The organism is Devosia sp. Soil_C_22 (assembly GCF_057657195.1).
This window is the reverse complement of record NZ_JBDGIY010000001.1, coordinates 3,368,803-3,423,061: the sequence shown is the minus strand read 5'-3', so window position 1 is coordinate 3,423,061 and position 54,259 is coordinate 3,368,803. Positions and strand designations below refer to the sequence as shown.

At 66.8% G+C, this 54,259-nt stretch carries 55 protein-coding genes (2 of these 55 running past the window's edge); 33 read left to right on the top strand and 22 right to left on the bottom strand.

Features of this window, described 5'->3' with window-relative positions; genetic code table 11:
• On the bottom strand, positions 1-2,829 hold the 5' portion of the coding sequence (locus AC3A6I_RS16575; protein ID WP_487544868.1) for a helicase-related protein. It extends 282 nt beyond the left edge of the window; the window shows 2,829 of its 3,111 coding nt (coding positions 1-2,829); its start codon is at positions 2,827-2,829; the stop codon falls past the left edge of the window.
• A 537-nt stretch (positions 2,830-3,366) separates the two neighbouring features.
• Here AC3A6I_RS16575 and AC3A6I_RS16570 point away from each other — a divergent pair.
• On the top strand, positions 3,367-4,449 hold the full coding sequence (locus AC3A6I_RS16570; RefSeq protein ID WP_487544867.1) for a flavodoxin family protein: 1,083 nt from the start codon (positions 3,367-3,369) through the stop codon (positions 4,447-4,449).
• A 99-nt stretch (positions 4,450-4,548) separates the two neighbouring features.
• Here the strand turns inward: AC3A6I_RS16570 and AC3A6I_RS16565 are convergent, their stop codons facing one another.
• Together AC3A6I_RS16565 and AC3A6I_RS16560 are read right to left on the bottom strand one after the other, a co-directional pair.
• Complete coding sequence (locus AC3A6I_RS16565) at positions 4,549-4,947, bottom strand: hypothetical protein (protein WP_487544866.1); 399 nt, start codon at positions 4,945-4,947, stop codon at positions 4,549-4,551.
• A 95-nt stretch (positions 4,948-5,042) separates the two neighbouring features.
• A complete protein-coding gene (locus tag AC3A6I_RS16560) occupies positions 5,043-5,837 on the bottom strand; it encodes a DUF3108 domain-containing protein (protein WP_487544865.1) in 795 nt (264 codons plus the stop codon).
• A 200-nt stretch (positions 5,838-6,037) separates the two neighbouring features.
• Between AC3A6I_RS16560 and rpmB the strand changes: the two genes are divergently transcribed.
• Both rpmB and AC3A6I_RS16550 read left to right on the top strand, forming a co-directional pair.
• Entirely contained in the window at positions 6,038-6,328 is a 291-nt protein-coding gene (rpmB, locus tag AC3A6I_RS16555; protein ID WP_487544863.1) for a 50S ribosomal protein L28, read from the top strand.
• A 255-nt stretch (positions 6,329-6,583) separates the two neighbouring features.
• A complete protein-coding gene (locus AC3A6I_RS16550) occupies positions 6,584-7,270 on the top strand; it encodes a queuosine precursor transporter (RefSeq protein ID WP_487544862.1) in 687 nt (228 codons plus the stop codon).
• Positions 7,271-7,423: 153 nt separating this feature from the next.
• On the opposite strand, the gene AC3A6I_RS16545 is transcribed toward AC3A6I_RS16550, so the two are convergent.
• From AC3A6I_RS16545 to AC3A6I_RS16520, 6 genes are all read right to left on the bottom strand, one after another.
• Positions 7,424-7,792 carry a YybH family protein gene (locus AC3A6I_RS16545; protein ID WP_487544861.1) on the bottom strand — a complete coding sequence of 123 codons (369 nt, stop codon included), beginning with the start codon at positions 7,790-7,792 and terminating at the stop codon, positions 7,424-7,426.
• 3 nt (positions 7,793-7,795) lie between these two features.
• Entirely contained in the window at positions 7,796-8,818 is a 1,023-nt protein-coding gene (locus AC3A6I_RS16540) for an esterase-like activity of phytase family protein (RefSeq protein WP_487544860.1), read from the bottom strand.
• A complete protein-coding gene (cobT, locus tag AC3A6I_RS16535; RefSeq protein ID WP_487544859.1) occupies positions 8,818-10,713 on the bottom strand; it encodes a cobaltochelatase subunit CobT in 1,896 nt (631 codons plus the stop codon). Before cobT ends, AC3A6I_RS16540 begins: the two co-directional genes overlap by 1 nt.
• The gene (locus tag AC3A6I_RS16530) at positions 10,713-11,474 is read right to left on the bottom strand and encodes a class I SAM-dependent methyltransferase (protein ID WP_487544858.1); all 762 of its coding nucleotides are present in this window, start codon (positions 11,472-11,474) and stop codon (positions 10,713-10,715) included. Before AC3A6I_RS16530 ends, cobT begins: the two co-directional genes overlap by 1 nt.
• A gap of 11 nt (positions 11,475-11,485) precedes the next feature.
• Complete coding sequence (cobS, locus tag AC3A6I_RS16525) at positions 11,486-12,466, bottom strand: cobaltochelatase subunit CobS (RefSeq protein WP_487544856.1); 981 nt, start codon at positions 12,464-12,466, stop codon at positions 11,486-11,488.
• 205 nt (positions 12,467-12,671) lie between these two features.
• Positions 12,672-13,322 carry a J domain-containing protein gene (locus AC3A6I_RS16520; RefSeq protein WP_487544855.1) on the bottom strand — a complete coding sequence of 217 codons (651 nt, stop codon included), beginning with the start codon at positions 13,320-13,322 and terminating at the stop codon, positions 12,672-12,674.
• Positions 13,323-13,384: 62 nt separating this feature from the next.
• On the opposite strand from AC3A6I_RS16520, the gene AC3A6I_RS16515 reads away from it, so the two are divergent.
• Both AC3A6I_RS16515 and AC3A6I_RS16510 read left to right on the top strand, forming a co-directional pair.
• The gene (locus AC3A6I_RS16515; protein ID WP_487544854.1) at positions 13,385-13,645 is read left to right on the top strand and encodes a BolA family protein; all 261 of its coding nucleotides are present in this window, start codon (positions 13,385-13,387) and stop codon (positions 13,643-13,645) included.
• A 327-nt stretch (positions 13,646-13,972) separates the two neighbouring features.
• Positions 13,973-14,812, top strand: coding sequence for an OmpA family protein (locus AC3A6I_RS16510; RefSeq protein ID WP_487545051.1), 840 nt, complete (start codon positions 13,973-13,975; stop codon positions 14,810-14,812).
• 243 nt (positions 14,813-15,055) lie between these two features.
• Here AC3A6I_RS16510 and aroB read toward each other — a convergent pair whose 3' ends face one another.
• A complete protein-coding gene (gene aroB, locus AC3A6I_RS16505; protein WP_487544853.1) occupies positions 15,056-16,171 on the bottom strand; it encodes a 3-dehydroquinate synthase in 1,116 nt (371 codons plus the stop codon).
• Entirely contained in the window at positions 16,164-16,757 is a 594-nt protein-coding gene (locus AC3A6I_RS16500; protein ID WP_487544852.1) for a shikimate kinase, read from the bottom strand. The genes aroB and AC3A6I_RS16500 overlap by 8 nt, the downstream gene beginning before the upstream one ends.
• Before the next feature lie 139 nt (positions 16,758-16,896).
• Here AC3A6I_RS16500 and AC3A6I_RS16495 point away from each other — a divergent pair, with 139 nt between their 5' ends.
• Entirely contained in the window at positions 16,897-17,223 is a 327-nt protein-coding gene (locus AC3A6I_RS16495) for a hypothetical protein (RefSeq protein ID WP_487544851.1), read from the top strand.
• A complete protein-coding gene (locus AC3A6I_RS16490) occupies positions 17,220-18,131 on the top strand; it encodes a site-specific tyrosine recombinase XerD (protein WP_487544849.1) in 912 nt (303 codons plus the stop codon). Before AC3A6I_RS16495 ends, AC3A6I_RS16490 begins: the two co-directional genes overlap by 4 nt.
• A 192-nt stretch (positions 18,132-18,323) precedes the next feature.
• Here AC3A6I_RS16490 and AC3A6I_RS16485 read toward each other — a convergent pair whose 3' ends face one another.
• Positions 18,324-18,659 (bottom strand): hypothetical protein, encoded by a 336-nt coding sequence (locus tag AC3A6I_RS16485; RefSeq protein ID WP_487544847.1) that lies wholly within the window; start codon positions 18,657-18,659, stop codon positions 18,324-18,326.
• 231 nt (positions 18,660-18,890) lie between these two features.
• Between AC3A6I_RS16485 and AC3A6I_RS16480 the strand changes: the two genes are divergently transcribed.
• The 4 genes from AC3A6I_RS16480 (at position 18,891) to AC3A6I_RS16465 (ending at position 22,663) form a co-directional block, all read left to right on the top strand.
• A complete protein-coding gene (locus AC3A6I_RS16480) occupies positions 18,891-19,850 on the top strand; it encodes an acetyl-CoA carboxylase carboxyltransferase subunit alpha (protein WP_487544846.1) in 960 nt (319 codons plus the stop codon).
• A gap of 122 nt (positions 19,851-19,972) precedes the next feature.
• Entirely contained in the window at positions 19,973-21,007 is a 1,035-nt protein-coding gene (locus tag AC3A6I_RS16475) for a L,D-transpeptidase family protein (RefSeq protein WP_487544845.1), read from the top strand.
• A 97-nt stretch (positions 21,008-21,104) separates the two neighbouring features.
• Positions 21,105-21,704 (top strand): hypothetical protein, encoded by a 600-nt coding sequence (locus AC3A6I_RS16470; protein WP_487544844.1) that lies wholly within the window; start codon positions 21,105-21,107, stop codon positions 21,702-21,704.
• A 62-nt stretch (positions 21,705-21,766) separates the two neighbouring features.
• On the top strand, positions 21,767-22,663 hold the full coding sequence (locus AC3A6I_RS16465; RefSeq protein ID WP_487544843.1) for a DMT family transporter: 897 nt from the start codon (positions 21,767-21,769) through the stop codon (positions 22,661-22,663).
• Positions 22,664-22,695: 32 nt separating this feature from the next.
• Here the strand turns inward: AC3A6I_RS16465 and AC3A6I_RS16460 are convergent, their stop codons facing one another.
• The gene (locus AC3A6I_RS16460; RefSeq protein WP_487544842.1) at positions 22,696-23,196 is read right to left on the bottom strand and encodes an SRPBCC family protein; all 501 of its coding nucleotides are present in this window, start codon (positions 23,194-23,196) and stop codon (positions 22,696-22,698) included.
• Positions 23,197-23,219: 23 nt separating this feature from the next.
• A complete protein-coding gene (locus tag AC3A6I_RS16455; RefSeq protein ID WP_487544840.1) occupies positions 23,220-23,471 on the bottom strand; it encodes a DUF1127 domain-containing protein in 252 nt (83 codons plus the stop codon).
• Positions 23,472-23,572: 101 nt separating this feature from the next.
• On the opposite strand from AC3A6I_RS16455, the gene AC3A6I_RS16450 reads away from it, so the two are divergent.
• A complete protein-coding gene (locus AC3A6I_RS16450; RefSeq protein WP_487544838.1) occupies positions 23,573-24,793 on the top strand; it encodes a helix-turn-helix domain-containing protein in 1,221 nt (406 codons plus the stop codon).
• Between the two features lie 33 nt (positions 24,794-24,826).
• Complete coding sequence (locus AC3A6I_RS16445) at positions 24,827-25,465, top strand: Vgb family protein (RefSeq protein ID WP_487544836.1); 639 nt, start codon at positions 24,827-24,829, stop codon at positions 25,463-25,465.
• A 44-nt stretch (positions 25,466-25,509) separates the two neighbouring features.
• On the opposite strand, the gene AC3A6I_RS16440 is transcribed toward AC3A6I_RS16445, so the two are convergent.
• From AC3A6I_RS16440 to secA, 3 genes are all read right to left on the bottom strand, one after another.
• Positions 25,510-26,115, bottom strand: a complete 606-nt coding sequence (locus AC3A6I_RS16440; protein ID WP_487544835.1) for a dihydrofolate reductase family protein — start codon at positions 26,113-26,115, stop codon at positions 25,510-25,512.
• A 178-nt stretch (positions 26,116-26,293) separates the two neighbouring features.
• Positions 26,294-27,268 carry a carbon-nitrogen hydrolase family protein gene (locus AC3A6I_RS16435; RefSeq protein WP_487544834.1) on the bottom strand — a complete coding sequence of 325 codons (975 nt, stop codon included), beginning with the start codon at positions 27,266-27,268 and terminating at the stop codon, positions 26,294-26,296.
• 256 nt (positions 27,269-27,524) lie between these two features.
• A complete protein-coding gene (gene secA / locus AC3A6I_RS16430; RefSeq protein ID WP_487544832.1) occupies positions 27,525-30,293 on the bottom strand; it encodes a preprotein translocase subunit SecA in 2,769 nt (922 codons plus the stop codon).
• A 203-nt stretch (positions 30,294-30,496) separates the two neighbouring features.
• Here secA and AC3A6I_RS16425 point away from each other — a divergent pair, with 203 nt between their 5' ends.
• Positions 30,497-31,483 carry a peptidylprolyl isomerase gene (locus AC3A6I_RS16425; protein WP_487544831.1) on the top strand — a complete coding sequence of 329 codons (987 nt, stop codon included), beginning with the start codon at positions 30,497-30,499 and terminating at the stop codon, positions 31,481-31,483.
• A 254-nt stretch (positions 31,484-31,737) separates the two neighbouring features.
• Here the strand turns inward: AC3A6I_RS16425 and AC3A6I_RS16420 are convergent, their stop codons facing one another.
• Positions 31,738-32,322 (bottom strand): TetR/AcrR family transcriptional regulator, encoded by a 585-nt coding sequence (locus AC3A6I_RS16420; RefSeq protein WP_487544830.1) that lies wholly within the window; start codon positions 32,320-32,322, stop codon positions 31,738-31,740.
• Between the two features lie 151 nt (positions 32,323-32,473).
• Between AC3A6I_RS16420 and AC3A6I_RS16415 the strand changes: the two genes are divergently transcribed.
• The 5 genes from AC3A6I_RS16415 (at position 32,474) to AC3A6I_RS16395 (ending at position 35,443) form a co-directional block, all read left to right on the top strand.
• Complete coding sequence (locus tag AC3A6I_RS16415) at positions 32,474-32,770, top strand: hypothetical protein (protein WP_487544829.1); 297 nt, start codon at positions 32,474-32,476, stop codon at positions 32,768-32,770.
• A gap of 70 nt (positions 32,771-32,840) precedes the next feature.
• Positions 32,841-34,070, top strand: a complete 1,230-nt coding sequence (gene argJ / locus AC3A6I_RS16410; RefSeq protein WP_487544828.1) for a bifunctional glutamate N-acetyltransferase/amino-acid acetyltransferase ArgJ — start codon at positions 32,841-32,843, stop codon at positions 34,068-34,070.
• Positions 34,070-34,834, top strand: coding sequence for a GNAT family N-acetyltransferase (locus AC3A6I_RS16405; RefSeq protein ID WP_487544827.1), 765 nt, complete (start codon positions 34,070-34,072; stop codon positions 34,832-34,834). The genes argJ and AC3A6I_RS16405 overlap by 1 nt, the downstream gene beginning before the upstream one ends.
• Positions 34,831-35,229 (top strand): (deoxy)nucleoside triphosphate pyrophosphohydrolase, encoded by a 399-nt coding sequence (locus tag AC3A6I_RS16400; protein ID WP_487544826.1) that lies wholly within the window; start codon positions 34,831-34,833, stop codon positions 35,227-35,229. The genes AC3A6I_RS16405 and AC3A6I_RS16400 overlap by 4 nt, the downstream gene beginning before the upstream one ends.
• Before the next feature lie 13 nt (positions 35,230-35,242).
• Positions 35,243-35,443, top strand: a complete 201-nt coding sequence (locus tag AC3A6I_RS16395; RefSeq protein WP_487544825.1) for a Flp family type IVb pilin — start codon at positions 35,243-35,245, stop codon at positions 35,441-35,443.
• Here AC3A6I_RS16395 and AC3A6I_RS16390 read toward each other — a convergent pair.
• Positions 35,440-36,303, bottom strand: a complete 864-nt coding sequence (locus tag AC3A6I_RS16390) for a malonyl-ACP O-methyltransferase BioC (protein WP_487544824.1) — start codon at positions 36,301-36,303, stop codon at positions 35,440-35,442. The two genes, AC3A6I_RS16395 and AC3A6I_RS16390, sit on opposite strands and share 4 nt — an antisense overlap.
• Positions 36,304-36,338: 35 nt before the next feature.
• Here AC3A6I_RS16390 and AC3A6I_RS16385 point away from each other — a divergent pair, with 35 nt between their 5' ends.
• The 6 genes from AC3A6I_RS16385 (at position 36,339) to AC3A6I_RS16360 (ending at position 40,152) form a co-directional block, all read left to right on the top strand.
• Positions 36,339-37,115 (top strand): ComF family protein, encoded by a 777-nt coding sequence (locus tag AC3A6I_RS16385; protein WP_487544823.1) that lies wholly within the window; start codon positions 36,339-36,341, stop codon positions 37,113-37,115.
• A gap of 33 nt (positions 37,116-37,148) precedes the next feature.
• The gene (gene grxC / locus AC3A6I_RS16380; protein WP_487544822.1) at positions 37,149-37,403 is read left to right on the top strand and encodes a glutaredoxin 3; all 255 of its coding nucleotides are present in this window, start codon (positions 37,149-37,151) and stop codon (positions 37,401-37,403) included.
• Positions 37,404-37,412: 9 nt separating this feature from the next.
• Positions 37,413-38,276: a carbon-nitrogen hydrolase family protein gene (locus AC3A6I_RS16375; RefSeq protein WP_487544821.1), complete on the top strand. Its 864-nt coding sequence runs from the start codon at positions 37,413-37,415 to the stop codon at positions 38,274-38,276.
• Positions 38,273-38,698, top strand: a complete 426-nt coding sequence (locus tag AC3A6I_RS16370) for a DUF1178 family protein (protein ID WP_487544820.1) — start codon at positions 38,273-38,275, stop codon at positions 38,696-38,698. The genes AC3A6I_RS16375 and AC3A6I_RS16370 overlap by 4 nt, the downstream gene beginning before the upstream one ends.
• A gap of 249 nt (positions 38,699-38,947) precedes the next feature.
• Positions 38,948-39,808 carry an aldo/keto reductase gene (locus AC3A6I_RS16365; RefSeq protein WP_487544818.1) on the top strand — a complete coding sequence of 287 codons (861 nt, stop codon included), beginning with the start codon at positions 38,948-38,950 and terminating at the stop codon, positions 39,806-39,808.
• 98 nt (positions 39,809-39,906) lie between these two features.
• Complete coding sequence (locus AC3A6I_RS16360; protein WP_487544817.1) at positions 39,907-40,152, top strand: hypothetical protein; 246 nt, start codon at positions 39,907-39,909, stop codon at positions 40,150-40,152.
• Between the two features lie 118 nt (positions 40,153-40,270).
• Here AC3A6I_RS16360 and ubiG read toward each other — a convergent pair whose 3' ends face one another.
• Entirely contained in the window at positions 40,271-41,011 is a 741-nt protein-coding gene (gene ubiG, locus AC3A6I_RS16355) for a bifunctional 2-polyprenyl-6-hydroxyphenol methylase/3-demethylubiquinol 3-O-methyltransferase UbiG (RefSeq protein ID WP_487544816.1), read from the bottom strand.
• A gap of 225 nt (positions 41,012-41,236) precedes the next feature.
• On the opposite strand from ubiG, the gene AC3A6I_RS16350 reads away from it, so the two are divergent.
• From AC3A6I_RS16350 to clpB, 6 genes are all read left to right on the top strand, one after another.
• Complete coding sequence (locus AC3A6I_RS16350; RefSeq protein ID WP_487544814.1) at positions 41,237-42,508, top strand: aspartate kinase; 1,272 nt, start codon at positions 41,237-41,239, stop codon at positions 42,506-42,508.
• Positions 42,509-42,573: 65 nt separating this feature from the next.
• Entirely contained in the window at positions 42,574-44,841 is a 2,268-nt protein-coding gene (gene ptsP, locus AC3A6I_RS16345; protein WP_487544813.1) for a phosphoenolpyruvate--protein phosphotransferase, read from the top strand.
• Positions 44,842-45,031: 190 nt separating this feature from the next.
• On the top strand, positions 45,032-46,108 hold the full coding sequence (prfA, locus tag AC3A6I_RS16340) for a peptide chain release factor 1 (RefSeq protein ID WP_487544812.1): 1,077 nt from the start codon (positions 45,032-45,034) through the stop codon (positions 46,106-46,108).
• A gap of 29 nt (positions 46,109-46,137) precedes the next feature.
• Positions 46,138-46,968: a peptide chain release factor N(5)-glutamine methyltransferase gene (prmC, locus tag AC3A6I_RS16335; protein ID WP_487544811.1), complete on the top strand. Its 831-nt coding sequence runs from the start codon at positions 46,138-46,140 to the stop codon at positions 46,966-46,968.
• Between the two features lie 313 nt (positions 46,969-47,281).
• The gene (locus tag AC3A6I_RS16330; RefSeq protein WP_487544810.1) at positions 47,282-47,962 is read left to right on the top strand and encodes a DUF4167 domain-containing protein; all 681 of its coding nucleotides are present in this window, start codon (positions 47,282-47,284) and stop codon (positions 47,960-47,962) included.
• Between the two features lie 426 nt (positions 47,963-48,388).
• Positions 48,389-51,004: an ATP-dependent chaperone ClpB gene (gene clpB / locus AC3A6I_RS16325; protein ID WP_487544809.1), complete on the top strand. Its 2,616-nt coding sequence runs from the start codon at positions 48,389-48,391 to the stop codon at positions 51,002-51,004.
• 376 nt (positions 51,005-51,380) lie between these two features.
• Here the strand turns inward: clpB and AC3A6I_RS16320 are convergent, their stop codons facing one another.
• Positions 51,381-51,719, bottom strand: a complete 339-nt coding sequence (locus tag AC3A6I_RS16320; RefSeq protein WP_487544807.1) for a TfoX/Sxy family protein — start codon at positions 51,717-51,719, stop codon at positions 51,381-51,383.
• An 88-nt stretch (positions 51,720-51,807) separates the two neighbouring features.
• Here AC3A6I_RS16320 and AC3A6I_RS16315 point away from each other — a divergent pair, with 88 nt between their 5' ends.
• Together AC3A6I_RS16315 and AC3A6I_RS16310 are read left to right on the top strand one after the other, a co-directional pair.
• Positions 51,808-52,152, top strand: coding sequence for a VOC family protein (locus AC3A6I_RS16315; protein ID WP_487544806.1), 345 nt, complete (start codon positions 51,808-51,810; stop codon positions 52,150-52,152).
• A gap of 35 nt (positions 52,153-52,187) precedes the next feature.
• Positions 52,188-53,687, top strand: a complete 1,500-nt coding sequence (locus AC3A6I_RS16310) for an MFS transporter (protein WP_487544805.1) — start codon at positions 52,188-52,190, stop codon at positions 53,685-53,687.
• On the opposite strand, the gene AC3A6I_RS16305 is transcribed toward AC3A6I_RS16310, so the two are convergent.
• Positions 53,688-54,259, bottom strand: the 3' portion of a protein-coding gene (locus AC3A6I_RS16305) for a M23 family metallopeptidase (protein WP_487544804.1). Its footprint extends 1,393 nt past the window's final position; only the last 572 of its 1,965 coding nucleotides appear in the window; its start codon lies off the right edge, out of view — the gene reads right to left on this strand; the stop codon is at positions 53,688-53,690.

Below are 54,259 nucleotides of genomic sequence, written 5' to 3'. Positions count from 1 at the left end.
GGCCGGCTGAGCCGCCTCGCCGTTCTGCTGCGGCGCGCCGCGATGCTGGTTGCGGTTCTGGTGGCGCGGATTGTCGGGGCGGCGGCCGGCGGGGAACCAGATTTCGTCGAACTCGGGCTCGGCCGGAGCGGCTGCAGCCTCGGCGGCGGGAGTTTCGGCGGTCGCGGCCTCGGCGGGTTCTGCAGCGGCAGCTTCGACGCTCGGCGCGGGAGCGCCAAGATCGGCGGTTGCGGTCTCGATTTCGGCGGCTTCATCGGCCGGAGCAGCGGCAGCGCCGGTGACAGCCGCTTCGGCCGCAACATCGGCAGTTGCCTCGGTCGCTTCGGCGGCCGGAACCGCCTCAGCCATCGGGGTCTCGGTGGCCTCGGCCGGAGCTTCGACGGCGGGGGCCGCGACCTTGGGCGTGCGGCGGACGCGGTAGCCGAGCGAATTGAGGATCGAGGCAAAGTCCTCGCCGGCGGTGCCGAGCAGGGAGGTCATCTCGACGGTGACGCGGAAACCGTTACCCTCGGCGGCGCCGGCGGGCAGCTCGCCCTGGTGGGTCACGGGGTTGAGCGCGATCAGCGGGCGGATGATGTCGGCCAGGCGCTCGAGGATATCGACGCGGACGGCGCGGCGGCCGGCGACCTTGAAGCCGGCGAGCTCGTAGAGCTTGGTGTTCACTTCCGGATCGATGAGGAAGCTGGTGCGGCCCGAGAGCACGATCTGCGGCAGCTCGGAAACGCCCGGCTGGCGCACGCCGCCGTGCTTGAGCGCATAGAGGATCAGCGCCAGCTCGCGCGGGGCGGGCTTGAGGCTCTGCGGCACATAGATGTGGTAGGCGCCGAACTTCACGCCCAGCTTGCGCAGCTTGCCGCGCACGTCCTGGTCGAGGCCCTTGACCTCTTCGGACACCGCGTTGCGCGGGATGACGCCGAGATTTTCGTAGAGCCGGTAGGCGAGGCCGCGGGCCGTGCCTTCGAGGTCGGCCGGGGCTTCGAGCGACAGCACGGTCTCGAGCTGGGTGTTGATCAGGTGGCGCAGCCACAGGTTCAGGCGGTCCTGCACCTTTTCGAGGTCGGGGCCGGTGAGGGCTTCGTCGGCCAGGACGATCAGGCGCGGGGTGAAGATCTGCTCGCCCTCGGCGAGGTTGGCGATCACCTGGCCGCGCCAGCGCACATAGCCGTCGGTCGCGAGCACGAATTCCTCGTTGGGCGCGCCGGCAACGCGCTCGGCGCGCTTGGCGATCTCGGGCGCGACGACCTGGGCTGCGGCCGCGGCCACGCCCTTGGCATCGCCGCCTTCCGACCGCGCCAGGGTGAAGCGGAATCCTTCGATCGAGCCGATCAGGTGGCCTTCGAGGCTCACTTCGCCGAGGTCGTTAATTTCAGGCGATACCATATGCTTGTCTCTCAGATGGCGCATGAGCACCGACGTCCGGCGGTCGACAAATCGCTGCGTCAGCCGCTCGTGCAGGGCGTCGCTCAGCCGATCCTCGATGTCGCGGGTCTTTTCGCGCCAATGTGTGGGGTCTTCAAGCCAGTTCTTGCGATTGGCGACGAAGGTCCAAGTACGGATCTGCTTGATCCGGTTGGACAACGTATCGATGTCGCCTGTCACATTGTCGCAGAACCGCACCTGCTCGGCAATCCAATCCGCCTCGACATGGCCGAACTTCCTGAGGTCGCGGTAGATGCGCGTGATGATTTCGCCATGCTGGGCGGGCGAGATGTCGCGATAATCGGGGATGCCGCAGCATTCCCACAGCAGCCGTACGGCCTCCTCGCCCTTGGCCAGCTCGCCGGCCTCGTTGCGGGCGGTGAACTCGAGCGCGTGCTGGTCGGTGGCGACGGGGACGCGGGTGAGGGCGCGGACGGGCGGGGTGCGGTCGAGGCTGGCGCGAAGGTCCTCGATCGAGTGGAAGTCGAGCTCGTGGTTGCGCCACTGGATGACGCGAACCGGCTCGAAATCGTGGGTTTCGAGCTGCTTGATCAGCTCTTCCTCGAACTCGGCGGCATTGCCGGTGACCCCGAACGTGCCGTTATGCATGTGGCGCCCGGCGCGGCCGGCGATCTGGCCGAACTCCGCGGGGGTCAGCGGCCGGGTCTGGTGGCCGTCGAACTTGTGGTCGTCGGCGAAGGCGACGTGGTGGACGTCGAGATTGAGGCCCATGCCGATGGCGTCGGTGGCGACGAGGAAATCGACATCGCCATTCTGGTACATGTCGACCTGGGCATTGCGGGTGCGCGGCGAGAGCGCCCCCATAACCACGGCGGCGCCGCCGCGCTCGCGCCGGATCAGCTCGGCGATGGCGTAGACCTGCGAAGCCGAGAAGGCGACGATGGCCGAGCGCTTGGGCTGGCGGCTGATCTTTTTGCTGCCGGCATAGAGCAGCTCGGAAAAGCGCGGGCGGTGGATGATCTCGGCCTGCGGCAGCAGCGTGCGGATGATCGGGGTCATCGTGCCCGAGCCGAGCAGCAGGGTCTCGCTGAGGCCGCGGGCGTGCAGGATGCGGTTGGTGAAGACGTGGCCGCGGTCGAAATCGGTCGAGACCTGGATTTCGTCGACGGCGACGCACTCGACCGGCACATCGAGCGGCATGGCCTCGACGGTGCACACCCAGTAACGCGGCTTGGGCGGCACGATCCGCTCCTCGCCGGTGACCAGCGCGACGTGCTGGGCGCCGATGCGGTCGACGATCTTGTGATAGACCTCGCGGGCCAGGAGCCGCAGCGGCAGGCCAATCATGCCGGACCGGTGCGAGAGCATCCGCTCGATAGCGAAGAAGGTCTTGCCGGTGTTCGTGGGCCCAAGGATGGCCTTGAGCGAGGAGGCAGATGCGGGAGTCATCGCGACCTATTTAGGCGCCCGGCAGCCAAGAAACGAGTGTCTCATTGCCGAACGGAAGTGATGTTGCCGGGTCCCGCGCCGTTAACCATTGGCACGAAACGAGAACAAACCGGAAAGGAATCGGTTTCGACTCATGAGTCCGGGTTTGTTCCCCACTGCATGTGGTGGTCCGATTCCTGATTCTAGCGCAAGCGCATGACCGGCAAACGAAATCGGCCGAAAGCAAGCGCCGGCAGCGTTCACGGATATTGCCAAGTGGTTGATTTCTGATGGTTTTCGACGAGAATCGGTGAGGTGTGAACGAGCGGTAAACCGAGGCTGCGCGAAGATTCTTTTGGGCTTCACAGACAGGGCCTTAGGGGAGGCCGGTCTCGGACCGGCATTTTGGCAATAAAGCCGTTGACCGTCCCAGAATGGCACAGGGATTTCGGTAAGGGTTGGTTAACCATAATTTTCCGGGCTCGCGCCGATTACGGTGGAAAGCGGCGGGAACCGGTCGGGCTGGGCGGGCTTGTTGCTGGGCAATGAGAGGTCGCAATGCCCCAGCCCATCCCCACGCCCCGCAAGGAAATGCCACCGGTCAAGCTCGAGGAGGCGGAGTTCCGCAAGCGCTATCTCGAGCAGTTCGCCGACCCGATGTTCGACGATCTGCGTGAGGAGCTGAACCGGATAACGGCGGTGGCGTGGGACGGCTATCGCAACGCGCGCAAGTCGCCGATCACCGAGAAGGCGGGGCCGGGCTATGCCGATCCGGACTATGACCTGTCGGTCGACTGGATCGCAGCCAAGGCGGCGATCGACAAGGCGCAGGCCGAGTTCGAGCGCAAGGAGCGGAAGCCGCGGCTCCTGTTCATCAACGGCTCGTCGCGCTCGGAGCATACGTGCCCGGGCGAGAGCTCGAAGAGCTGGCGGATGGTGAAGATGGCGGCCGAGGTGGCCGAGGAAGGCGGGGCGGAGACCGAGATTCTCGACCTGTCGCGCGTGGCGTCCGAGTACGGGCGCAACATCCACCCGTGCAAGGCGTGCTTTTCGACGGCGGCGCCGCTGTGCCATTGGCCGTGCTCGTGCTACCCGAACCATTCGCTCGGCCAGGTGCAGGATTGGATGAACGAGATTTACCCGATGTGGGTGAAGGCCGACGGCATCTTCATTGTCTCGCCGGTCAACTGGTACCAGGTGACGTCGCCGATCAAGCTGATGATGGACCGGATGGTGTGCGCCGATGGCGGCAATCCCGACCCGACGCTGACGCACGGCAAGGATGCCGAGGCGGCCAAAAAGATCGAGCTCGACCACTGGGACTATCCGCGGCACCTGGCGGGCCGGCTGTTCGCCGTGGTGTCGCATGGCGATGTGGAAGGGGTGGAGAATGTGCGCCGGTCGCTGTCGGACTGGCTGAAATTCATGAAGCTCGAGCCGGCGGGGCCCAAGGCGGAGGTCGACCGCTATGTCGGCTACTGGAAGCCATACGCGACGAGCCATGACGAGCTCGATGCCGACGTGGCGATGCAGGGCGAGGTGCGGAACGCGGCCGCGACTTTGCTCGAGGCGGTGAAGCTCAAGCGGGCCGGCAAGTGGGTCGCGGCGGGCGAGTGGCTGCATGAGCCGCGGCAGAAGTAGGTTGCCGCCCGGCCGGGGCACCCCGCGTGGAGGTGCGTCGGCGCGAGGGGCCGCAGGTCTGTTGCCGGCGACCCGGGGTGGCGTGTGAGAGCTCTGGTGTCAGCAGGCGGCGACGAGCGGGGCCCAGTTGCTGACCACGGGCGTGCCGGCAACGACGACGCGGTATTCGGCATCGACCGGGTTAGTGACCATCAGGTTCTGGGTGTAACTGCCCATGATGACGCCGTTGGCGCCCTTGACGGTGGTGACGGTGTAGGGGCCGGCCACGGCGCCGCCCTTCTTGACCAGCAGGATATCGAGCGAGCCGGGCTTGTTGGTCTGTACCCAGGCGGTGAGCTTGCCGTTACCGGGACAGATGTTGTCGGCCGGCGACAGGATGCCCAGCTGGATCTTGGTGGGAACGAGCTTGCCGGAATTGCCGGCCTTGAGCTCGAAGGCGCCCGCGGCGCCGGCGAGGGTGGTCAGGGTCAGAGCGGCGAGTGCAATGGTGCGAAGCATGTCTTCCTCCTTGGCGTCAGCCATTGGGCGGAAGATGCCGTGGGCGGCTTGAACGGCCGGTGAGGCCCGGGTTTAGCCGGCGTTCATCGACGAAATCACTCGCTGAGCTCGGTCAGGACGACGGAAAGATCGCCCGCCTCGGTGGTGACGAGGGCGCGGTAGGGGATGAAATAGCCCGGCTGCTTCAAGGGGGCGAACCACACCAGCATGCGCTCGTTCTTTTCGAGATAGGTGGTGATGTCGGAGCTGGTGTAGTGGCCCGAAATCGGGGTGTAGTGCATGGAGCACAAAACCAGCGGGCCTTGGTAGCCGGTGCGCTTACTCGTCGCCGTATCGTCCTTGATGTATTTGAGCGACAGGTTGAAGCGCTCGACGCCGGTGAAGATCGGCATCTGGCGCGAGCACAGGCTCTTGTCGAGGCCGGCGCCGCGCAGCACGAAGGGCGCCATCATGTCGGTGGCGCGGGTCAGGTCTTTGCGCTCGATCGGGATGCGGTCGATCGTGTTGACGATCGGCGGGGCAACCTTGAACGTATCGACGGTGCCATTGGCATAGGTGACGGCCGAGGTGAACTCGTCGCCCTGGGCGCGGGTCAGGAGGTCGAATTTCTGCGCCGTGAGGCCGGACGGGCTCGAGACGCCCGACGAGGTAGCGCGGGCCGAGCCGCTGGCGACGAACTGGGCGAGGCCGGCAATGCGGGCATCGAGCTGCAGGGTGTACTTGCTGCCGGTATCGGCAAACAGGATCGACACCACGGCGATCTGGGTGCCGCCCATGGTAACGGTATATTCGGCGCGGCTGCGGGCTTCCTCGGCCACAGCCGCGGGCGCGCACAGGGCAAGACCCAGCGCGGCAAGGCTCAGGAGACGACGGAAACCGGCACGCAGCAACGGGACCTCCGGCCTTGCGGCACGAATCAGCGAGGTGTCCAAATTGCCGTCCGGGTGCCGGGCTGGCAAGGCAGGAGACGTTCACAAGCTTGACGGGAGAGGCGTCCTTCTCTATGGGAAGCGCGCAATCAAGAACAGACTAAAGCCCGTTGCGTTGGGATTGTCCCACGCCCAGGGAAACATTGACAGGATTTGATGACATGGCTCGTCGCTGTGAACTGACCGGCAAGGGCGTGATGGTGGGCAACAATGTGAGCCATGCGCTCAACCGTACCCGTCGCCGCTTCCTCCCCAACCTCATCAACGTGACGCTGCTGTCCGACGCGCTGGGGCGCGGCGTCAAGCTGCGCATCTCGGCGAACGCGCTGCGTTCGGTCGAGCACCGTGGCGGCCTCGACGCCTTCCTGCTGAAGGCCTCCGAGGATGAGCTGAGCGTGCGCGCTGCCGCGCTGCGCAAGGAAATCCGCGCCGCGCTCGCCGCGACCGCGTAAGCCAGCCGGCATAGAGTTTCAGCCGCGCGCCCCTCGGGCGCGCGGTTTTGTTTTGGGGGCAGAATCTTCCTCCACCCACCGGGTCATCCCCGTGAAAGCGGGGATCTCCGCTTAGGTCGCGAACAGAGATTCCCGCTTTCGCGGGAATGACATCGCGACTAGAACGGCTCTCGTGCTCGATCGCCAAGGTGGTTGAGCCATCGAACAACACCCGCCCCGGTCTGATGCCGGCCAGCGGCTCATAGAGGTGCAGATATGCTCGCTCGCTTCGTCGCGGCCATTGCCGCGATGGTCGTGGTCGTTACCGCGTCCAATATTCTCGTGCTCTATCCGGTCGAGGCGCAACTCGGCCCGATCAACCTCAGGGACCTGCTCACCTGGGGCGCCTTCACCTATCCCTTCGCCTTCCTCATCACCGACCTCACCAATCGCTATGACGGCGCCAACCGGGCGCGGCTGGTGGTGGTGGTCGGCTTTGCCGTGGCCGTGCTGCTGTCGTTCTACCTGAGCTTCAACCCGCTGCCGTGGAACTCCGGCGGCGCCGCGGCGACCACGGCGCGTATCGCCACCGCGTCGGTGACGGCCTTCCTCGTCGGCCAGCTGCTCGACATCTCGGTGTTTTCGCGGTTGCGGGCCAGCCGCAACTGGTTCCTGCCGCCGCTCGCCGGCTCGCTGCTCGGGTCGTTGCTCGATACTGCGATCTTTTTCACCATCGCCTTTGCGCCGGCCTTCGGCTTCGTCGACGGCATCTATGGCGCGCAGGATGGTTCGCTCGGGTTCCCGGCGCCGTTCCTCAGCCTCGGGCCGGAAGTGCCGCTGTGGTTCTCGCTGGCGACCGGCGATTTCCTGGTGAAGTTCCTCGCCGCGCTGCTGCTGCTCGCGCCATACCGCGCGCTGATGGGCAAGCTGATGCCGCTGCCGCCGATCGGGGCGCGCGCATAGAGCGCTTCACGATCAGACTGAGGCAGCGCCCCATTTGCGATGTCATTCCCGCGAAGGCGGGACCCAGTCGGGGCACCGAGCGTGCGGTCACTGGATCCCCGCCTTCGCGGGGATGACGCCGGAGTTTGTGGGGCGCCTCGAATGTGAAACGCTCTAGAGCTGCCTGCTCAGGTGCTCGTGGACGATCCACCAGCGATCGTCCACGCGCCTCAGCACGGTGGTGCCGCGGCCTGAGCCGGACATGGCCTCGCCATTCTGCGTGGCGGTCCAGTTGAAGCGATAGGTACAGGCGGCGGCGCTGTCGCCCTCGGCGACCCAGTCATGCTGGTCGAGCCAGTAGTGCTCGTCCTTGCCCATCATCTGCCAGGTCGCCTCGAAGGCGGCGCGGATGGCGGCGATGCCGGTATGGGTGCCGCTGGTGAACCAGAAGGTCGCGTCGGGCGCGATCAGGCCGGTGAGCTGGTCGAAATCCTGGAGGTTGATCCGGTCGGCGTAGGCGGCAAGCACGTCGCGAGCGGTCATTGGTTACTCCAGGCTGAACTCCAGCAGCAGGTTGCGTTCCCAGTCGTTGAAGTTGTTGTCGGAAACGATGGTGATGCGGGTCGAGCCGTCGGGCGCGGTGTGGACCGCGAGGGCTTCCATGTTGTCGATGTCGCCGCCCGAGGTTTCGAGCAGCACTTCGCCGCGCATATGGGCGCCCGGCCTGACATCGGCGGCGGGGACGCGGACAAGGCGCATCTTGAAGGCGAACAGCGAAATGCCGCGCTCGAGCACCAGGAGGTCGCCATTGGGCAGGAAGGCGCAATCGGTCGGGTTGGTGCCGGCCCCGGACATGTAGCCCAATGGGCCGCGATCGTTGACACCGAGCAGGTAGGCCGAGTGCTGGCCGTCATCGTCGATGATGCCCTCGGTGAGCAGCAGGGTCGAGCCGGCGATAGGCGAGGCGGCGGGGGCGATGCAGACGGCCTCGAGCGTCTCGTTGGTGCGGGTGTCGGTCAGCCAGTCGGGGATGTTGACCTCGCGGGCCGCGCCGGAGGGCTTGCCGTCGGCGAGGGCGAAATCGGCAACTCGTGTCAGGTTCTCGAAGCCGACGCGGACAGCGGCCGGCTGGCCGTCGCGGATGATGACCGCCAGCGCCTCGGCGTCGCGGGTATAGGCGCGCGGCAGCTCGGTGCCCTTGGAATTCTGGATCGGCTCGATCTCGACGCCGATCAGGCCGACAGGGCGCAACGCCTCGTCGTAGAGCAGGCGGCCGGAGACGAAGTTGCCGCGGTCCGAGACCATGACCAGCTTGTTGTCGGGACCGGTGAAGCCGAGGCCGGAGAGCCCGCCAAAGGTGTCGGACTGGCTCTGCATCTCGATGCCGCCGCGCCAGACGAGACCCTGTACGCGCTCGCCGATACCGGCGCCGCCGAAGGTCGAGATCGGTACGGCGGTGATCGTCTGTTCCTCGGCGCTTGCACCGATGATTGCGCCACCGAGCAGGGCTGCTCCGGCGCTGAGGACGAAGATGACGGCGGCGGCGAGGCGCTGGGCGCGCCGCGCCATCATCCGTAACGGCTCCGGCGGGCGCTGCCGGCTGCCTCCTCGTCGAACAGGGCGGCGAGCTCGTCGGTGAGCGCGCCGGCCAGTTCTTCGGCGTCGAGCAGGGTGACGGCGCGGCGGTAGTAGCGCGTCACGTCGTGGCCGATGCCGACAGCAACCAGCTGCACAGAGGAGCGGGTCTCGATCTCTTCGATGACCTGGCGCAAGTGGGCCTCGAGATAGTTGCCGGCATTCACGCTCTGGGTCGAATCATCGACCGGCGCACCGTCGGAAATCACCATCAGGATGCGGCGATTTTCGGTCCGGCCAAGCAGGCGCTTGTGAGCCCATTGCAGGGCCTCGCCGTCGATATTCTCCTTGAGCAGGCCTTCGCGCATCATCAGGCCGAGATTTCGCCGGGCGTGGCGCCAAGGCTCGTCGGCGGCCTTGTAGATGATGTGGCGGATGTCGTTGACGCGGCCGGGATTGGGTGGACGTCCCGCCTCGAGCCAGGCTTCGCGCGACTTGCCGCCCTTCCAGGCGCGGGTGGTGAAGCCGAGAATCTCGACCTTCACGCCGCAGCGCTCGAGGGTGCGGGCGAGGATGTCGCCGCAGATCGCCGCGATGGTGATGGGGCGACCGCGCATCGAGCCGGAATTGTCGAGCAGCAGCGTCACCACGGTATCGCGGAAATCGGTGTCGCGCTCGACCTTGAAGCTCAGCGCCTGCAGCGGATCGGTGACCACGCGGGTGAGGCGCGCCGTATCGAGCAGGCCTTCCTCGAGGTCGAAATCCCAGCTGCGGTTCTGTTGCGCCATCAGGCGGCGCTGCAGCTTGTTGGCCAGCCGGGCCACGGCACCGGCGAGATGTTCGAGCTGCTTGTCGAGCAGGGCGCGCAACTGGTCGAGCTCCTCGGGCGGGCACAGGTCCTGGGCCCGGACGATCTCGTCGAACTTCTGGGTGAACACCTTGTAGGTGAAGACGTTCTGGAATTCCCTGGCGTTGGCGCCGGGCGGGGGCGGATTGGGCTGGTCCTCGCCGGATTCCGACGACTCGTCGTCATCGGCATCGGTGAAGTCCATCTCGGCGCCATCGACCTCGCCTTCCTCCTCGGACTGGCCGGGGGTCTGGTCCTCGTCGGCCTCGGCGTCCTCGCTCTCGCCTTCGCCCTGCTCGGGCGTCTTCTCGTCGTCCTGGCCGCGCTCGTTCTGGTCGTCGTCGCCGTCCTCGCTGTCGTCGCTCTCGCCGTCATCGAGGTCGCTGTCGGGCACGAGGCTGAGGTCGCGCAGCAGTTGGCGGGTGGCGCGGCTGAACAGTTCCTGGTCCTCGAAGCGGTTGAGCAGCGTGGTCAGCGAAGTGCCGGCCTTCTGCTCGATCTCCTTGCGCCACAAGTCGACCAGCGCGTGGCCCGAGGGCGGCACCGGGATGCCGGCGACGCGCTCGCGCAGGATCAGACCCAGCGCCTCGGCCAGCGGAGCGTCGGCCTTGTCGGAGATTTCGGCGAAGTTCTGCCGGTAGAGCCGGTCTTCCAGCATCTCGTGGATATTGCCGCCCATGCCGGGCATGCGCACGGCGCCCAGCGCCTCGACGCGGGCCTGCTCGAGCGCATCATAGGCGGCGCGGGCCTCCGGCTCGGCGGGCGCGCGTTTGCGGTGCGTCTCCGGATCGTGGCTGGCAAGCCGCATGGCCATGGCGTCGCCCTGGCCGCGGGCAATGGCGATGTCGCGCAGGGTGGGCAGGCGCGGCAGGTTGGCGAGCCGGGCCTTGTCGGAGGTGAGGATGGGCCGGTCGGCCGAAAAGCTCACCTCGAGCTCGCGCTTGTTGCCGATAGCGCGCACCGCCGCGCCCAAGGCCGTCTTGAACGGCTGGGTGGTGTCGGGCTTGTTCGGCTTGCTACTATTGCGCGGCGGCAGGGCCATCAGAGAACTCGATCGGCGTTATTTGCGGCAGGTTTGATGAGAGAAACGAGCAGGAACATCGGCCGGGTGAGCTCGGTATCGCGCCACTCGGGGTGGGCGGCGAACTGGGCTTCGGACGGGGTCCACTCGTTGACCGCGACATAGGCAAAGCCGAGGTCGCAGAGGATGTTGAGCATGGTGCCGAGGGTGCGGTGATACTTGATCACCCCATCGACGATCCAGTTGGTGACGCGCCTGCCCTCGACGCCGTAGTCGGCGATGGCGAAGGCCTGCCGGCCATCGGCGGCCGTGACCCATTCGGGTTCGGCGCGGGCGGCATAGATCGGGTGCTCGACCGAAAAGACGAGGCGCCCGCCGGGTACCAGAGCGTCGTGGATGACGCGGCCGATGCGGGCGAAATCTTCCACATAGTGCAGCGCCATCGAGCTGACGACGAGCTCGGCACTGGCTGGCGCGAGGGTCAGCTCGTCGAGATTGGCGCGAGCGTAGGTGACGGCCGGCGACTTCGTCTCAGTGGCGGCGCGGGCGAGCATCTTCTCGCTGAGATCGACGCCCAGAACGGAAGCGGCGCCTTCGGCGGCGAGCCAGCGGCTCAGCTGGCCGAAGCCGCAGCCCAGATCGACGACGCGCTTCCCCGCGATCGCGGGCAACAGGGCACGGAATGCGGGCCATTCACTGGTCGCATCCAGCCCGTCACGCGAACGGGGAAACTCGCTGTAGCCGGCGAGAAACCGGTCGTCGTCGTAGATGTTCTGGGCCAATCCGGCCTCCGTCAGGCAACCACCGCCAGGTTCGCGGCGCTCTCGGGCAGGTCTTCGCCGAACACGCGCTGGTAGAACTCGGCCACCACGGGACGCTCGAGCTCGTCGCACTTGTTGAGGAAGGTCAGCCGGAAGGCAAAGCCCTGATCGCCGAAGATCTCGGTGTTCTCGGCCCAGGTGATCACCGTACGCGGGCTCATCACGGTCGACAGGTCGCCATTGATGAAGGCCTGCCGGGTCAGATCGGCGAGGCGGACCATGTTGGAGGCGGTCTTGCGCCCCTTGTCGGTGCCCGCCAGGGTTTTATTCTTGGCGAGGATGATGCCGACTTCCTTGTCGTGCGGCAGGTAGTTCAGCGTGGTGACGATCGACCAGCGGTCCATCTGGCCCTGGTTGATCTGCTGGGTGCCGTGATAGAGGCCCGAGGTATCGCCCAGACCGATGGTATTGGTCGTCGCGAACAGGCGGAAGGCCGGGTGCGGGGTGATGACACGGTTCTGGTCGAGCAGGGTCAGGCGACCCTGGGTCTCGAGCACGCGCTGGATCACGAACATCACGTCGGGGCGGCCGGCATCGTATTCGTCGAAGACGAGCGCGATGTTGTTCTGCACAGCCCAGGGCAGGATGCCGTCACGGAACTCGGTGATCTGCTTGCCGTCCTTGAGCACGATCGCGTCCTTGCCGACGAGATCGATACGCGAGACGTGCGCATCGAGGTTGACGCGGACGAGCGGCCAGTTGAGGCGCGCCGCGACCTGCTCGATGTGGGTGGACTTGCCGGTGCCGTGGTAGCCCTGCACCATCACGCGACGGTTGAAGGCAAAGCCGGCGAGAATGGCCAGCGTGGTGTTGCGGTCGAAAAGATAGTCAGGGTCGACCGGCGGCACATGCGGATCGGTTTCCGCATAGCCCATCACCACCATGTCGCTATCGATGCCAAAGGCCTCGCGGACGGAATATTGCTTGTTCGGCAGATTGGTGAATTCAGGCATCTGAGGCTCTTTACGGGAAATAGGTCAAGACGGCTGCCTTGGGGTTCGGCGCTCTATAGCAGCAACATGACAAACGGGGTAGGGCGCAAGATGGCTCAGTAACGCCCGGCGTTATTGGCCAACGCGCGGCCCTGCCGGGCTTTGCACGCGCTATCGCGCCGACTGATACCGGCATCACGAAATATCATCGGCGAGAACTACGTTCTCAGCGCCCGACGAAGCCCTTGGATTTCAGGTGGGCGTAGGCGGCGATGACGGCGCGCAGGCGGTCTTCGGAGCTCTTGTCGCCGCCATTGGCGTCGGGGTGGTGGAGCTTGACCAGCTTCTTGTAGGCGACGCGGATTTCCTCGGCCTTGACGTAGCCGGTAAAGCCCAGCGTCTCGAAGGCGCGGCGGTCGGGCTCGTGCAGCGGCTTTACCCGCTCCTGTGCCGGCTGCTTGTTCTGGTGGCGGGCATAGCGGGCGAAGACGCCGAACGGATCGTTCATGCGGCGGCCGCCAGTGCCGGGACCGGTGCGCGGATTGCCGCGCGGCATGCGCGGGCCGGGGCCGGAACCAGGCTTGGCGCCAAAGCCCCAGCTGGGGCGGCCATCGGTCTCGCGCTCGGCGTTGAGGGTGGTTTCCATCTCCTCGGGCTTCATGCCCTCGAAGAAGTTGAACACCTGATTGTAGTGGCGGACATGCTCGAGGCAGAAATGATGATACTGGCCGGCAGCCCGATTGCCCTTGGGCGCCTTGTAGTCGCCGGGCAGGTCGCACCCCTCCCAGCCGCAGACCGGGGTATCGGCCTTCGGTTCGGGTTCGGGGTGACGGTTCTTGATCCGGATACCGTCAAAATACTTGGAATCGAGCTTCATCAATCCTAGTTACGAGCCTCGTCAGGCGCTCTCGGAACGTCTCAAACTGAACCGGTATCCATATGTCCGTTCGCGATCAGATTGCAGCGAAACTTTCGCTCAAATTCACGCCAAGCCATCTTGAAGTGCTCGACGAAAGCGAAAAACATAGAGGGCACGGCGGTTATCGCGAGGGTGGAGAGACCCATTTCCGCGTTCGTATCGCTTCCCCTCACTTTGCCGGTATGACCCGCGTGGGCCAGCACCGTGCCATCATGGACACGCTCGACGCCGAACTGAAGGGCGGCGTGCATGCGCTCGCCATCGAAGTGGTGAGCCGCTAAGTCTCTGCAATCCTTTCGGGATGGCGCTGATATGGGGCGTCGGTCCCCGTCGTGCAACCCGGGCTTTGCGGCCAAAGCCGGGCAAGGCCGTGGCCGCCCGCCCCACTCTCTCCGAACTATCGCCCCAGCTTCTGCCTAGCACTTGACGGGCAGACAGACAGGGAGGGCGTCCATGTCTCGAGGAGGCAAGGCAGCGGCCGTGGTGGCCGCGCTGGCGCTTTGCGCGATCCCGGCCGGTGCCGTGGCCGCGGATAATATCGTGCAGTTGATCGTGGGCGGCGAGGCTTATGACGGGCCGCCGCGCTTCGAGGTGAGCTCGACGGCAAGCTGCTGGGCGAAGCGGCGGTCGAGGCCGCGATCGACACGGCGACCGCCGGACGGTTCGCCGATGCGGCCGACAAGGCCGACTATGTGCAGAGTTTCAGTTTCGACGTGCCCGACGACGTGTTCAAGCCGGGCGGCGAGGTGCGGGTGCGGCTGGTTAATGAAGCCTATGGCGGTGACGGCTCGAACCGCGACCGCAACCTGTTCCTCGCCGCGGTGGCCGTGAACGGTCGGGCGGTGACGGTCTCGGGGCTCTCGACGCAGGGTACCAGCGCCGACACCCGGAACGAGCTCCTGGGCGAGTTCCTGGTGCTGCGCGATGGCAATGTCGAGGGCGTGTCGCGTGCTCCTAACGGGGGTTGGCCGACACCGGGCGGTGAGGTCGCAGTCGCTGCGGCGGCGGGTACGGCTGCGACCAAGCCGCCAGCAGCCGTCACGGCGCTCAAGCTGCCTAGCACAGGTGCGCGGGTGGAGACGGCGAGCCTTGCGGCAGAGCCGGCTCCAGCCGACGGCGCATGCGACCATAGCGAGCTCTACAATGTCATCGGCTTCAACGAGAGCTCCAACGACCTGACGCCGCGGCTGATGGAGCGGCTCGACCAGATCGTCGCCGATATCGGCCCGCAGAAGTGCCGCGTGCTGGTCACCGGCTATTCGAGCAAGCAGGGCAACCACGCCACCAATGCGCTGTTCGCCATCGAGCGGGCGCAGAACGTGCTGCTCTACCTCCGGCAGGCCGGGCTGCAGTTCGAGACCGTGTCGGCGACCGGCGGCGGGGCGACCGAGCAGTTCGGGGATACGTCGTCGGAGAATCGGAGGGTGGTGATTTCGGTCGGGCCGTGAGGCGTACGGGATGCTCTCTTGATCCTCCCCTGCGTAGCGGGGGAGGGGGACCAGCGAAGCTGGTGGAGGGGGCGAGACTGGACTCGGTGCTTGTGGCCGCCCCCTCCACCGCCTTCGGCGGGCCTTTCGAGCACAGCTCTCAAGGCCTTCTCACCTAAAATCGCTCCACTGGAGCGATTTTGCCTACGGCACGGGTCGAAGCCCCTCCCCCGTGAACGGGGGAGGATAGCGGAGAAATCGAGCCTAAGCCCCGCGCATCTCTTCGAGGTACGCCCGCACTACCTCCGGATCGACGTTCTTTTCGATGAAGGCCTGGCCGATGCCGTGGGTGAGGATGAAGGTGAGGGCGCCGCGCACCACCTTCTTGTCCTGCGCGATGGCAGCCATCAGGTAGTCCGTGTCGGGCAGCTCGCCGGGAATGTCGGCGAGGCGGGTGGGGAGGCCGGCCGATTGCAGATGCTGCTGGATGCGGCCGGTGTCCTGGCTCGGGGCGAGGCCGAGCTTGGCCGAGAAACCGTGGGCCAGCACCATGCCGATGGCGACGCCTTCGCCGTGCAGCAGGCGGTCGGAATAGCCGGTGGCCTTTTCGAGCGCGTGCCCAAAGGTGTGGCCGAGATTGAGCAGGGCGCGCACGCCCGTTTCCTTCTCGTCGGCGAGCACGAACCGGGTCTTGCTGGCGCAGCAGCGGGCGACCATTTCGGCGCGCAGCGCCATGTCGCCGGCGAACAGGGCGCGGCGGTGTTCCTCGAGCCAGAAGTAGAACTCGGCGTCGTTGATCAGGCCGTATTTCACCACCTCGGCGTAACCGGCGGCGAACTCGCGCTCGGGCAGGGTGGTGAGGGTGTCGAGATCGGCCAGCACCAGTTTGGGCTGGTGGAAGGCTCCGATCAGGTTCTTGCCGTGCGGCGAGTTGATGCCGGTCTTGCCGCCGACAGAGCTATCGACCTGGGCCAGCAGCGAGGTCGGGACCTGGACGAAGTCCATGCCGCGGCGGGCGATGGACGCGGCAAAGCCGGCAAGATCGCCGATGACACCGCCGCCGAGCGCGATGACGAGGTCGCCGCGCTCGAGCCGGGCGGCGAGCAAGGCATCGACCACCTCGCCCAGCCGGGCGAAGGATTTCGTGCTTTCCCCGTTCGGCAGGACGATCTCGGTGTGGCCGATGCCGGCCTTGTCGAGCGAGGCGACGAGGCGCGGCAGCTGGGCCTTGGCCACCTCGGTGTCGGTGACGATGCCGAAACGGCGGCCGGGGAACATCGCCGCAAAGTGCGCGCCGGCGCCGTCGAGCAGGCCTTCGCCGATGACGATATCGTAGGCGCGGCCCGGCAGGGGCACGTGGACGGTGGTCGGCTCAGCCATGGTCGCGCTCCTCGCGCAGATGGTCGGCGAGGGCTTCGATCAGCTCGCTCGCCACCTGGTCCTGCGGCACATCGCGCGAGACCACGGTGATGTCGGCTTCGGCATAGATCGGGTAGCGCGCCTCGATCAGCTTCTGGAGCGTCTCGCGCGGGTTGGCGGTCTTCAGCAGCGGCCGGTTGGAGCGCCGCGATACGCGCTGGAACAGGAGGTCGAAATCGGCCTTGATCCACACCGAGAGCGCGGTCTCTTTCACCAGCGCGCGGGTCTCGGCGTTGATGAAGGCGCCGCCGCCGGTGCCGAGCACGATGCTCTCGTCCTTGAGCAGGCGGGCGATGACCTTGACCTCGCCGGCGCGGAAATCGGCCTCCCCATGGGCGGTGAAGATCTCCTCGATGGTCATGCCGGCGGCCTTTTCCACCTCCTCGTCGCTATCGACGAAACGGCGGCCGAGCTTGGCGGCAAGACGGCGGCCGACGGTGGTCTTGCCGGCGCCCATCATGCCGATGAGCACGATCGGGCGGCGGCCGAGGAGGCCCAGCAGTTCTTCGCGGCGGTCCGCATGAGAAGTCGTGCCGTCGCGTGACATGGCATCTCCCGTTCGGCCGGGTTTGACCGTTAGGGCGACATAAAGTCAATGCCTGCTATGGTCGGCAGGCTTGATCGCCCAAGCCTTGATCGCCCTTGCCAAACAAGGGACACTGCGCCCGCGTCAAAGACGGATTGCCATGCCGACCCTTATTCGCCTGATCGTCATCCTGCTGGTCCTGGTCGGCATCGGCTACGGCGCCATGTTCGGGCTCGTCATGATGGTCGAGCCGCGCGACAAGGACGTCACCATCCGCATTCCGGCGCGCAACCTGATGCCCGACGCGCAGAACCAGACCATCGTGCGGCGCGAGATCGATACGACGCGCGCTGCGCCCGCCGACGTGCCGGCCGCGACGCCCGATCCGGTTCCTGCCGAGCCAACGGCGACGATGGAAGTGACGCCCACGCCCGAGCCGGCCGGCGAGGGTGGCGAAGTGCGGACGCTGGCGCCGGGCGTCGAATGATTGGCGGCCATCTGGTCGAGTCGTTCCTCGAGATGATGGCGGCCGAGCGCGGCGCGGCCAAAAACACCATCGAGGCCTACCGGCGCGACCTCAACGCCTATTGCGACTATCTCGGCCGACGCCAGAAATCGGCGACCTCGGCCGGGCGCGAGGAAGTAACGGGCTATCTCGCCTTCCTCGAGGCGCAGGGGATCGCGACCTCCTCAAGTGCGCGAAAACTTTCGGCCATCCGGCAGTTCCACAAGTTTCTCGCCGCCGACCAGGTGCGGGGCGACGACCCGACGCGGATCGTGAGTTCGCCCAAGGCGCGGCGCGGGCTGCCCAAGGTACTGTCGTTCGCCGAGATCGACCGGCTGTTCACGGCGGCGGAAGTCGAGGTCGAACGACCTGACGCGACCGACGCGGAGCGCGCCATGGCGGGGCGGCTCTATGTGCTGCTCGAACTGCTCTATGCCACCGGCATGCGCGTGTCCGAGCTGGTGGAACTGAAGCGCGCGGCGGTGATGCGCGACGCCAGCTTCCTCACCATCCGCGGCAAGGGCAACAAGGAGCGCATCGTGCCGCTCACCGACCGGGCGCGCGATGCGGTGAAGGCGTATCTCGGCCGGGTCGAGCCGGGGGTGTGGCTGTTTCCGGCCGGCGGCGAGACGGGGCATCTGAGCCGCCAGGTGTTCGCGCGCGAGCTCAAGGGGCTGGCGGCGCGCGCCGGAATCGGCGCGGCGCGGGTCTCGCCGCACGTGCTGCGGCATGCGTTCGCCAGCCATTTGCTGGCGGGCGGGGCGGACCTGCGGGTGGTGCAGACGCTGCTCGGGCACTCGGATATTTCGACGACGCAGATCTACACGCATGTGCTGGACGAGCGGCTGCGCGATCTGGTGCAGAGCCATCATCCGCTGGCGGAGGAATAGGGCTCAGGCTCCAATAGCGTCAGGCATATTGCCCTGGGACACCCCCCACCCTGTCCCTCCCCCGCAAGGGGGGAGGTGACCTGCGCTCGCAAGTCGTCGTCCAACGTGCACCGGGGTCGGTGGAGGGGTCTCCCTCCCCCTTGCGGGGAGGGGACAGGGGTGGGGGTGTTCTTCCCGCTCGATGGGGGTGGTTCAGGCCTTGTCCCGCTGCGCCAGGTCGTCCATGCGTTCGAGCAGCTGGTCCAGCTGGCGCAGCACGTCGCCCATCAGCATCGGTTTTTGCTCCGGGGCCGGCGCCGGGTCGGCCCAGCGCGCGCGCAGGTCGGCGATGCGGGCCTTGCGGCGGCGGCGGGCCAGCTTGGCTTCCACCAGGGTATGCCGCATCGCGTCGTTCGCCATGTCGAGCACGAAGAGTTCTTCGCAGTCGGGGCACCAGGCCTTGCCGCCGGGGCGAACGAGCTTGGCATTTTCCAGGAACTGGCCCCGGCAGTGGGGGCAGGCAACGTTGACCAGCGCGTATGCGGACATGGGTGGACGTAGAGCCTGGGTAGAAATCGACCGTGATATGCTTGTCACCCAAGCGTCATGCATTGGTTAACGCGGCGCGACGCGCCAATGCTTCACCACAGCTTTCCCCGGCGCTTGACTCATCCCCCCGCCATCGCCACTTTCCGGCCACTTTGGGGCGCGAGGTGACGCGCCCCTATCCTAGATTTACGTGGTCGCGCTTCGCCGTGAGCGCCCTAACTGGCGGGTTGGATGCAGTCCTATCTCGATTTCGAAAAGCCGGTCGCCGATCTTGAAGGCAAGATCGCCGAGCTCAAATCCCTCGCCACGTCCGACCAGGCCGTGTCCATCGACGAGGAAGTGGGCCGGCTGAGCGCCCGGGCCGACGAGGCGCTGATCGAGATCTACAAGAAGCTCACGCCGTGGCAGAAGACGCAGGTGGCGCGCCATCCGCAGCGCCCGCATTTCTCCGACTATATCGCCGGGCTGATCAGCGAGTGGACGCCGCTCGCCGGCGATCGCAAGTTCGCCGAGGATTCGGCGCTGCAGGCCGGCTTCGGCCGCTTCAACGGCCAGCCGGTCGCCATCCTGGGGCAGGAGAAGGGCTCCAACACCGAGAGCCGGCTCAAGCATAATTTCGGCATGGCGCGACCCGAGGGCTATCGCAAGGCCGTGCGCATCATGGACATGGCCGATCGCTTCGAGATCCCGGTCATCTCCTTCGTCGATACGGCCGGCGCCTATCCGGGCATCGGCGCCGAGGAACGTGGGCAGGCCGAGGCGATCGCGCGCTCGACCGAGCGCTGCCTCGACCTGGGCGTGCCGAACCTGTCGATCATCATCGGCGAGGGCGGTTCGGGCGGCGCCATCGCCATTGCCACGGCCAACCGCGTGCTGATGCTCGAAAACGCCATCTACTCGGTGATCTCGCCGGAAGCCGGCGCCTCGATCTTGTGGCGCGATGCGGCCAAGGCGCAGGATGCGGCCAACAACATGAAGATCACCGCGACGGACCTGCTGTCGCTCGGCGTGATCGACGGAATCATTCCCGAGCCGGCCGGCGGCGCACACCGGCATCACGCAGAGGTGATGAATTCCGCCTCGCGCGCTATCACGCAGTTCCTCACCGATTTCCCCGGCAATCGCGGCCGGCTGGAGATCAGGGAACACAGGCGCGACAAATTCCTCGCCATTGGCAGCAATTTGAGTTGATCGACTGCCCGACGCGGGGCAGGAAAGTCCTAACGGGTGAGTAACCATCGCGGCTTACGCTGTGGTAACCGTCCGTGCGTAACTCGGGCGCGGGTTATGACAGATCATCTCGGGTAGCGACTTTGAGCAGAACGCTCCGTTCCATCCTTCTTCTCGGCGCCGGCGTAGCCATGGCCGCGCTGCTTGTCGGCTGCGGCGGCATCAAGCCGGCCGCCAATGCCAAGGCCATGGCACCGCTCAAGCAGGAGGCGGTGAGCCGGCTTGCCAGCATGGGCTCGTCGCCCGGTGCGGGCATGATGATCCGCATCTTCAAGGAAAGCTCGGAGCTCGAGGTCTGGAAGCAGACCGCCGGCGGCTACAAGCATTTCAAGACTTACGAGATCTGCGCCTGGTCGGGCTCGCTGGGCCCCAAGATCAAGGAAGGCGACCGGCAGTCGCCCGAGGGCTTCTATACGATCACCCCGGGGCTGATGAATCCGAACTCCAGCTACTACCTGGCGTTCAACACCGGCTTTCCGAACAAGTTCGACCGCGCTTATGGCCGCACCGGGTCCGACCTGATGGTACATGGCGATTGCTCGTCGCGCGGCTGCTACTCGATGACCGACGAGTCGATCGCCGAGATCTACGCGCTGGCGCGCGAGACCTTCAAGGGCGGCAATTCGTCGTTCCAGCTGCAGATCTTCCCGTTCCGCATGACGGCGCAGAACCTGGCGCGCCATGCCGACAGCCCGAACATGAGCTTCTGGAAGGACATCAAGGAGGGCTATGACCGGTTCGAGCTCTCCCGGACGCCGCCGACCTGGGACGTGTGCAACAAGGATTATGCCTTCGGCGTGCCCTCCGGCACGATGCTCGATCCGCTGGGCGCCTGCCCGGTGACGATCGCGCAGTCGGTGCCCGAGAACGTCAAGGCCAAGATGGCGGCCGACGATGCCGCCATGGCGAGGGAAGTCGCCTCGCTCGCCGACAAGGCGGGCAAGGCCGCTGCCGATGCGCAGAAGCTCGCCGAGCAGCAGGCTGCGGCCAAGGCGCGCGGCGAGGCGATCGGCAGCTTCATCGGCGGGCTGTTCGGTGGCGGCAGTGCCGACACCGGCGCGGTCGATCCGGGCAAGGTGGCACCGACGCCGCTGCCCGCGCCTGGCGACCGGGCGTAACCGCACTGCTTGCCATTCGGCACGCCGGTCACCATTTGGGCACCGTCATGGTGTCAACCTGCAGCCGTGTGGCTGGCAGGATGTTGGAGTAGCCGGAATGCGCCGTTACCGCCGCCTGGTGCTGATCGACCGGGTGATCCCGTTCCTGGCAGCGCTGGTTGGCCTCGTGGCGCTTGCCGGCGCCGTGATGGTGCAGGTCAACGCCGACACCAAGACGCGCGCGATAGCGACCGCGGTGGCGGAGCTCCGCAGTTCCATCGATGCACTGGCAGCACAGCCCGCGGCCGCCCCGACGCCGGCTGATGATGGTTCGGCCGAAGCGCTGCTGGCGCTGCAGGACCGGATGAACCTGCTCGAGTCGGCCTGGACCGAGCAGCAGGCCGACCTTGCGGCGATGCCGGCGGCCGGGCCTGCCGAGGCCGAGACCGCTGTCGCCGAGATCGACCCCAACCTGCCCACCACGGACTGCATCCCGCTCGGCACCCGCTTCATGGTGATCCCGAACGAGAAATTCCCGATCTGCCAGACCACGGTCGTGCTGGAGACCGGGGTCATCACCGACGACACGGTCAGCTTCAAGCAGACCGGCCAGGTGGTCGAAACCAGCTTCGCCGCGATCCCGGACAGCAAATGCAACGTCTCGGTGTTCTCGGCCGACTCGGCCGGCTTTGCCGAAGTCCGGGTGACGTGCACGTGAGGGCGTTCCAAACGTCATCGTGACGCGGTAGAGCTTAGGCCTCTTAGCGTCGGAACCATCCGTTGTCCGCTCCTAGCGTCGTCTCCAGCTCGGCCTCGCTGCGCGGCATGGCGCTGGCCATCACCGCGTTCACCTTGTTCGCCGTGCACGATGCGCTGGTGAAGGCGGTCATCCACGCGCTGCCGGTGACGCAGATCCTGTTCACGCGCAGCGTCTTCATCATGCTCGCCTGCGTCGCGCTGCGCCGCAGCATCCTCGCCGAGGCGTGGCGGTCGGCCAACAAGGGCATGCACGTGCTGCGCGGTATCCTGACGCTCGCGGCCTGGCTCATGTTCTACTCCGCCGGCCGCGAACTGCAGCTGGCAGAGATGACGACGCTCTACTACGTGGCGCCGATCATCACGATCGTGCTGGCGGTGATCTTCCTCAAGGAGCGGCTGACACTGGCGCGCGTCGGGGCGGCGGCGGTCGGCTTTTTCGGCGTGGTGGTGGCGGTCAATCCGAGCGGCCTGTCGATCGGCCTGCCGACGCTGCTGGTGCTGGGGGCGGCCTTCCTCTGGGCCGTGGCCATGATCCTGATGCGCACCATATCGAGGTCCGACAGCTCGATCGTGCTGATCTTTTCGATGAACCTGTTCTTCACCATCGTCATGGGCGTCGCGTCGATCCCGACCTGGACGGCGATGGATCCGCTGCAGATTGTGATCGTGGTGGGGGTCGGCGTCGCGGGCGGTTGCGCGCAATATCTGCTGGTCGAGGCCGCCCGGCTCATTCCGGCAAGCGTCGTCGGCACAGTGGAGTATGGCGCGCTGATCTGGAGCTTCGTTTTCGGTTTCCTGTTCTGGGGCGAGGAGCCGGCGAGCACGGTCTATATCGGCGCCGCGCTGGTGATCGCCGCCGGGCTGGTGCTGGCCTGGAGTGAGCACCGGGCGCGGCGGACGATCGGCGAGACGCCGTAGTCAGCGAGCCACCCCGTTCGTCTCGGTGCCGGCTATGATGTCGCAGGCTGCCGTCGCGGCGCCGGTACGACCACCGGGTTGGCGTTGGCCTCGCCCTTATTGGGCTGGCCGCTGCCGGTGGTCACCAGCTGATGCAGGCTCGCGAGGTAGAAGTTCCAGGAGTCGTTGCAGACCTCGAAGCACTCCTCGGTGGGCACCAAGCCGACATGGGTGAAGCGTAGCTGCGCGCCGCCCTCGATCGGCGTGATCTCGAACACGATGTCCGTGCCGGTCCACTCGGTGCTGTCCTTGAGGAAGTTGAAGTGGTTCTGCAGCACGTGCCAGACCATCCTGCGGCCCGGCTCCATCTCGGTGATGACGAAGGTGCCGCGGTGGATGTCCTTGAAGTGGTAGTAGAAGATGGCGCCGAGGCTGTCGGTACTGCCCAGCACGTCCTCGGACCACCAGGCCCGTGGGTTGGCGACGGCGGCAAAGACCTGGCCGGGCGTGGCGCGGTCGAACGTCAGGGTCCTGGTGTAGCTGTTCTCGGACATTCCGGTTTCCTTTGCTTCAGGCATCAATTGGCGCGGTCGCGGCGGCTGATCTTCAGCCACAGCATCTGCCCGTCGCCGTTGCGGGCATCCTCGACGTCGGTGGGCTCGAGGCCGATATCGGCCAGTTGCTGGGCATCGAGCGGGGAGAGGCGCAGCACCGTCTGGCGGCGCTGATAGGCCAGTTGCAGGGCGGCGACGATGTGCCTGACGCGATCGAACAGGCGCGGCGTCGTGGTGCGGGTCTCGCTCATCCCGTTGAGGTCGTAGGTGGTCATTTCACTGCTCCTTGGTTTCAAGGGGTTGGTGTTCGTCGTCTGATGGCTAGACTAGGTGCAGGCCGCGGCCTGGTGAGAGTGACAAGTGTGACGGGATACGGATGGACTCGCTGATCACCGCCGCCGGCCTGGCCCTCGCGGCCGGCGATCCGCTCGGGGCGCTGAAGCGCGTGGCGCTGCGCGAGGACCCGCCGGCCCTGGCGCTGCGGGGCATCGCCATGGCGCAACTGGGCGACCTCGTCCGGGCCAAGGGGCTGCTTAAATCTGCGTCGCGGGCCTTCGGGCCGAAGGACGTCGTGGCGCGGGCGCGCTGCACCGTGGCGGAAGCCGAGATCGCGCTGGTGTCGCGCGAGCTCAACTGGCCGGTCAGTGCGCTGACCGACGCGGCCGAGGTGCTGGCGGCCAGCGGCGATCGGATCAACGCGGCGCATGCCGCCAATCTCGAAGCCCGCCGGCTGCTGCTGATCGGCAAGCTCGATGCGGCGGAAGCGGTGCTGGCGGGCGTCGATCCGGCTCCTCTGCCGGCCGCCCTGCAGGCGGCGCACGCGCTGATCTCGGCCGGCATCGCCATCAAGCGGCTGCATGTCGGTGCCGCCCGCGAGGCGCTGACCCGGGCGTCCAGGGCCGCCTATGCAGCGCGCATCGTCGGCCTCGCCGCCGAAGTCGAGACGGCCGGGCGGGCGCTCACCACGGTCGCCGGACGGCTAATCCAGAACGGCGCCGAGCGACCGGTGCGGCTCGCCGAGGTCGAGGCGCTGTTCGCGTCGCCGACGCTGGTCGTCGATGCGTCGCGCAACGTGGTGCGCGAGGGTGGCGCCATCGTCGGGCTGGGGACGCGCCCCGTGCTGTTCGCGCTGGCGCGGGCGCTGGGCGAGGCGTGGCCGGGGGATGTTTCGCGCGACGAGCTGGTCGCCAAGGCCTTCCGCGGCAAGGAGGCGGATGAATCGCACCGGGCGCGCCTGCGGGTCGAGATGGGCCGGCTGCGGGCGGAACTGCAGGAGGTGGCCGAAGTCACCGCCACCGCAGACGGCTTCGTGCTTGCCCCGCGCCGCGTCGGCGCCGTAGCTGTGCTGGCCCCGCCGGTGGACGATGCACATGGCGCGGTGCTGGCGCTGCTCGCCGATGGCGAGGCGTGGGCGAGCTCGGCGCTGGCCATCGCGCTCGATACCAGCCCGCGCACCGTGCAGCGGGCGCTGGAGCAGCTGGCCGTGGCAGGCAAGGTGCAATCCTTCGGCCGGGCGCGGGCGCAACGCTGGATCGCGGCAAGCGTGCCCGGTTTCCCGACGAGCTTGTTACTCCCGGGGCCGCTGCCGGGCGACTAGGACAGGGCATCGACACCTTCGAGGAGAGTTCAGATGAAGCATGCCCACGCAGAAATCCTGCGCGAATATGGCCCGTTTCCCGGCGCCAATGACGTAGCCGGGGTCACTTTCGATGGCACCAATGTGTGGTTCGCCTCAGGCGACCGGATCAATGCCTTCGATCCCGAGAGCGGCGAGCCGGTGCGCACCATCGACGTCGCGGCCCATGCCGGCACGACCTATGACGGCGAGTATCTGTTCCAGTTGGCGGACGACGTGATCCAGAAGGTCGACCCGCGCACCGGCAAGGTGGTCAAGACCATCCCGGCGCCCGGCGGCGGTTCCGGCCTCGCCTGGGCGGAAGGCTCGCTGTGGGTCGGGCAGTATCGCGACCGCAAGATCGTGCAGATCGATCCCGAGACCGGCTCGGTGCTGCGCACTATCAGCTCGAACCGCTTCGTCACCGGCGTCACCTGGGCGGAGGGCGATCTCTGGCACGCAACGCTCGAGGATGGGCAGAGCGAGCTGCGGCGGGTCGATCCGCAATCGGGCGAAGTGCTCGAGCAGCTCGACATGCCCGCAGGGGCGCGCGTCTCGGGCCTCGAGTCGGATGGCAAGGACCGGTTCTTCGCCGGCGACGACAAGAGCGGGAAAGTGCGTGCAGTGCGCCGGCCGGCCCGCGAGGCGGCGTAGGCAAAATGAACAGGCGGGCGATCGGCCCGCCTGTTCAATTCTCGTCAGGCCGGTGTCGGCACGCCGAGCACCCGGTAGCGCAAGACGACGCGGCCCTTGCCGGCGATCCTGGCGTCGATCAGGTCGAGCTTCTGGCGATCGATGACGCCGCCGAATAGCGGCTTCCGTCCCGTCAGCACCAGCGGATGCAGGTGCAGCACCAGTTCATCGAGCATGCCGGCATTCATCAATGCGCCGATCAGGCCAGCGCCGCCGACGACATAGGTCGTTCCGCCGGGTTCGGCTTTGATGGCGCGCAGTGCGTCGAGGTCGCGGACGATCTCGGCGCTGGGCCAGCCGACGGCGTCCAGCGTCGTCGACAGTACCACGTGCCGCGTCGCCGCGGCCTTTTCGGCATAGGCGATCTCCGCGGCGTTGGGCGGGCGGGTCTCCCCGGGCGGGATGGCCTCGGGTTGCTCGCGGATGGATGTCCAGAACTCGGCATAGTCGGGGAACATGCCGCCGCCGAGGACGAAGAGGTCGACCTCGCCGATCAGCCCGAGCGCGGTGGACCAGCTGTCGGCCCAATCCTCGGTGCCGTCGCGGGCTTCGGTGAAGCCGTCCAGCGTCATCTGCATGCCGGCGATGAATTTGCGTCCGTTGTCTGTCACGGTCCTGTCCTCTGGCTGTTGAAGCTGTCGGGCGGCCGCCGGTGGACGGACGCCCGACTGTGGCTTAGCCGCGGCGGCCCTGTCGGGGTGAGTTACAATGCTGGCAGGATTTCACGAACCCAGGCGCGATCTCGCCGACACTCCGGCGTGTGGCGCGCCGGAGTGTCGTGCCGGATAGCTAGAAGCTGTGGCGGCTCTGGCTGCGGGGGTCGTCCACCACCTGGTGCGGCTCGTAGAGGCCGCCGCGGGCGGTCCGGCGCCACGGGCGCGCGGGGTCGTTGGGATCGAGCGTGATCTCGGCGATGGCAAAGCCGGCTCGGCCGTCGGGAAGGCAGCGGGCGGCCCAGGTGCCGTTGGGCGCGGCTATGCCGGAGGGCGCCTCCGCGCTCTGCTCGGCGTGCACGGCGATGCTCGCCCAGTAGCTGTTGCTGGCGGCGTGGCCCAGGATCTCGGCCGCAAAGGCGGTGCCGCCAGTGGTCGAGAACAGCACGCAGTCGACGCCTTGCCGCTCGTACTCGATGAAGCTCTCCGGATAATGGGCCTCCATGCCGAGCGTGCAGCCGAAGCGGATGCCGTCGATTGCGAACGTCACCGGGGTGCGGCCCGGCGTGTACATAAACGACACCTTGGTGTTGGACAGCAACCGTTCGTCGTAGCGCGTCACCAGCTCGCCGGTATCGGAGATGACGTAGAGGCTGCTGTGCGGCCGATGCGGCGGGCTCAACTGGTGGATCGAGCCCATGGCGACCCAGATGCCGATATCCCTGGCCAGGGCGCGGATCGCCTCGAGTTCCTCGCGCAGGGTGTTCCAGTCGCAGCGGCTCCAGTCGGCAATGCCGATGGTCTTAGGGCCGGTGGAGGACATGATGCGCTTGTCCGGCGAGCAGGTGGCCCCTTCGGGGAAGTGGATCAGCCGCGCACCGCCCGCCCGGGCTTCCCGCATCAGTTGCCGAAGTCCGGCTCCGGCGGCCCGCAGCTGCGCCGCATCGCCAGGATCGCCGAAGGCATCCGTCTGGCCCACGGCCAGTCGCAGTGATTTGAGCGGGGTGGGGGGCGACCCGCCGCGCAGATGCATGAGGGCAGTGGTGTAGGATTCGCCGGTCTTTTGGGCGCGGGCGCGCACGCGGCGCTTGAGGTTCGCGTTTTCCGTCATGGTGAGGCCTTTCGCGTCCCGACGGAGTTCCCCAGCACCCGCGCCGAAACGGATCGGACCAGAACGGGCAACCCGAGGCGATTGGCCCCTTTGCCTCCGCAACGGGCCAGGCTGGGGCTGGCCTCAGGAGGTTGGGCGTCGGGTCGACGCCGAGCCTCAGGATGGCCGGAGCGCCGCGATTCGTAAACTGGCTGGGGCGATCCAAAACAAAGCCGGCAGGGGGGACCTGCCGGCTCGTCCGTTCCAGTCGACAGCGTCAGTAGGCGCCGTGGCAGTGCTTGAACTTCTTGCCCGAGCCGCAGGGGCAGGGGGCATTGCGGGAGACGCCGACCAGCAGCTTGGGATCGATCGGCTTCAGCGCCGGGTCGGCCTCGACGACGCCCGCGCCGGCTGCGGCGCCGGCGGCGGCAAAGCCGGCCAGCCTGGGCGCCGGGGGCACGTCACGCGGGAAGGTGCCCGTCACCTGGGTCTCGGCGTCGTTCTCGCCGGTGGTGGGGTCGATATGGATCTCGCTGAGATCATCCAGCGGCGGCGGCTCGGGCTGGCGCTGCACCAGCTCGACATGGCTGAGCTGGGTGGTGACCAGCTCGCGCAGCTGGGCCAGCAGCTGCTCGAACAGCTCGAAGGCTTCGCGCTTGTACTCGTTCAGCGGATCGCGCTGGGCGAGGCCACGCCAGCCGACCACCTTGCTGAGGTGGTCGAGGGTGACGAGATGCTCGCGCCACAGCCCATCGATCGACTGCAGCAGGATCGACTTTTCGACCTGGCGCATGATGTCGGGCGAGAAGCGGGCGACCTTGGCGGCGGCGAACTCGTCGGCGGCCTTGACCAGGCGCTCGCGCACCACCTCGACGTCGATGCCGTCCTCGGCAGCCCAGTCGGCGACCGGCACGTCGACGTTGAGATAGGTCTTGGCAGCGGCGGTCAGCTGCTCGGTGTTCCACTGCTCGGGATAGGAGCGCTCGGGGATCGATTTCGCGATGATGTCGTCGACGACCTCGTGGCGCATGTTGGCCGTGGTCTCGGACACATCCTCCATGTCCATCAGTTCGACGCGCTCGGCGAAGATCACCTTGCGCTGATCGTTCATGACGTCGTCGTATTTGAGGATGTTCTTGCGGATGTCGAAGTTGCGGGCTTCGACGCGGGCCTGGGCCTTCTCGATGGCCTTGGTGACCCACGGGTGGGTGATCGACTCACCGTCCTCGAGGCCCAGCGTGGTGAGGGTCTTGTTCATGCCCTCGACCGGGAAGATGCGCATCAGGTCGTCCTGCAAAGACAGGAAGAACTTGGAATGGCCCGGGTCGCCCTGGCGACCGGCGCGGCCGCGCAGCTGGTTGTCGATACGGCGGCTCTCGTGCCGCTCGGTGCCGATGATGTAGAGGCCGCCGGCGGCGAGCACCCTGGCCTTGTCCTCGGCGATGGTGCGCTTGATCTCTTCGATCTTGGCGTCGCGAGCCTCGCCCTCGAGTTCGGCCGCCTCGCGCTCAATGCGCATGTCGAGGTTGCCGCCGAGCTGGATGTCGGTACCGCGACCGGCCATGTTGGTGGCGATGGTGACGGCGCCGGTGACGCCGGCATCGGCGACGATATGGGCTTCCTGCTCGTGGTAGCGCGCGTTCAGCACGGCGAGGTTGTCGACGCCCTTCTTGCGCAGCAGCTCGGCCAGCATTTCCGACTTCTCGATCGAGGTCGTGCCGACCAGCACCGGCTGGCCGCGGCCACGGGCCTCGGCGATCAGGTCGGCGATGGCGTCGAACTTCTCGGCGGCGGTGCGGAAGATCGCATCATCCTCGTCGACGCGCTTGATGGCGACGTTGGTGGGGATGGTTACGACGTTGAGCCCGTAGATGTCGCCGAATTCCTCGGCCTCGGTCGCCGCCGTACCGGTCATGCCGGCCAGCTTCTTGTAGAGGCGGAAATAGTTCTGGAAGGTGATCGAGGCCAGCGTCTGGTTTTCCGGCTGGATCTTGACGTGTTCCTTGGCTTCCAGCGCCTGGTGCAGGCCTTCCGAATAGCGGCGGCCCGGCATCATGCGGCCGGTGAACTCGTCGATGATCACCACTTCGTCGTTGCGGACGATGTAGTCCTTCTCGCGCTGGAACATCTTGTGAGCGCGCAATGCCGAGTTGAGGTGGTGCACGAGCGCCACGTTCTCGACGTCGTAGAGGTTGGCGCCCTTGAGTTCACCGGCCTGTTCGAGCGCTGCTTCGAGGCGCTCCACGCCGGAATCGGTGAAGGTCGCCGAGCGCTGCTTCTCGTCGATCTCGTAGTCGCCCTCTTCGAGGGTCGGGATCAGGCCGTCGGCGAGCTCGTAGAGGGCAGAGCGGTCGGCCGAGGGGCCGGAGATGATCAGCGGGGTGCGCGCCTCGTCGATGAGGATCGAGTCCACTTCGTCGACGATGCAGTAGTGGTGGCCGCGCTGCACCATCTGGGCGCGGCTGTATTTCATGTTGTCGCGCAGGTAGTCGAAGCCGAACTCGTTGTTGGTGCCGTAGGTGATGTCGGCGTCGTAGGCGGCCTTGCGCTCGGCGTCGTCGATGCCGTGGACGATGACGCCGATCGACAGCCCGAGGAACTCGTAGAGCTTGCCCATCCAGGCGGCGTCGCGGCGGGCCAGGTAGTCGTTGACGGTGACGAGGTGGACGCCCTTGCCTTCGAGCGCATTGAGGTAGACCGGGAGCGTTGCCACCAGGGTCTTGCCTTCACCGGTGCGCATCTCGGAGATGGAGCGGTTGTTCAGCACCATGCCGCCGATGAGCTGCACGTCGAAGTGGCGCATGCCGAGCGCGCGCCTCGCGCCCTCGCGCACGGTGGCGAAAGCCGGCTCGAGGATATCGTCGAGGGTCTTGCCCTGGGCGAGCTGGTCGCGGAATTCCTGGGTCTTGGCCCGCAGCTCAGCGTCGGTGAGCTTTTCGAACTGGGGCTCGAGGGCGTTGATGGCGGCAACGCGGGGAAGGTACTTCTTCACCTGTCGATCGTTCGCCGAACCGAAGATCGCCTTGGCGATTGCAGCCAATACCATTCCTGTCGTCCTTTGAATTTTCGGGCCGGGCGGCGCGAGGCGCCAAAGGGTGCATCCGGCAGGGCGGCGGGTCCTCACCCGTCAACACTCTTTGAAGTGGTGCGACATGTAAGAGCGGGTGTCTGGCTTGTCAACGGAACCTAAATGGGCCAAACCACCGCCTCGCATGGCCCGGGGGCCCGTGCCAGCAGAGGAGACTCCCCATGACCCCATCAGCCAAGCACGGCTCGATCCCCCAGTTCGCGGCCGCGCTGATGCTCGCCACGGCCCTCGCCACCGGCTCCGCCTTCGCGCAGGACACCCCTGCGGCGCCCGAGGCTCCGGCCACCGAAGACCCGGCGGCGCCGGCCCCAGACGCTGCGGCGCCGGCTGCTCCGGCCCAGCCCGCTCCCGACGCGGTGGTCGCCACGGTCGGCGACATGACCATTACCGAAGCCGATCTCGCACTGGCCGCACAGGATCTGCAGGACCAGCTGCAGCAGGTGCCGGCGGACCAGCGCCGGGCTTTCCTTGTCACCGTGCTGGTTGACATGAAGGTGATGGCCAAGGCTGCCCGCGATGCCGGCCTGCAGGACGATGCCGCGTTCAAGGCCCGCATGGCCTATCTCGAGGACCGGTCGCTGCGCCAGGCCTACTTCGCCGAGAAGGTCGCCGGCGCCGTGAACGAGGACAAGATCAAGGCCGCCTACGACGCCTATGTCGCCGGCTTTACGCCGGTCGAGGAGGTGCATGCCCGCCATATTCTCGTCGCCACCGAAGAGGAAGCCAAGGCGATCAAGGCCGAGCTCGATGGCGGCAAGCCGTTCGAAGTGCTGGCCATGGAAAAGACCACCGATCCCTCGGGCAAGCAGAACGGGGGCGACCTCGGCTTCTTCCAGAAGGGCATGATGGTTCCCGCCTTCGAGACCGTGGCCTTCACGCTCGAGCCGGGCACGATCTCCGACCCGGTGCAGTCCGATTTCGGCTGGCACATCATCAAGGTCGAGGAAAAGCGCATGAGCGCGCCGCCGCCGATCGAGCAGCTGCAGCAGCAACTGGCGCAGCAGGTGATCTACGACGAGTTCGAGGCCGTGGTCGCGCCGCTCAAGGCCGCCTCGCCGGTGAACATCCCCGATGCGGCGCTCGCCGCCGCGGTCAAGGCGCAGTCCGAGCCGCAGCAGGCAGAAGAAGCAGCGCCCGCGGCGCCGTAAGCGTTCGGCAGCCCGACATTTCGAAACGCCCCGGTCATCGCCGGGGCGTTTTGTTTTCGGGCTTGCGGTCGAGCGAGCGATAGGCCGCCTCCCTCCCCCTTGCGGGAGGGAACGAGGGTGGGGGTGGCGCGGTGGTCACCGATGGACCCACCCCCAGCCCCTCCCCGCAAGGGGGAGGGGAGCGATGCGGACCAGGTGCGTGGGTCGCCCCCTCCACCGCCTAGAGCGGCCCCCCTCCGGAGAGGCCGTTTCCGCTATCTCAGCATGCCGCGCGCCATGATGGCGGCGATCTGCGGGATGCGATGCTCGGGATCCTCCAGCCGCCCGATGAGCGCCAGCTTCCAGGCGAAGGCCGAGAGCAGGTCGGAGGCGGCATGGCTGTCGACATCGTCGCGCAGTTCGCCGCGCGCTCTGGCCCGCTCGATCAGCGCCGCGGTGTGGACGACACGACCATCGCTGTAGGCGGCAAGCGCATCGGCGGCGACCGGATCGGTCTGGGCTTCGGCCACGAGCGAGCGGAAGACGCCACCGGACTGGCCCTGCCAGAAGGTGGTGAGATTGGTGAGGAAGCCTTCGAGATCGCCCTGCAGGGTGCCCGTGTCGACGTCGCGCATGCTCTCCTTGAGCCGGGCGTAGACATCGAGCAGCAGGTGCGCCTTGGACGGCCACCAGCGATAGATGGTGGGCTTGCCCGCTTTTGCCCGCCGGGCCACCGCCTCGATCGAGAAGGCCGCATAGCCGCCCTCGGCGAGGATAGCGGCCGCGGCGTCCAGGATGGCGTCTTCCGCTGCCGGGTTGCGCACCGAGCCGATGGAGCGGCGCGACTGAGTCTTGGTCATGCACTGTCCTTTCGGGCGGAAGCGCCTTGCGGTCCACGCGACGCGCAACCCACCCATGCAGCTAGATAGCATCGCGAGAGGTATTTCGCCACTTGAACGGCCCGTATCGTTACGTTATGTAACGGACCGTATCGTTCTTATGGAGCTTCCCATGTCTGTCCATGCTGCCGAACTCAATGCCGCCGCCCCGGCCGTGGCCGCCGCCGCTCCGCGCCCGGCATCGACCCCGCCGCTGCCCGTGCGCCTGCGGCTGGCCCTGCTGACGCTCGTCGTCGTCTATCCGTTCATCACGGCGCTGCTCTATGTCGTCTTCCCGCTCACCGACGGCTGGCCGCTCTACGCCCGTACGCTGGTGGTGGCGCCGCTGATGGTGGTGGCAATGATGTTCGTGATCATGCCGCAGCTGCAGCGGCGCTTCGGCCGCTTCATCGCAACCGGCAAGTTCTGAAACCGATGACTTGCACGTGACGGACGCTTGAGGCAAACGGATGGGCCTGATCTGCAGGTAAGGACGCAGAATGGCTCATCCCGTTTCACCTCTGGCTCCCAAGACTTATCCCGAACTGCCCGACATCGCCGGTGTTCGGTTCGCAACGGCCGAGGCCGGGATCAAATACAAAAACCGCACCGACGTTCTTCTGGTGGCGCTCGACGAGGGCACCGCGGTTGCCGGGGTGTTTACCCGCTCCAAGTGTCCTTCGGCCGCGGTCGACTGGTGCCGCGACAATCTTGGTGGCGGCAAGGCACGCGCATTGCTGGTGAACTCCGGCAATGCCAACGCCTTTACCGGCAAGAAGGGCAAGGCGGCGGTGGCGCTGTCTGCCGAGATTGTTTCGAAATCGCTGGGCGTTGCTGCGTCCGAGATCTTCCTCGCCTCGACCGGCGTGATCGGCGAGCCGCTGCCGGCCGAGAAATTCGCCGGGGTCACCGACGACCTCAAGGCCCGACTCGCGTCCGGGCCGTGGATGGACGCGGCCAAGGCGATCATGACCACCGACACCTTCGCCAAGGTCGCGACCGCGACCGTCGAGTTCGATGGCGTGCCGGTGAAGATCTCCGGCATCGCCAAGGGCTCGGGCATGATCGCGCCCGACATGGCGACGATGCTGAGCTTCGTGTTCACCGACGCGCCGATTGCGGCCGACCTGCTGCAGCGGCTGTTGAATCCGGCCATCGATGTCAGCTTCAACGCCGTCACCGTCGACAGCGATACCTCGACGTCTGACACCTGCCTCGTGTTCGCCACCGGCAAGGCGCCGGTGCCGGAACTCACCGCCAATGATCCGCGGCTGGCCGTGTTCGGCGAGGCGCTGGTCGATGTGCTGCACGAGCTCGCCATCCACGTCGTGCGCGACGGCGAGGGTGCGACCAAGATGGTCACGGTCACCGTCGAGGGTGCCGAGAGCGACAAGAGCGCGTTCCGCATCGCGCAGTCGATCGCCAACTCGCCGCTGGTCAAGACCGCCATTGCGGGCGAGGACGCCAACTGGGGCCGCATCGTGATGGCCGTCGGCAAGGCCGGCGAGCCGGCCGATCGCGACAAGCTCGAGATCAGCTTCGGCGATATCCGCGTCGCCACCGAGGGCGAGCGCGACCCGGCCTATGACGAAGCCGCAACCAGCGCCTACATGAAGAACGAGGAGATCGACATCCGCGTCGGGCTCGGCCTCGGGGCCGGCACGGCAACGGTGTACACGTGCGATCTCACGCATGGCTACATCACCATCAACGGTGATTATCGGTCCTGATGGTTCCCCTGAGCGTCCACCAGATCGAAGGGGCGACCCTGACCGCCTGGCCTGCTCTGCAGGTCGCACATGACGGGCTGTGGCTGTGGCGCTATGCGCGCGGCTATACCAAGCGGGCCAATTCGATCCACTGCCTCGATCCGTCCGATGGCGGCTATGCCGAAATCCGGCTGCAACGCATGGCGCAACTGAGCCACCAGCATGGCATCCCCCCGGTGTTCCGGGTGACGCCGCTGACCGCGCCGGAAGTCGTCGATGTGCTCGACGGGCTGCAGTGGGAAGAGTTCGAGCCCAGCCTCGTGATGGCCATGGAAATGCCCGACGAGGATTTCCCGGTGGACTTCCAGGCGCGCTATTTCCACCCCAACGATCCGGCCTGGGTGCGGGCCCAGGCGCAGATGGCCGGTACCGACGCCGCATCGGCCGAGGTGCTGGAGCAGATCGTCAATGCCATTGCCTGCGAGGCAGTGGGCGTCCTCGTCTACCACAAGGCCGGACTGCCCGTGGCGGCGGCGCTGGCGACCGTGGCCAATGGCATCGGCATCTATCTCAACGTCGTCACCCATCCGAGCGCCCGCGGCCTCGGCTATGGCCGGGCGGTGATGGGCGCGGCGCTGAACTGGGTGCGCTCGCGCGGCGCCACCCACTCGGCCATCCAGGTGCTCGAGGACAACACGCCGGCGGTCAACCTCTACGGTTCGCTCGGCTTCGGCGAGGTCTACTCCTACATTTACCGGCGGGCGCCGGACTGGGGCCGGCAATGAGGATCCAGCTGGTCGTCGCCTGCGCGCTGGTCGATGCCGACCGGCGTGTGCTGATCGCGCAGCGGCCCGAAGGTAAACAGCTTGCCGGGCTGTGGGAGTTTCCGGGTGGCAAGCTCGAAGACGGCGAGACGCCCGAGGCGGCGCTGATCAGAGAACTGGAAGAAGAACTCGGTATTTCCACCAAGACGGCATGTCTTGCTCCATTAACTTTTGCGTCCCACTCTTACGAAACCTTTCATCTTCTGATGCCACTTTACGTCTGCCGAAAGTGGCAAGGCGTGCCGCAGGCTCGCGAACATGCCGCCCTGAAATGGGTGCGCCCGCAGGCCCTGCGCGACTACCCGATGCCTCCGGCCGATGAACCGCTGATCGCGCCACTCTGCGATCTGCTCTGAGGGGTGGTAGGGGATGCAGGCACTCTGCACGACGGCGCGGTGCTTCATGGCCAGCGAGGACGGTGCGACCGCCATCGAATATGGCCTGATCGCGGGGCTGATCTGTGTTGCCCTGATCGTCGTGATGACCTCGTTCAGCGGCAACGTGATGGCCATGTTCAACGGCATTTCCAACCGCGCCGCCGACTCCCTCGACAATATCGAAGATATCTAGCCCGCGCCGGGGCCGCCCAGCACGTCCTTGAGGCTTACCGTGGCGCTGCCGCGGCGTAGCGGCTTTTGTTGGCTCTCATGCGGGGCCCAGCCCAACAGCCAGATGATTTCCAGCGTCATGCGTACCCGGCCATCCGGATCGCCGGCGATCTCCTCGTAAGCGGCGGCTGCCGTGGCGATCAGGCTCCGCGTCGCCATCCGGCCGGGCCGGTCGGCGAGGGGGTTCTGCGCGCCGAGCGCCTTCAGCTCGCGCATCAGCCTGAGCGCATCGCCATAGCGGACCGGATAGGTCTCGAGATCGGTGACCGGCAGAGCGAGGCCGGCGCGCTGCAACAGGCCCCCGGCATCGGCGAGTGGAATGAACGGAGCGACGCGGGCGAAGGCGCCGCCGCTGATCTCGGCATCGGCGCGCAGGAAGGCCTGGCGCAGCTCGGTGAGCGTGTCGCCACCGAGCGCGGCGGCGATGATCAGGCCGTCCGGCCGCAGATGAGCGCGCAGCCGCGACAGGAAGCCGGGCACATCGTTGACCACCTGCAGGTCGAACAGCGAGACGATCAGGTCGTAGCCGGTGCGCGGCAGCTCGAGGAGCTCCGGATCGACCAGCGGCGCCTCGGGCGAGCCGAGCACGGTCGAGGCGCGCTCGAAGGCGAAAGCGCCATTGGTCGAGCGGCCCATCAACGGCAGGCGGCTGCCGTCCGGCCCGATGATCAGCGCCTGCTGGAACTCGCGGGTGATGGTGATCAGCCGGGACGCGAGGTCGTCGAGCGCGATCTGGGTGACGAAATCCTCGGCGGCCGGGTCGCGGCGGCGGAGGTGCTGCGCGATGAGCTCGCGGTCGAAAACCTGGGGGATCGTGGCCATAGGCAAGCGGCGCCATACAAATTAAGGTCCGGGTTATGGAATTGGGGGCAGCCAAAGTCAAAGCCGGATCGGCGTTCGCGCGGGTGGCGCGCGGCGTGCTCGATTTCGTCTATCCGCCCACCTGCCTCGATTGCGGTGCGCCGGTCGCCAGCCAGGCGGCCCTGTGCCCCGGCTGCTTCGGCAAGCTGAGGCCGATCACCAGGCCCTATTGCCCGGTGCTGGGCATTCCGTTCGAGGTGTCGATTGGCCCCGATGCGCGTTCGGCCGAGGCTATCGCCGATCCGCCACCGTTCGAGCGGGCACGCTCCGCAGTGCTTTACAACGAGGTGGCGCAGGCCATCGTCGCCCGGATGAAATATGGCGACCGGCCGGAGCTGGCGGGTTTCTGCGCCCGGCTGATGCTGCCGGCGGGCGCAGACCTGTGGGCCGACAAGCCCGTGCTCGTACCGGTGCCGCTGCATCCGTGGCGTCAGCTCGAGCGGCGCTACAACCAATCGACGGAGCTGGCGCGGGCGCTGGGACGCCTCACCGGGCTCGGCGTCGAGCCAACGTTGGTGCGGCGCGCGCGCAAGACGCGCCAGCAGGTCGGGCTTTCCCGCGATGCGCGGCAGCGCAATGTCAGCGGGGCGTTTGCCCCGCATCCCGATATTCTCGTGCGGCTCAAGGGCCGGCGCATTGTTCTCGTCGACGACGTGATCACCACCGGCGCCACGGTGAAGGCCATCACCCGGGCGCTGAACCGCGCCGGCGTTCACAATGTCGACGTGATCTCGTTCGCCCGCGTTGTCGCGGGCGCAGAGCTCCCCATATAACAACCACCCGGCTTTTCCTTGACCACGAGTGCAATGAAAAAGGTTCAAATCTACACGACCCAGTGGTGTCCCTATTGCGTGGCGGCCAAGTCGCTGCTCGACAAGAAGGGCGTGCCCTACGAGGAAGTCGACGCCAACGATCCGGAAGTGCGGATGGCAATGGTGCAGCGCGCCAATGGCCGCCGCACCGTGCCGCAGATTTTCGTCGGCGAGACCCATGTCGGCGGCTATGACGACATGGCGGCACTCGACCGGCGCGGCCAGCTCGATCCGCTGCTCGCCAACTAAGGGTCACAAATGCGCGTCGCCGCCCTGCAGATGAATTCGGGCACCACGCCCGGCCCCAATCTCGACCAGCTGGAAAAGCTGGCCGACGAGGCGGCCGGGCAGGGCGCGACCTACCTGCTGTCGCCCGAGGTCAGCATCGTGTTCGCCGAGAATCGCGACGGGCTGAAATCGGTCGCCGGTCCGTGGGAGGGCAACCCGGCCATCGCGCGCGTTACGGGAATCGCCAAGCGCCTCGGCGTCAGCTTGCACCTGGGCTCGCTGGCCGTGGCGCTGCCCGATGGTCGCTTCGCCAATCGCTCGGTGCTGTTCCGGCCGGATGGCTCGATCGCGGCGACCTACGACAAGATCCACCTGTTCGACGCGACGCTGCCCGGCCTGAGGAATTATCGCGAAAGCGAGACCTATGCCGGTGGTGATACGGCGGTCGTCTCCGACGCGCCCGGGTTCAATCTGGGTTTCACCATCTGCTACGATGTGCGCTTCCCCGCGCTCCATCGCGCGTTGGCCGAGGCCGGTGCCGAGGTGATCGCCGTGCCCGCCGCCTTCACCGTGCCGACGGGCGAGGCGCATTGGGAAGTGCTGTTGCGGGCCCGCGCCATCGAGACCGGCAGCTGGGTGATCGCGGCGGCGCAGGCCGGCCAGCACCAGAATGGCCGCGCCACCTGGGGCCACTCGATGATCATCGACCCCTGGGGCCGGATCGTCACCCAGCTGGGCGGCGAGGGGCCGGGCGTCGCGCTCGCCGATATCGACCTCGCCGCTGTCGCTGAAGCGCGTGGCAAGGTTCCGGCGCTGGACAATGCCCGTCCATTTTCTGTATCTGCCAATCATCCGGGCGCGCCGGTTAGCGCCCGAGAGGACGTCTCCGCGTGATCACCTACTCGCTCGTTTGCGACAATTCCCACAAGTTCGACGCCTGGTTCAAAAGCGCCGAGGCCTATGACGAGCAGTCGGGCCGCGGCATCGTCAGCTGTCCGATGTGCAACTCGACCCGGGTCGAGAAGGCGCTGATGGCGCCCGCCGTGTCGCGGCGCAATTCCGACAAGGTGTCGCTGTCGAGCGGCCATCCGCAGCAGGCCGAGATCCGCGAGCTGATGCGCGCCATGCGCAAGAAGGTGGTGAGTGAGGCCGACTATGTCGGCGACAAGTTCGCCGAGGAAGCGCGCAAGATCCACTTCAAGGAATCCGACCCGCGTGGCATCTACGGCGAAGCCACCCGCGAGGAAGTCGCGAGCCTGCTCGACGACGGCGTCGATTTCCTGCCGCTGCCCAATTTGCCGGAAGAAGCGAACTAGGCTCGCTTCGGCCTGTCCGAAAGGCCCCCTCACCCGGCCTTCGGCCGACCTCTCCCCCAGAGGGAGAGGTGGTGTTGTGGCGCGATCGTGCCTCTGCTTTACCTCTCCCTCGGGGGGAGAGGTAAAGCAGCGCAGCGGCGGGTGAGGGGGCCTTTCTTGCTTTCAACCCGCCAAACGGACGGGTTGATCGTCTCGTGCCGATGGAGTCAGTCTGGCGGCCCTTCCTTCCGACCCCAGCGGAGCAGCCCCATGTCCACTCCCGATGCCGCCCTATCGGGCACGTTCGCCATTGGCGGCGATCTTGTCGTCAACCGCCTCGGCTTCGGTGCCATGCGCATTACCGGCCGCGGCATTTTCGGGCCGCCGGCCGACCATGACGAGGCGATCCGGGTGCTGAAGCGCCTGCCCGAGATCGGCGTCAACTTCATCGATACGGCGGAAAGCTATGGCCCCAATGTCAGCGAGGAGCTGATCCGCGAGGCGCTGCATCCCTATCCGGCCGGGCTGGTGATCGCCACCAAGGCCGGCTTCCAGCGCTCCGGTCCCGATGCCTGGCATGTCGACTGCCGCCCGGATGTGCTGAAGCGCGGCCTCGAGGGCAGCCTCAAGCGGCTCGGGCTCGAACGCATCGACCTGTGGCAACTGCACCGCATCGATTCCGCCGTCGACCGCAAGGCGCAGTTCGAGGTGCTGAAATGGGCGATCGAGCAGGGCCTCGTCCGGCATGTCGGGCTCAGCGAGGTCGATATCGAGGATATCGAGGACGCCAGCGACTACGTGCCGATCGCCACGGTGCAGAACCGCTATGGCCCGACCGACCGCAACAGCGACGACGTGCTCGACTACTGCACCGAGCACTCGATCGGCTTCATCCCGTGGGCGCCGCTCGGCTCGGGCCGGCTGGCGCGCGCCGACTCGGTGCTCGAGGCGGTGGCGAAGCGCAACAACGCTACCACCAGCCAGGTCGCCATCGCCTGGGCGCTGCAGCGCTCGCCGGTGGTGCTGATGATCCCCGGCACCAGCAAGGTGGCGCATGTCGAGGAGAATACGGCGGCTGCGGCGCTGAAGCTGTCGGCCGCCGATATCGCCGAGCTCGACCGGCTGGGCTGAACGAAAGCTGAAACGAGCGGTTCAGGCCGCGTTCAAGCCGGAGGGTCAAAGTCTCCCCCAACGCCGGACGCGATCCGTCCGGACCCAAGGAGGATGACATGCATCACTCGACCATCGCTCCGGCCACGACCGCTGCCGGCACCGCCATCCGTGCGGCGACCCACGAGGCCGCCGCCGTCGCGCTCAAGGCGGTGAAGCCGTTCGATTTCGCCATGGAGACCGCGCTCGACGCCACCTACGGCGCCGGCAACTGGTTCGTCTACTGGGACGAAGACCTGCGTGGCCGCCCGATCCGCGGCACCATCACGCTGGCCTATGCCGACAAGACGCTGGTCGTCGGGTAGATAGCGATCCACAAACGCCGGAGTCATCCCCGCGCAGGCGGGGATCCAGCAGCCCCGCGCTCTGAGCCCAACTGGGTTCCCGCCTTCGCGGGAATGACATCGCGGGTTGTGAAACGAGCTAAGCCCCAGGCTTTTCGGCCAGCACCATGTAGTTGACGCCGAGGTCGCGGCTGGGCCGCCACTCGTCGGCGAGCGGGTGGAACACCACCCCGGTCCTGTCGATCACGCTGAGCCCGTTGCGCTTCACCAGCGTCGAGATCTCGTCGGGCGTCAGGAATTTGCTGAAATCGTGCGTGCCCCTGGGCAGCCAGCCGAGCGCGTATTCGGCGCCGACGATGGCCAGCGCGTAGGCCCGCGGCGTGCGGTTGATGGTGGCGGTGAACAGCAACCCGCCCGGCTTCACCAGCTCGGCACAGCTCTTCATGTAGAGCGGCACGTTGTCGACATGCTCCACCACTTCCATGTTGAGCACGATGTCGAAAGTTTCGCCCGAAGCCGCCAGCGCCTCGGCGGTGGTGGCGCGATAGTCGATCTCGAGCCCCGACTGTTTGGCGTGAAGCGCGGCGATGCGCACATTCTTTTCGCCCGCATCAATCCCGACCACCCGCGCCCCGAGCCGGGTCAGCGGCTCGCTCAGCAACCCGCCGCCGCAGCCGATATCGAGGATAGTCAGGCCCTCGAGCGGCCGGCGCTCGCTGCCATCCTTGCCGAAATGGGCGATGGCCTTGTCGCGCACATAGCCCAGCCGCACCGGGTTGAACTTGTGCAGCGGCTTGAACTTGCCGCGCGGGTCCCACCACTCGTCGGCCATGGCCGCGAACTTTGCGATCTCGTCGGGATTGATGGTGGTGTCGGTCATGATGGGGTTATCGGCCTCGGGCGCCGAGGTGGCAAGGGATATGGGGTCGCGGGCTGGTATCGGAGGTCGGAGTTCGGAAGTCGAAAGTCGATGAACGACGGACACGACCTCCGACCTTCGAATTCCGACTTCCGCCAGCAGTTGCCTCCCCCCGCCGTTTATGGCACATCCCGCGCCAATTCTGAGCGTACCGGCGGGTTCCGCCGCAAAGTCGGGGTAGGGGCCTTGGGCCGTATCGTAGTGAAGTTCGGTGGCACCTCGGTCGCCACCGTCGAGCGCATCCGCCAGGCGGCGCTGCATGTGAAGCGTGAAGTGGACGCCGGCAACGAAGTCGCCGTGGTCGTCTCGGCCATGAGCGGCAAAACCAACGAGCTCGTCGGCTGGGTCAACGATGCCTCCAAGCTCCACGATGCGCGCGAGTATGATGCCGTAGTCGCCTCGGGCGAGCAGGTGACCGCCGGGCTGATGGCCATTGTCCTCAGCGAGCTCGGCATCCCGTCGCGCTCGTTCCAGGGCTGGCAGGTGCCGATCAAGACCGACGACTCGCATGGCGCTGCCCGCATCGTCGAAATCGACCCGACGGAACTCGAAAAGCGCTTCGCCGAGGGCGTGGTGCCGGTCATCACCGGCTTCCAGGGCGTAGCGCCGTCGGGCCGGGTGACGACGCTGGGCCGTGGCGGCTCAGACACGTCGGCGGTGGCCGTTGCCGCGGCGGTGAAGGCCGATCGCTGCGATATCTACACCGATGTCGATGGCGTCTACACCACCGACCCGCGCATCGTGCCCAAGGCGCAGCGGCTGACCAAGATCAGCTTCGAAGAGATGCTGGAAATGGCCTCGCTCGGCGCCAAGGTGCTGATGATCCGCTCGGTCGAGATGGCGATGGCGCACAAGGTGCGGCTCACTGTCCGCTCCAGCTTCGACGACCCCAATGCGCCGCAGGTGGCGCCCGATGGCACCCCGGGTGTTCCCGGCACGCTTGTATGCGATGAGGAAGAGATCATGGAAAAGCAGATCGTTTCGGGCGTCACCCTGGCGCGCGCCGAATCCAAGATCACGCTGCGCGACGTCAAGGACCGCCCCGGCGTCGCCGCCGCCATCTTCGGCTCGCTCGCCGACGAATCCATCGTCGTCGACATGATCGTCCAGAACATTTCCGAAGATGGCGCGACCACCGACATCACCTTCACCGTGCCCGATGCCGAGCACGACAAGGCGATCAAGGCGCTGGAAGCCGCCAGCAAAGCCGGGCGGTTCGAATACCGCACCATCAACAGCGCCAAGGGCGGCGCCAAGGTGTCGGTGGTGGGCGTCGGCATGCGCAACCATGCGGGCGTTGCGGCCTCGATGTTCAAGGCCCTGGCCGACAAGTCGATCAACATCCAGCTGATCACCACATCGGAGATCAAGACCTCGGTGCTGATCGACGATGAATATGCGGAGCTTGCGGTTCGGGCGCTCCATACGTATTACGGGCTGGATAAACAGGACGCCTGAGACGCCTCCGATCCGCGGCGGCGCCTTGGGCCACAAGGCGGCGGCGCGGGACCGCCAGGGGAATCATGGCCACAGCCATCAGCGGGCCGCGGGTGCTGCTGAAGCAGCTGCGTGAAACCATGGCGGAGCCGCTGGCTTCGCAGGCCCGGCTCGACAAGATCGTCGAACTCATTGCGTCGAACATGCACGCGGACGTCTGCTCGTTCTATGTGCTGCGCGACGACGGTGCGCTCGAGCTGTTCGCCAACCGTGGGTTCCGGCCCGAGGCCGTGCACTCGACGACGTTGCGGCTGGGCGAGGGCCTGGTCGGCCTGATCGCAAAGCAGGCCGAGCCGCTGAGCCTCGACAACGCCTCCATCCACCCCTCCTACGCCTACCGCCCGGAGACCGGCGAAGAGGCCTTCCTCGCCTTCCTCGGCGTGCCGGTACTGCGCGCCGGCCAGACGCTGGGCGTACTCGTGGTGCAGAACCGCGACGCGCATGCCTATGGCGAGGACGAGATCGAGGCCATGCTCACCACGGCGACGCTGCTCGCCGAGATGATGTCGACGGCCGATTTCGATGCGTTGATCAAGCCGGGCCAGGACATCGACCTGCGCCGGCCGCGCCAGTTCCTGGGCACCGGCTTTTCCGATGGCGTGGCGCTGGGCAAGGTCGTGCTGCACGACCCGCGCGTCGTCGTCACCAACTTCGTCGCCGAGGATACCGAGGTCGAGCTCAACCGGCTGGCCGCGGCGCTCGACCAGATGCGGCTGTCGATCGACAAGATGCTCAGCGTCGGCGACATGCAGAGCTTTTCGGATCATCGCGAGATCCTCGAGAGCTACCGCATGTTCGCCAACGATCGCGGCTGGGTGGCGCGGCTCGAGGAGGCGATCAATAACGGCCTGACCGCCGAGGCGGCGGTCGAGCGGGTGCAGAACGATACCCGTGCCCGGATGATGCGGTCGACCGATCCCTACATCAAGGATCGCCTGCACGACCTCGATGATCTCGCCAACCGGCTGCTGCGCATGCTGACCGGCAACGGCACCGGCGATGGCAGCAAGGAACTGCCCGAGAACGCCATCCTCGTCGCCCGCAACATGGGTCCGGCCGAGCTGCTCGAATATGACCGCACCAAGGTGCGGGCCGTGGTGCTGGAAGAGGGCGCGGCGATCTCGCACGTGGCGATCGTCGCCAAGTCGCTCGGGCTGGTCGCCGTCGGGCAGGCCGAGAATATCGTCGCCATGTCGGAATCGGGTGACGACATCATCGTCGATGGCCCGGCCGGCTCGGTCTATCTCCGACCCAGCCCGGACATGATCCAGGTCTATGTCGACAAGGTGCGGCTGGGCGCCAAGCGCCGCGCGCATTATCTCGAGCTCAAGGACAAGCCGGCCGTCACCCGCGACGGCGTCGACATCACGCTCTACCATAACTCGGGCCTGGTGCAGGACCTCTACATGCTGCAGGACACCGGCGCGGCCGGCGTCGGGCTGTTCCGCACCGAACTGCAGTTCATGATCGCGTCGCGCCTGCCCCGGCTCAGGGAGCAGGTCGAGCTCTATTCCGAAGCGATCCGGCTGACGGAGGGGAAGCCTATCGTCTTCCGCCTGCTCGATATCGGCGGGGACAAGGTCATTCCCTATCTCCGCTACGAGGCCGAGGAGAACCCCGCCATGGGGTTCCGCTCGCTCCGCCTCGCCCTCGACCGGCAGGGCCTGCTGCGCATCCAGATCCGCGCCCTGCTGCAGGCCGCCAATGGCGGGCCGATGAAGATTCTCGTGCCCATGGTCACCGATGCCTGGGAGTTCCGGCAGACGCGGCTGGTGGTCAACAAGGAGCTCGAGCGCATGGCCCATGCCGGCCAGCCGGTGCCCTCCAAGGTCGAACTCGGCGCCATGATCGAGGTGCCGTCGCTGTTGTGGGAGCTCGACCAGGTGCTGCCGGAGGCCGATTTCGTCTCGATCGGCTCCAACGACCTCGTGATGTTCCTCACGGCCGCCGACCGCGGCAATCCGCGTGTCGCCAAGTCCTACGACCCGATCGCGCTGCCGCGCCTGCGCGCGCTCAAGCACATCGTCGACATGGCCAGGCGCTACAACGTGCCGCTTACCATGTGCGGCGAGCTCGCCGGCCGCACCATCGAGGCCCTGGCGCTGCTGGCAATCGGCATGACCCGGCTGTCGATGAGCCCGCCCTCGGTCGGCCCGATCAAGGAAATGATCCTCGGCGCCGAACTCGGCCCCATCCGCAACTCGGTCTCCGCCGCCCTGCTCGAGGGCGCACACGGCCCCTCCATCCGCGAGCTGCTGCTCGACTGGGCCGGGCGGCAGGGGCTGGTGATCTGATTTCTGACATGTCGCACGCCACCAAAGGCCCCCTCACCCGGCGCTTCGCGCCGACCTCTCCCCCCAAGGGAGAGGTGAGACGGGGCATGATCGAGCCACAGCTCCACCTCTCCCTCTGGGGGAGAGGTCGCCGCGTAGCGGCGGGCGAGGGGGCCTTGACCACGCTCCCATACGGACATAGCGCACGCTGATGGCAACTCTCCCCCAGGACAAACTGGACGCGCTCACCAAGCGCTTCGACTACATCGAGGCGGCGATGTCGGCCGGACCGGCGGCGGAAGAGTTCGTGCGCCTCAGTAAGGAATATGCCGAGCTAGAGCCCATCGTCCGGCCGATCCAGGCGTATCGGAAGCTGCTCGACGACCTCGAATCGGCTGAGGAGCTCTTGGCCTCGGGCGACAAGGAAATGGCCGAGATGGCCAGTGCCGAGATCGGCGAGCTGAAGCCTCGGATCGAGCAGGCCGTTTCCGAGATCCAGATCCTGCTGCTGCCCAAGGATGCCGCGGACGACAAGAGCGTCATCCTCGAAGTGCGCGCCGGCACCGGCGGCGACGAGGCCGCTTTGTTCGCGGGCGACCTGCTGCGCATGTACCAGCGCTATGCCGACCTCCAGGGCTGGAAATTCACGCTGATGGAGGAAAGTCCGGGCGAAATGGGCGGCTACAAGGAAGTGGTCGCCAATATCACCGGCAAGGGCGTCTATGCCCGGATGAAATACGAGTCGGGCGTCCATCGCGTGCAACGCGTGCCGACGACCGAAACGCAGGGGCGCATCCACACCTCCGCCGCGACTGTCGCGGTGCTGCCCGAGGTCGAGGACATCGATATCGAGATCGCCCCCGGCGACATCCGCATCGATACCATGCGCTCGTCCGGCGCCGGTGGCCAGCACGTCAACACGACCGATTCGGCGGTGCGCATCACGCACCTGCCCACCGGCATCGTCGTCACCGCCAGCCAGAAAAGCCAACACCAGAATCGCGCTACCGCCATGAAGGTGCTGCAGGCGCGGCTCTACGAGGCACAGCGCGACGCGCGCGACACGGCCCGCTCGGAAGCCCGCAAGGAGCAGGTGGGGTCCGGTGACAGGTCGGAGCGTATCCGCACGTATAACTTCCCTCAGGGCCGCGTAACCGATCATCGGATCAACCTTACGCTCTACAAGCTGGATCGGGTGATCGCGGGCGATGCGCTCGACGAACTGGTTTCGGCCCTGATCACCGAACACCAGGCCGCCCAGCTGGCGGCCATGGAGGGGGTTAGCTGACCATCACCGTGGGTGCCGCATGGAGGGGAGTGCGCGACCTGTTCCGCCGGGCCGGGATCGATACGGCCGAGCTCGACGCGCGCCTGCTCGCCGAGGCGGCCTTCGCCATGGATCGGCTCGAGCTGGTCAATCGCGAGCGCGACGAGCTGACGCCCGAGCAGGTCAAGAGCTTCGAGGCCCACGCAAGGCGCCGGCTCGAGGGCGAGCCGGTGTTTCGCATCCTGGGCGAGAAGGAGTTCTGGGGCCTGAGCTTCAAGCTCAATGCGGCCACGCTGGTACCGCGACCCGAGACCGAGCTGCTGGTGGAAAAGGCGCTCGAGATCGTCGGCCGGCTGGACAAGGCGCGCATCCTCGACCTCGGCACCGGCACCGGCTGTATCCCGATCTCGATCCTCACCGAGTATTCCGACATTACCGCGGTCGCTGTCGACCTCGCCCCCGAGGCGCTGGAGATGGCGCGCTTCAATGCCAACCGTCACGGTGTCGGCACGCGCTTCACCGCGCTGCAGGGCTCATGGTTTGATCCGCTCGAGCCGGGCGCGCGCTTCGATCTCATCACCTCGAACCCGCCCTATATCGAGAGCGCCGAGATCGAGACGCTGATGGTCGAGGTGCGCGAGCACGACCCGCGCCTCGCGCTCGATGGCGGCGCCGACGGGCTCGCGGCCTATCGCGCCATTGCTGCGGAGGCGCCGCTGTTCCTCAAGCCCGATGGCGTGCTGCTGCTCGAAATCGGCGCGGGCCAGGGCCAGTCGGTGAGCGACATCCTCGTCGGGGCGGGCTTCCAGCAGCTCGAGATCAGCCAAGACCTCAGCGGCCGCGACCGTGTCATTCTTGCAAGAATTACACTGGACACTTGAGTCTGCGGCGGGAGCGCCCATATTTTGTGCTTGGAATACGGGGACGAACCAGCTAGGCTCGCCGTGCTGTCAGCGGTGCGAGTAGATCGCGCCCGGGAGACCGCCACACCCGCTCATCGGCGAAACTGCAATTGGCAGGATCGACACTCGGACGAGGAACCGGGGCGCCTTGATGGGCCACAAGTGGTTCAACCTGCGATAGCTCAGGCACCGTGAAGACAAAGACCGCTCGCGCCGTTTGCGCCCGCGGCCCACGGAGTCCGATTGGCCCGATGTTGCCCAAGTATTCTTTTCCAAGGCTTGAAAAGAGACGATGAGACCTAACCAGCAGAACAACAAGAACCGCTCCCGCGGCCGGAACAATAATGGTGGCCGCAAGCACGGCAACCCGTTGAGCCGGAACTATGAGAGCAACGGGCCCGATGTGAAGGTGCGCGGCAACGCGGCCCATATCGCCGAGAAATACCTTCAGCTCGCCCGCGACGCGCAGTCGAGCGGCGACAGCGTGATGGCCGAGAACTATCTCCAGCACGCCGAGCATTATTTCCGCATCATTTCGGCGGCCCAGCAGGCGCAGCAGGCCCAGTTCCGCGGCGAAGTCGCGACCGAGGAGGACGATTTCGACGACGATTTCGCCCCGATCAACGATCGCTTCGCCTCGCCCGAGCCGCGCCAGTTCAACAACCAGCAGCCGCAGCAGAATGGCGGACAGCCGCAGCAGCACCAGCCCAGCCAGCCGCAGGGCGAGGCGCCGCAGGGTGAAGCCGGCGATGCCGACGGCAATGTCGCCGTCGAAGCCACGGCCGGTGCCGAGGGTGGCGAGGCGCAGCAGGGCGAGGGCGATGCCCCGCGCCGCCGCGACCGCCGGCCACGCCGCCGTTCGCGCGGGCAGGGCGGCGGCGAAGGCGGGTCCGATCCTGCGGGTGCGCCGCAACCCGACGTCGGCGAGCTGCCGGCCTTCCTCACCGCGGGCAACAACACCCCGGCCGAGTAGGGCGCTTCGGCGCTGCATCCAACAATATCGAAGGCCGGGAATGCTCCCGGCCTTTTGTCTTTTCGAGCGCGCCCCCCTCACCCGTCTCGTCGCCGGCCTTCGCCGGGGCCGATCCACCCTCTCCCCGACGGGGAGAGGAATAGTGGTGGCCACCGCTCTCTCGGTATTCTTCTCCCGTTGGGGAGAAGGTGGCGCGTAGCACCGGTGAGGGGTGCGAAGCGCTGGCGCAAATTGCAGTGCTCGAAGTGATCGGGGCCTTTATCTTTTCCGAACCCCTTCCCATATCAGCCGAGTTGACCGGAGAGCGCCGCCGAGCGGGCCTCCGGCTGGATTGGGTTCGAGCGGTTCCGCTTGAGCCAAATCAACGCTTCAGGCGTCGGATCCGTGCCTTATCGGGCGGTCCGGCGTGCATGAGAGGAGAGTTGAATGAACATAGAAAAATACACCGAGCGCGCGCGCGGCTTCATCCAGAATGCGCAGCAGCTGGCGCTCGGCCAGGGCCATCAGCAGTTCGCCCCGCTGCACCTGCTCAAGGTGCTGCTCGACGACGATGAAGGGATGGCCGCAGGGCTGATCACCAAGGCCGGCGGCGACGCCAAGATCGCGCGCGCCGAGACCGAGGCGGGCCTCAATCGCATTCCCAAGGTGTCCGGCGATGCCGGGCAGCTGTATCTCAGCCGCGAGCTCGCGCGTGTGTTCGACACGGCCGAGAGCGCGGCGCAGAAGGCCGGCGACTCGTTCGTTACGGTCGAGCGGCTGCTGCTGGCGCTGACGGTCGAAAAGGACACCGATGCCGGCAAGATCCTCGCTTCCGCCGGGCTGAAGCCGCAGGCGCTGAACGAGGCCATCAACGAAATCCGCAAGGGCCGCACCGCCGATTCGGCTTCGGCCGAGAACAGCTATGACGCGCTGAAGAAGTACGCGCGCGATCTCACCGAAGCCGCCCGCGAGGGCAAGATCGATCCGGTCATCGGCCGCGACGAGGAAATCCGCCGCACCATCCAGGTGCTGAGCCGCCGCACCAAGAACAACCCGGTGCTGATCGGCGAGCCCGGCGTCGGCAAGACCGCCATCGTCGAGGGCCTCGCCATCCGCATCGTCAACGGCGACGTGCCGGAGAGCCTCAAGAACAAGTCGCTGCTGTCGCTCGACATGGGCGCGCTGATCGCCGGCGCGAAGTACCGTGGCGAGTTCGAGGAGCGGCTCAAGGCCGTGCTCAACGAGATCAGCTCGGCCGAGGGCAAGATCATCCTGTTCATCGACGAGATGCACACGCTGGTCGGCGCCGGCAAGACCGATGGCGCCATGGATGCGAGCAACCTGCTGAAGCCGGCCCTTGCCCGCGGTGAGCTCCACTGCGTGGGCGCGACGACGCTCGACGAATATCGCAAGCATGTCGAGAAGGACGCGGCTTTGGCCCGTCGCTTCCAGCCGGTATTCGTCAGTGAGCCCACGGTCGAGGACACGATCTCGATCCTGCGCGGCCTCAAGGAGAAGTACGAGCTGCACCACGGCATCCGCATCTCGGATTCGGCGCTGGTGGCGGCCTCGACGCTCTCGAACCGCTACATCGCCGACCGGTTCCTGCCCGACAAGGCCATCGACCTCGTCGACGAGGCGGCGGCGCGCCTGCGCATGGCCGCTGAAAGCAAGCCCGAGGAACTCGACGAGCTCGATCGCCGCATCATGCAGCTCAAGATCGAGCGCGAGGCCCTGAAGAAGGAATCGGACGAGGGCTCGAAGACCCGGCTCGGCCGGCTCGAGCAGGAACTCGCCGACGTCGAGGAAAAGGCCAATGCGCTGACCACGCGCTGGCAGGCCGAGAAGGAGCGCATGCAGGGCGGCCAGAAGCTCAAGGAAGAGCTCGACAAGGCCCGCACCGATCTCGAGCTGGCGCAGCGCCAGGGCAATCTCGCCCGGGCCGGTGAGCTCGCCTATGGCGTGATCCCCGACCTCGAGCGCCGCATCAAGGCGACCGAGGACCCGAACGGCGACGGCAAGCCCGACAATCCGATGGTCGAGGAAGTGGTGCAGCCCACGCATATCGCGCAGGTGGTGAGCCGCTGGACTGGCATCCCGGTCGATCGCATGCTCGAAGGCGAGCGCGAGAAGCTGCTCGCCATGGAAACCGAGCTGGGCAAGCGCGTCATCGGCCAGGCCGAAGCGGTGGAAGCGGTGGCGCGGGCCGTGCGTCGGGCCCGGGCGGGCCTGCAGGATCCGAACCGGCCGATCGGCTCGTTCATGTTCCTCGGGCCAACCGGCGTCGGCAAGACCGAGCTGACCAAGAGCCTCGCGCAGTTCCTGTTCGATGACGAGCACGCCATGGTCCGGCTCGACATGAGCGAGTTCATGGAGAAGCACTCGGTCGCCCGCCTGATCGGCGCCCCTCCGGGCTATGTCGGCTACGACGAGGGCGGGGTGCTGACCGAGGCGGTGCGCCGCCGGCCCTACCAGGTCGTCTTGTTCGACGAGATCGAGAAGGCGCATCCGGACGTCTTCAACGTCCTCTTGCAGGTGCTCGACGACGGGCGGCTGACGGACGGGCAGGGGCGGACGGTCGATTTCCGCAACACGCTCATCATCATGACCTCGAACCTCGGTTCGGAGTACCTGGTGAACCTCAAGGACGGCGAGCCAGTCGAGCTGGTGCGCGGCAAGGTGCTGGACGTGGTCAAGGCCTCGTTCCGGCCCGAGTTCCTCAACCGCGTGGACGACATCATTGTCTTCCACCGGCTGGAGCGGCAGCATATGGGCGCCATCGTCGACATCCAGCTCGGCCGCCTGCGCAATCTGCTCAAGGAGCGCGACATCACCCTCGAGCTCACGCCGGCGGCGCGCGACTGGCTCGCCAACGAGGGCTATGACCCGGCCTATGGCGCTCGTCCGCTGAAGCGCGTCATCCAGCGCGAAGTGCAGGACAAGCTGGCCGAGGAAATCCTCGCCGGCCGCGTTGTGGACGGGCAGGCGGTAACGATCGATGCCCGCGATCTCGGGCTGTTCGTGCGGCCCGGTGGGGCCGAGCAGGCCGCAGCGGCGGCGTAAGTGATGTTGAAGGGCCGGTCCGAAGGATCGGCCCTTTTCCTCTGGCCCGCACCGGCCCGTCCTGATCCTCCCCCGCGGGGGTGGGGGAGGGTGGAGCCACAAGCACCGATCTCTCAGTCAGGTCTCCCTCCCCCTTGTGGGGAGGGGGGACCCGCCCATCGCGTGGGTGGGGGTGGCCACACGCGCCGAACAACGATCTTATCCCCATCAGTGCGCGGCTAGCTCCGCGCACTGGGTCCCGGCGTTCGCCGGGATGACGATCGAGTTTGAGGCATGCCCTCCATCGCTTGGGCAGGAATGACAATCGAGGATGTGGCACCATCGAAGCCACAACCCCGACTCTTCACTTCGCGCTGCCTCAGCCGCACCGAACGCATCACGTCCTCCCGCGCGGCTTCTTTGGCATGGGCAGCGGCAGCGCCGCCGTCGTCACCCGCACGATCTCCGCCATCCATTCGGCATCGTCCCACCGGTCCCCGGCGATCCGGAAGCTCGGCTTGGCGCCGGTATAGGCCGGCTGCTCGTCCACCGCGTCACCGAGCAGGGCCCGCCCCTCATCGGTCGGCTTCAGGTAGAACTGGTCGTTGCAGATCAGCGCGACGATGCGGCCGTCGCAATACACTCCGTACTCGCCGAACATGTGCCGCGCGGACACGTCGCCGGCCTCGGCGATCTGCTCGAGAATATAGTCCACCGTCCCCTGCTGCGACGCCATGCCGTTCCCCCATATCGCCGTTCAGGGCGCTTGTGCCCGCCATCAGGCTGGGATAGAACATAACAAGAACAAATAACAGGAGTCCAGCATGCCCCAGCGCTATCAGATCGACTATGTCGAGTTCCCGTCCACGGATGGGCCGGGCAGCATCGGCTTTTTCACCAGGGCCTTCGGCTGGGGCTCGACCACCTACAGCCCGAACTATGCCGGCATCGACCAGGCCGGCATTGATGGCGGCGTCGATTCGAGCGACAGCCGGCCGGCTGCGCCGCTCGCGGTGATTCACGCCGATGACCTCGAGGAAGCAGAGCGCGACGTGGTCGCGGCGGGCGGCGTCATCACGGTGCCGGCCTATGATTTCCCGGGCGGGCGGCGCTTTCACTTTCGCGCTCCCGGCGGAATCGATCTCGCCGTCTGGGTCGAGAGGGCGTAGGCTTTTCCGGACGGCTGGCGCGAGGGAGGCGGGTCATGGACAAGGTCCAGGCGGGGGCGGGCGGAGCAAGTTTCTGCCCCCGGGAGAATCGCGTCTTTGTCCTCGTTGCGGCGATTCTCGCTTCCTCGATGGGGTTCATCGATGGCTCGGTGCTGTCGATCGCGACCCCAGCCATCCGTGCCGATCTCGGCGCCAGCCTCGCCGGCGCCCAGTGGGTCTCGAACGCCTACCTGCTGTTCCTGAGCTCGCTGCTGCTGATCGGCGGTGCGGCGGGCGACCGCTTCGGGCTGAGGAATGTGTTTGCCATCGGCATTGCGATCTTCGTCGCTGCCTCGCTCGCCTGCGCCATCGGGCCGAATCCGGCCTTGCTGATCGGCGCCCGCGCCATCCAGGGCGTCGGCGCGGCGCTGATGGTGCCGGGGAGCCTCGCCATCATCGCCAAGGCCTATCCCCGCGAGGAACGCGGGGCCGCAATCGGGCTCTGGTCCTCGTTCTCCTCGGCCACGACGATTCTGGGTCCGGTGGTCGGCGGGTTCGTGCTTACGGGCCTGGGCGACTGGAGCTGGCGGCTGGTGTTCGCCATCAACCTGCCGCTCGGCGTCATCGCCCTGGCGCTGCTTCTTCTCAAGGTGCCGGCAGATGCGCCCCAGTCCGGCCGTCGGCTCGATCTTGTCGGCGGCGGCCTGATCACGGTAGCGCTGCTCGGCATCGCCTACGGCTTTACCGGCGACGGCACCGGCGCGCCGATGCCCAGCCACATCGTCATCTATGTCGGGCTGGGCCTCGTCGCGCTCGCCGCCTTCCTCGTCTGGGAGGCGCGCACGCCCGAGCCAATGCTGCCGCTCGGGCATTTCCGCAACGTCATGTTCTCGGGTGCGCAGGGGCTGACCTTCGCGCTCTATTTCGCGCTCTCGGCCGTCACCTTCTTCCTGCCGATGACCATGATCGGCGGCTGGGGCGCCAGCGCCGCCGAGGTCTCGATCGCCTTCCTGCCCTTCGGCATCGCGCTGACGCTGCTCTCGTCCACGGCCGGCAAGCTGTCCGACAGGATCGGGCCGGGACCGATGATCACCATCGGCGCCGTCGTCGTCGCCATCGGCTTCGCGCTGCTCGGCCTGCTCGCACCGCTGCGCAGCGTGTGGTTCGGCGTGCTGCCGCCGATCATCGTCATGGGCCTCGGGATGAGTGCGGTAGTCTCGCCGCTCTCGACCGCGGTGATGACCTCGGTCGAGGATCGCGACACCGGCCTCGCGTCGGGCGTCAACAACGCGGTGGCGCGCGTCGCGGGCCTGCTTGCCGTCGCGCTGATGGGGGCGGTCGCGGCCTTCGTGTTCGAGCGGGCGCTGGGAGGCTTCGCCGAACTGCCGCTCTATTTCGGCATGCAGCCCGAAGCGGCGCTCGATGCCACAGCCGAGTCGGCGCGCGTCGCCGCCAACAACGCTGCATTCGCGGCGATCGCCTACATCAACGCCGGGCTGGCGTTGCTGTCGGCGGCGATCGCCTGGCTCACCCAGGCGAACAAGCTGCGGAAGTGATCAGTCGATCGAGGCGACGGTGATCGGGGCGGCGTCGCGCTGCATCAGGTCGCGGATCTGGGCGATGGTCTGCTGGAAGCTCGCCTCGTACTGGGCCGGCAGCGACTTGTCGCGCGGCAGCTTCACGCTCAGCGGATCGACGAAGCGGCCGTTGACCTTGATCTCGAAGTGCAGGTGGTTGCCGGTCGAATTGCCGGTCGAGCCGACATAGCCGATCACCTGGCCCTGGCGCACGCGAACGCCGGGCTTGATGCCGTCGGCGATCTTGTTCATGTGTCCATAGCCGGTCTCGAAGCCGTTGACGTGCTTCATCTCGACATAGCGGCCATAGCCCGAAACCCACTGCGCCCGCTCGATCACGCCATCGCCGGCGGCATAGATCACGGTGTTGCGCGGTGCGGCGAGGTCGACGCCGGTATGCATGCGGCGCGACTTGAAGATCGGATGCACGCGCGAGCCGAAGCGGCTGGCGAGGCGACCGCCGCCCTGCAGCGGCCGGCGAGTCAGGAAGCGCTTGCCGGTCTCGCCCTCGGGATCGAAGAAGTCGACGGTGCCGTCATCGGTGCGGAAGC

Excerpts from the sequence above, each read along its gene's own strand:
- AC3A6I_RS16395 (WP_487544825.1), top strand. The coding sequence starts at position 35,243 with ATGCAGGCACTCTGCACGACGGCGCGGTGCTTCATGGCCAGCGAGGAC.
- AC3A6I_RS16455 (WP_487544840.1), bottom strand. The coding sequence starts at position 23,471 with ATGACCACCTACGACCTCAACGGGATGAGCGAGACCCGCACCACGACG.
- AC3A6I_RS16490 (WP_487544849.1), top strand. The coding sequence starts at position 17,220 with ATGATTGGCGGCCATCTGGTCGAGTCGTTCCTCGAGATGATGGCGGCC.
- AC3A6I_RS16420 (WP_487544830.1), bottom strand. The coding sequence starts at position 32,322 with ATGACCAAGACTCAGTCGCGCCGCTCCATCGGCTCGGTGCGCAACCCG.
- AC3A6I_RS16435 (WP_487544834.1), bottom strand. The coding sequence starts at position 27,268 with ATGACGGAAAACGCGAACCTCAAGCGCCGCGTGCGCGCCCGCGCCCAA.
- AC3A6I_RS16400 (WP_487544826.1), top strand. The coding sequence starts at position 34,831 with ATGAGGATCCAGCTGGTCGTCGCCTGCGCGCTGGTCGATGCCGACCGG.
- AC3A6I_RS16365 (WP_487544818.1), top strand. The coding sequence starts at position 38,948 with ATGTCCACTCCCGATGCCGCCCTATCGGGCACGTTCGCCATTGGCGGC.
- grxC (WP_487544822.1), top strand. The coding sequence starts at position 37,149 with ATGAAAAAGGTTCAAATCTACACGACCCAGTGGTGTCCCTATTGCGTG.
- prfA (WP_487544812.1), top strand. The coding sequence starts at position 45,032 with ATGGCAACTCTCCCCCAGGACAAACTGGACGCGCTCACCAAGCGCTTC.
- AC3A6I_RS16360 (WP_487544817.1), top strand. The coding sequence starts at position 39,907 with ATGCATCACTCGACCATCGCTCCGGCCACGACCGCTGCCGGCACCGCC.
- argJ (WP_487544828.1), top strand. The coding sequence starts at position 32,841 with ATGGCTCATCCCGTTTCACCTCTGGCTCCCAAGACTTATCCCGAACTG.
- AC3A6I_RS16415 (WP_487544829.1), top strand. The coding sequence starts at position 32,474 with ATGTCTGTCCATGCTGCCGAACTCAATGCCGCCGCCCCGGCCGTGGCC.
- cobT (WP_487544859.1), bottom strand. The coding sequence starts at position 10,713 with ATGGCCCTGCCGCCGCGCAATAGTAGCAAGCCGAACAAGCCCGACACC.
- AC3A6I_RS16500 (WP_487544852.1), bottom strand. The coding sequence starts at position 16,757 with ATGTCACGCGACGGCACGACTTCTCATGCGGACCGCCGCGAAGAACTG.
- AC3A6I_RS16470 (WP_487544844.1), top strand. The coding sequence starts at position 21,105 with ATGCGCCGTTACCGCCGCCTGGTGCTGATCGACCGGGTGATCCCGTTC.
- rpmB (WP_487544863.1), top strand. The coding sequence starts at position 6,038 with ATGGCTCGTCGCTGTGAACTGACCGGCAAGGGCGTGATGGTGGGCAAC.
- AC3A6I_RS16540 (WP_487544860.1), bottom strand. The coding sequence starts at position 8,818 with ATGGCGCGGCGCGCCCAGCGCCTCGCCGCCGCCGTCATCTTCGTCCTC.
- clpB (WP_487544809.1), top strand. The coding sequence starts at position 48,389 with ATGAACATAGAAAAATACACCGAGCGCGCGCGCGGCTTCATCCAGAAT.
- AC3A6I_RS16550 (WP_487544862.1), top strand. The coding sequence starts at position 6,584 with ATGCTCGCTCGCTTCGTCGCGGCCATTGCCGCGATGGTCGTGGTCGTT.
- AC3A6I_RS16495 (WP_487544851.1), top strand. The coding sequence starts at position 16,897 with ATGCCGACCCTTATTCGCCTGATCGTCATCCTGCTGGTCCTGGTCGGC.
- ptsP (WP_487544813.1), top strand. The coding sequence starts at position 42,574 with ATGGCCACAGCCATCAGCGGGCCGCGGGTGCTGCTGAAGCAGCTGCGT.
- AC3A6I_RS16515 (WP_487544854.1), top strand. The coding sequence starts at position 13,385 with ATGTCCGTTCGCGATCAGATTGCAGCGAAACTTTCGCTCAAATTCACG.
- AC3A6I_RS16315 (WP_487544806.1), top strand. The coding sequence starts at position 51,808 with ATGCCCCAGCGCTATCAGATCGACTATGTCGAGTTCCCGTCCACGGAT.
- AC3A6I_RS16385 (WP_487544823.1), top strand. The coding sequence starts at position 36,339 with ATGGAATTGGGGGCAGCCAAAGTCAAAGCCGGATCGGCGTTCGCGCGG.
- AC3A6I_RS16445 (WP_487544836.1), top strand. The coding sequence starts at position 24,827 with ATGAAGCATGCCCACGCAGAAATCCTGCGCGAATATGGCCCGTTTCCC.
- AC3A6I_RS16375 (WP_487544821.1), top strand. The coding sequence starts at position 37,413 with ATGCGCGTCGCCGCCCTGCAGATGAATTCGGGCACCACGCCCGGCCCC.
- AC3A6I_RS16405 (WP_487544827.1), top strand. The coding sequence starts at position 34,070 with ATGGTTCCCCTGAGCGTCCACCAGATCGAAGGGGCGACCCTGACCGCC.
- AC3A6I_RS16330 (WP_487544810.1), top strand. The coding sequence starts at position 47,282 with ATGAGACCTAACCAGCAGAACAACAAGAACCGCTCCCGCGGCCGGAAC.
- AC3A6I_RS16545 (WP_487544861.1), bottom strand. The coding sequence starts at position 7,792 with ATGACCGCTCGCGACGTGCTTGCCGCCTACGCCGACCGGATCAACCTC.
- AC3A6I_RS16570 (WP_487544867.1), top strand. The coding sequence starts at position 3,367 with ATGCCCCAGCCCATCCCCACGCCCCGCAAGGAAATGCCACCGGTCAAG.
- AC3A6I_RS16320 (WP_487544807.1), bottom strand. The coding sequence starts at position 51,719 with ATGGCGTCGCAGCAGGGGACGGTGGACTATATTCTCGAGCAGATCGCC.
- cobS (WP_487544856.1), bottom strand. The coding sequence starts at position 12,466 with ATGCCTGAATTCACCAATCTGCCGAACAAGCAATATTCCGTCCGCGAG.
- AC3A6I_RS16565 (WP_487544866.1), bottom strand. The coding sequence starts at position 4,947 with ATGCTTCGCACCATTGCACTCGCCGCTCTGACCCTGACCACCCTCGCC.
- AC3A6I_RS16390 (WP_487544824.1), bottom strand. The coding sequence starts at position 36,303 with ATGGCCACGATCCCCCAGGTTTTCGACCGCGAGCTCATCGCGCAGCAC.
- AC3A6I_RS16425 (WP_487544831.1), top strand. The coding sequence starts at position 30,497 with ATGACCCCATCAGCCAAGCACGGCTCGATCCCCCAGTTCGCGGCCGCG.
- AC3A6I_RS16450 (WP_487544838.1), top strand. The coding sequence starts at position 23,573 with ATGGACTCGCTGATCACCGCCGCCGGCCTGGCCCTCGCGGCCGGCGAT.
- AC3A6I_RS16460 (WP_487544842.1), bottom strand. The coding sequence starts at position 23,196 with ATGTCCGAGAACAGCTACACCAGGACCCTGACGTTCGACCGCGCCACG.
- aroB (WP_487544853.1), bottom strand. The coding sequence starts at position 16,171 with ATGGCTGAGCCGACCACCGTCCACGTGCCCCTGCCGGGCCGCGCCTAC.
- AC3A6I_RS16310 (WP_487544805.1), top strand. The coding sequence starts at position 52,188 with ATGGACAAGGTCCAGGCGGGGGCGGGCGGAGCAAGTTTCTGCCCCCGG.
- ubiG (WP_487544816.1), bottom strand. The coding sequence starts at position 41,011 with ATGACCGACACCACCATCAATCCCGACGAGATCGCAAAGTTCGCGGCC.
- AC3A6I_RS16485 (WP_487544847.1), bottom strand. The coding sequence starts at position 18,659 with ATGTCCGCATACGCGCTGGTCAACGTTGCCTGCCCCCACTGCCGGGGC.
- AC3A6I_RS16520 (WP_487544855.1), bottom strand. The coding sequence starts at position 13,322 with ATGAAGCTCGATTCCAAGTATTTTGACGGTATCCGGATCAAGAACCGT.
- AC3A6I_RS16480 (WP_487544846.1), top strand. The coding sequence starts at position 18,891 with ATGCAGTCCTATCTCGATTTCGAAAAGCCGGTCGCCGATCTTGAAGGC.
- secA (WP_487544832.1), bottom strand. The coding sequence starts at position 30,293 with ATGGTATTGGCTGCAATCGCCAAGGCGATCTTCGGTTCGGCGAACGAT.